Here is a 55,878-nt window from a genome sequence, read left to right as displayed (position 1 = left end):
TTGGTCGATCATCGGTGCAGGTGTGGAAATCGGCGAGGGGACAGTGATCGGGCCGCATGTGATTCTCAAGGGCCCGACCCGAATCGGAAAGCACAACCGCATCTACCAGTTTTCTTCGGTAGGCGAGGACACGCCCGATCTGAAATACAAGGGTGAAGAAACCCGTCTGGTCATCGGTGACCACAACGTCATCCGTGAAGGCGTGACGATTCACCGTGGGACCGTTCAGGATCGTTCTGAAACGACCCTGGGCGACCACAATCTGATCATGGCCTATGCCCACATCGGCCACGACAGCGTCATCGGCAACCACTGCATCCTGGTCAACAACACCGCGTTGGCAGGCCATGTGCACGTTGAAGACTGGGCGATCCTGTCCGGTTTTACCCTGGTTCACCAGTATTGCCATATCGGCGCCCACAGCTTTTCCGGTATGGGCACCGCCATCGGCAAGGACGTCCCGGCGTACGTCACGGTGTTCGGCAACCCGGCCGAAGCCCGCAGCATGAACTTCGAAGGCATGCGTCGTCGCGGTTTCAGCGAAGATGCGATCCACGCGCTGCGTCGTGCCTACAAGGTGGTTTATCGCCAGGGCCTGACGGTCGAACAGGCGCTCGCCGAACTGGCCGAGCCTTCGGATCAGTTCCCGGAAGTTGCGGTGTTTCGTGATTCCATCCAGTCTTCGACCCGCGGCATCACTCGTTAATCATGGCTAATCTGCGTATTGCGCTGGTAGCGGGTGAAGCTTCCGGCGACATTCTTGGCGCGGGTCTCATGCGCGCACTCAAGGCTCAGCACCCGGCGGTGGAGTTCATCGGTGTCGGTGGCCCGCTGATGCAGGCTGAAGGCCTGACTTCGTATTTCCCGATGGAACGTCTTTCGGTCATGGGCCTGGTGGAAGTGCTGGGTCGCTTGCGCGAGTTGCTGGCACGCCGCAAGAAGCTGGTTGCCGACCTTGTCGCCGAGAAGCCGGACGTGTTCATCGGTATCGATGCCCCGGACTTCAACCTCAATATCGAACTCAAGCTGCGTCAGGCCGGGATCAAGACCGTGCATTACGTTAGTCCGTCGGTTTGGGCGTGGCGGCAGAAACGGGTGCTGAAGATTCGCGAAGGCTGCGATCTGATGCTGACGCTGTTCCCGTTCGAAGCGAAATTCTATGAAGAGAAGGGCGTGCCGGTGCGGTTTGTCGGGCATTCCCTGGCTGACGCCATCCCGCTGGAGGCCGATCGTGCCGCCGCGCGGGCTGAACTCGGCTTGCCCGACGGGCCGCTGGTTGCTCTGATGCCCGGCAGTCGTGGTGGCGAAGTTGGCCGGCTAGGTGCGTTGTTCCTCGATACGGCCCAGCGTCTGCGAGCCCTGCGCCCTGGTGTGCGGTTCGTCATGCCTTGCGCCGGCCCCGAGCGCCGCCAGCAGCTTGAAGAGCTGTTGGCGGGCCGAGATCTACCGCTGACATTGCTCAACGGTAAATCCCATCTGGCCCTGGCAGCCTGTGACGCTGTGCTGATCGCGTCCGGAACCGCGACGCTTGAAGCGTTGTTGTACAAACGGCCGATGGTGGTCGCGTACCGCTTGGCACCGCTGACGTTCTGGATTCTCAAGCGCATGGTGAAAAGTCCCTACATCTCCTTGCCGAACCTGCTGGCCCAGCGCCTGTTGGTGCCCGAGTTGTTGCAGGACGATGCGACCGTTGAAGCCTTGGCCCAGACGCTGTCGCCACTGATCGAAGGCGGTGAAGAACAGACCCGCGGCTTCGATGAAATCCACCGGACCCTTCGTCTGGATGCCTCCAACCAGGCAGCAGATGCAGTGCTGAACCTGATCGGCCAAGTACAATGAGTAAAACAAGCATGCAAATGGGGTTGGATTTCACCTTGGTCGCCGAAGTTGAAGATCTGGTCGCCGGTGTTGACGAAGTCGGTCGCGGCCCACTCTGTGGCGCCGTGGTGACAGCAGCGGTGATCCTCGATCCGAGCCGTCCGATTCTGGGCCTGAACGACTCGAAGAAGCTCACCGAAGCACGCCGCGAAAAGCTCTACGACGAGATCTGCGAAAAGGCCCTGAGCTGGTGCATCGCTCGCGCCGAAGTCGAAGAAATTGACGAGCTGAACATCTTGCACGCCACCATGCTGGCCATGCAGCGCGCCGTCGAAGGCCTGCACATCACGCCAAAACTGGCGATGATCGATGGCAATCGTTGCCCGAAGCTGTCGATGCGTGCCGAAGCAGTGGTGCAGGGCGACGGTAAGGTACCGGCCATCGCTGCAGCGTCGATTCTGGCCAAGGTCAGCCGCGACCGTGAGATGGCTGCATTCGAATTGATTTACCCGGGTTACGGCATCGGTGGTCACAAAGGCTACCCGACGCCCGTTCACCTGGAGGCGCTGGCCCGCTTGGGGCCAACGCCGATTCACCGTCGCTCGTTCGCCCCGGTACGCCTGGCGTACGAGGCGCGGGAAAACCTGATCGAGAGTTAGTCGCAAGGCTGATGTTTTTGCCAAGGCCCGGTACAATCCGGGCCTTGTTGTCTTCACGTTTCTAGTTTCTAGACAGGATCACTATGCCGGCTTCATTCGTTCATCTACGCCTGCACACTGAGTATTCCCTGGTCGACGGTCTGGTGCGGATCAAACCGCTGGTCAAGACCCTGGTCGGCATGAACATGCCTGCCGTAGCGGTTACCGACCAGAACAACATGTGTTCCCTGGTCAAATTCTATAAAGCCGCCATGGGCGCCGGGATCAAACCGATCTGTGGCGCCGACCTGTGGCTGTCGAACAAGGATCCGGATAACGCTCTGAGCCGGATCAGCCTGCTGGCGATGAACGCCGTGGGTTATCGCAACCTCACCGAACTGATCTCCCGCGGCTTCATCGACGGCCAGCGCAATGGCTCGGTCATCATTGAGCGTGAGTGGGTGGCCGAAGCCAGCGAAGGCTTGATCATGCTGTCGGCGGCGAAGGAAGGCGAGATCGGCCTGGCGATGCTCAGTGGCAACCCGGCCGAAGCGGAAAACCTGGCACGCGAATGGATGGCCGTGTTCCCGGATCGCTTCTACCTGGAAATCCAGCGCACCAGCCGCCCCAACGACGAAGAACAGTTGCACGGTGCCGTGGCCCTCGCTGAAAAAATCGGTGCGCCGCTGGTCGCGACCAACGACGTGCGCTTCATCAAGCAGGAAGACTTTGCCGCTCATGAAACCCGCGTTTGCATCGGTGAGGGCCGTGCCCTCGACGATCCGCGGCGTTCGAAGAATTACAGTGATCAGCAATACCTCAAAAGCGCCGAGGAAATGGCTGAGTTGTTCAGCGACATTCCCGAAGCGCTGGAAAACACCGTCGAGATTGCCAAGCGCTGCAACATCGAAGTGAAGCTGGGCACTCACTTCCTGCCCAACTTCCCGATCCCCGATGGCATGACCATCGACGAGTATTTCCGCAAGGTTTCCTTCGATGGCCTGGAAGATCGCCTCAGCGTTCTGCTGCCCAAGGACACCACCGAAGACTACGAAACCAAGCGTCAGGTCTACGTCGACCGGCTGAATTTCGAGCTGGATATCATCATCCAGATGGGGTTTCCCGGTTACTTCCTGATCGTTATGGACTTTATCCAGTGGGCCAAGAGTAACGGCGTGCCGGTAGGTCCAGGCCGTGGATCGGGTGCCGGATCGCTGGTGGCCTATGTGCAAAAGATCACCGACCTCGACCCGCTGGAATATGACCTGCTGTTCGAACGCTTCCTTAACCCGGAACGGGTATCCATGCCCGACTTCGACGTCGACTTCTGCATGGATGGTCGCGACCGCGTGATCGATTACGTGGCCGAGAAATACGGTCGCAACGCGGTAAGCCAGATCATCACCTTCGGTTCCATGGCGGCCAAGGCTGTGGTCCGTGACGTGGCGCGGGTGCAGGGCAAGTCCTACGGCTTGGCGGATCGTCTGTCGAAGATGATTCCGTTCGAAGTCGGCATGACCCTGGAAAAGGCCTACGAACAGGAAGAGATCCTCCGTGACTTCATCAAGGTCGATGAAGAAGCCGCTGAAATCTGGGAAATGGCCCGCAAGCTTGAAGGCGTTGTGCGTAACGTCGGTAAGCATGCCGGTGGTGTGGTGATCGCGCCGACCAAGCTGACTGACTTCTCTCCGATTTATTGCGATGAGGCCGGTGATGGTCTGGTCACCCAGTTCGACAAGGATGACGTTGAAGCCGCAGGCCTGGTGAAGTTCGACTTCCTCGGTCTGCGGACCCTGACGGTCATCGACTGGGCGCTGAAAACCATCAACCGCGATCGCGCCAAGGTCGATGAACCGCCGCTGGATATCGCGTTCATCCCTCTGGATGACAAGCCGACTTACCAGTTGCTGCAAAAAGCCGAAACCACCGCGGTGTTCCAGCTTGAGTCGCGCGGCATGAAAGAGCTGATCAAAAAGCTCAAGCCCGACTGCCTGGAAGACTTGATCGCACTGGTGGCCCTGTTCCGTCCGGGTCCATTGCAATCGGGCATGGTGGACGACTTTATCAACCGTAAGCACGGTCGCGCCGAACTCGCGTACCCGCACTCGGACTACCAGTACGAAGGCCTCAAACCGGTTCTGGCACCGACTTACGGCATCATCCTGTATCAGGAACAGGTGATGCAGATTGCCCAGGTCATGGCCGGTTACACCCTTGGCGGCGCGGACATGCTGCGTCGAGCCATGGGTAAGAAAAAACCCGAAGAAATGGCCAAGCAGCGCGGCGGCTTCATTGACGGTTGCAAGACCAACAATATCGACGCCGACCTGGCCGGTAACATTTTCGACCTGGTAGAGAAATTCGCCGGTTACGGCTTCAACAAATCCCACTCCGCCGCTTATGGCCTGGTGTCATACCAGACCGCCTGGCTGAAAACGCACTACCCGGCGCCGTTCATGGCTGCGGTACTTTCGGCGGATATGCACAACACCGACAAGGTCGTGACCTTGATCGAAGAAATTCGCACCATGAAGCTGCGTCTCGACGCGCCGGATGTGAATACTTCGGAGTTCAAGTTCACGGTGAATGACGAAGGCCGGATTATTTACGGCCTCGGCGCGATCAAAGGTGTGGGTGAAGGTCCGGTGGAAGCCATCACCGAGGCGCGTCAGGAAGGTCCGTTCAAGGATCTGTTCGACTTCTGCGCCCGTGTCGATCTCAAACGTATCAACAAGCGCACCCTGGACGGTTTGATCCGCAGCGGTGCGCTGGATCGTCTGGGGCCTTACTTCCATGACGAGCAGAAAGCCTATCAGGCCAATATCGACCGCAACCGGGCGGTCTTGCTGAACGCCATGGAAGGGGCGATCAAGGCGGCCGAACAAACCGCGCGTACCCACGACAGCGGTCATGTCGACCTGTTTGGCGGCCTGTTCGTCGAAGAAGACGCCGATGTCTACGCCAATCACCGCAAAGCCAAGGAGCTGACCCTCAAGGAACGCCTGAAAGGGGAGAAAGACACCCTGGGCCTGTACCTGACCGGTCACCCGATCGACGAATACGAAGGCGAGATCCGCCGTTTCGCCCGTCAGCGCATCATCGACCTGAAACCGGCCCGTGATACCCAGACCGTCGCGGGCATGATCATCGCCCTGCGAGTCATGAAGAACAAAAAGGGCGACAAGATGGGTTTCATCACCCTCGACGACCGCTCTGGACGGATCGAAGCGTCGCTGTTCGCCGAAGCATTCCATTCCGCGCAATCGCTTTTGCAGACCGATGCGATGGTGGTGGTCGAAGGCGAAGTCAGCAACGACGACTTCTCCGGTGGCTTGCGGCTGCGGGTCAAGCGGGTGATGAGCATGGAAGATGCGCGCACCAACCTGGCCGAAAGCCTGCGCTTGAAGCTGCAGACCCAGGATTTGAAAGGCGATCAGCTACGCTGGCTCGGTGAGTTGTTCAAGCGTCACCGTGGGGCGTGCCCGATCACCATGGAATACACCAGTCCCGATGCGAAGGCCTTGCTGCAGTTCGGCGAGACCTGGCGGATTGACCCGGCGGATGCCTTGATTCAAGCCCTGCGTGACCAGTTCGGGCGAGACAACGTCTTCCTCCAATACCGTTGACGGTCAGGCCCTATAGTTAGGGCCTGATCTCGACCTGAATTTTTAATCTCGACCTGAACGCGCCTCTCCCTTAAGGTAGGGCGCGAATAGACAACCGGCCGGCCCAAGCTCTCTTGGATGTCGACCCAAGACGGACGCCTATGAACCCGAATTTTCTAGATTTCGAACAGCCGATCGCCGACCTGCAAGCCAAGATCGAAGAGTTGCGCTTGGTCGGTAATGACAATTCGCTGAATATCGGCGATGAGATCTCCCGCCTGCAGGACAAAAGCAGCACGCTGACCGAAGACATCTTCGGCAAGCTGACCAGCTGGCAGATCGCGCGTCTGGCGCGTCACCCGAAACGTCCATATACCCTGGACTACATCGAACACATCTTCACCGAGTTCGACGAATTGCACGGCGACCGTCACTTCTCCGACGACGCTGCGATCGTCGGCGGCATTGCCCGTCTGGACGACCAGCCGGTGATGATCATCGGTCACCAGAAAGGCCGTGAAGTGCGCGAGAAAGTTCGTCGCAACTTTGGCATGCCGCGTCCAGAAGGCTACCGTAAGGCCTGCCGCCTGATGGAAATGGCCGAACGTTTCAAAATGCCGATCCTGACCTTCATCGACACGCCGGGCGCTTACCCTGGTATCGACGCTGAAGAGCGCAACCAGAGCGAAGCGATTGCCTGGAACCTGCGCGTCATGGCGCGCCTGAAGACCCCAATCATCGCCACCGTGATCGGTGAAGGTGGTTCCGGTGGTGCTCTGGCGATCGGCGTTTGCGATCAACTGAACATGCTGCAGTACTCGACTTACGCGGTGATTTCGCCGGAAGGTTGCGCTTCGATTCTGTGGAAGACCGCCGAGAAGGCGCCGGACGCTGCCGAAGCCATGGGCATCACTGCCGAGCGCCTGAAAGGCCTGGGTATTGTGGATAAAGTGATCAGCGAGCCTTTGGGCGGCGCGCACCGTAATCCGGCCGCTGCGGCTGCATCGATCCGTGCCGAGCTGAGCTCGCAGCTGGCGATGTTGAAGAAGTTCGATAACGAAGCGCTGTTGGCTCGCCGTTACGAGCGTCTGATGAGCTACGGTCTCTGATCGATCGCTCCTGCATCACCCTGTAGGAGCAAGGCTTGCCCGCGATTGGGACGCCTCGGTTTAACAGACCGACCGCGTTATCGTTCATCGCGAGCAAGCTCGGCTCCTACAGGTTTTGGTGTGTCCATGTCACTTCAAGCGAAACTGCTCAAGCAACTTGCTCCACGGCGCAACGCCGCAACCTGGCGTATCGCCTTCTCCGGTGGTCTCGACTCCACCGTTCTGCTGCACCTTCTCGTACACCTCGCAAAAACCGAATCCCTGCCGGCGCTAAACGCCATCCATGTTCATCACGGCCTTCAGGCTGTGGCTGATGCGTGGCCGGACCATTGTCAGTCGGTCTGTGATGCGCTGGGTGTGCCGTTGCAGGTTGTTCGCGTGCAGGTTCAACCCGGCGCCAGCCTTGAGCGTGCAGCCCGGGATGCGCGATATGCCGCGTTCATCGAGGCGACTCAGGCCAATGAAGTGTTGATGACCGCCCAGCACCGTGACGATCAGGCGGAAACGTTGTTGTTTCGGCTGTTGCGTGGGGCAGGGGTGAGGGGATTGTCAGGGATGCCACGCCAGCGCCCGCTCGGTAAAGGGCAGTTGCTTCGGCCATTGATCGATGTCGCGCGGGCTGAACTTGAAGCCTATGCGGCCGAGCATCGGCTTGGCTGGATTGAAGACCCATCGAACCAGGATCGGCAATTCTCGCGAAATTACCTGCGCCATCAGGTGTTCCCGGTATTGACCGAGCGCTGGCCGCAAGCGGTAACGACCATGGCCCGAAGCGCTGCGCATCTGAGCGAAGCGCAGGGGTTGCTCGATGAGCTTGCGCAAATCGACCTGGCTGACGCTAGCACTGCCAACGACTTTGATTGGCTGGGATTGCCGTCCCTGAAGCTGGCGGCATTGGAAAAACTGTCTGCTGCTCGTCAGCGTAATGCCTTAAGTCATTGGCTCGAACCGCTGACGCGACTGCCGGACAGTGACCATTGGTCGGGTTGGGAGAATTTACGTGATGCCACCGGCGATGCCTGCCCGATCTGGCGGCTGGCGGATGGCGAACTGCATCGGGCGGGTGGGCGTATCTGGTGGTTGTCCGGCAGTTGGTTGCGCACGTCGCCCGCCGTCGGAAACTGGCTTGATCCCTTGCTATCGCTGGTGTTGCCGGACAACGGCGTGCTCACACTCACCGGTCAAATCCCCGATGGCCTGCTGCATATCCGCTATCGTGAGGGAGGTGAGGTAATGAATTTGCCCGGTCGCGGCCATCGCGATCTGAAGCGATTGCTCAATGAACGCGGCGTGCCGGGTTTTGTCCGTGGCAGATTGCCGCTGCTCTACCGAGGCGAGCAATTACTGGCCGTGGCCAACCTGCCGGGCTTGGACGGCAGTGCAAAGGATCGTTGGAATTTGCTTTGGCAGCCGCCGCACGAAGATCTAGGTTTGAGCTGAAAGGGGCTTTCCGGTAGACTACGCTCCCTTCTTGATACAACTTCTGTGGATTCGCCTGAATTGCAGGAGTTGCCGATTACCAAGCAGTCTTTGCTGGGCGATTCCAAAAAATGTGTAGCGAGCAACGTACCGGTGTTTCATCTTCCGGTCTGTCCCAACGCGGCGGTTTTTTCGAAGGTTGCACTGTGATTAATGCAGGTGATCGGGGGCTTCGGCCTTCCTTCGCTTTCCCCGGCGGCTCGGACCGCTTTAACGCAGACTTCTAGGGTTTTTCATGACGCGCTACATATTCGTCACGGGCGGTGTTGTTTCTTCATTGGGGAAAGGCATCGCATCGGCTTCATTGGCGGCCATCCTGGAGGCGCGGGGACTTAAGGTCACCATGCTGAAGCTGGACCCGTACATCAACGTTGACCCGGGCACCATGAGCCCGTTCCAGCACGGTGAAGTGTTCGTCACCCACGACGGCGCCGAGACCGACCTGGACCTGGGCCACTACGAGCGGTTCATCCGCACGACCATGACCCAGAACAACAACTTCACCACCGGCCGTGTCTACGAACACGTCCTGCGCAAAGAGCGCCGTGGTGATTACCTGGGCGCCACCATTCAGGTGATCCCGCACATCACCGACGAAATCAAGCGCCGGATCATCAAGGGCGCCGGCGATGCCGACGTGGCCATGGTCGAGATCGGTGGCACCGTGGGTGACATCGAATCCCAGCCGTTCCTCGAAGCGATCCGTCAATTGCGTTTCGAAGTCGGCGCCAAGCGCGCGATGCTGATGCACCTGACACTGGTGCCGTACATCGCCACTGCCGGCGAAACCAAAACCAAGCCTACTCAGCACTCGGTCAAGGAACTGCGTTCCATCGGCCTGCAGCCTGACGTGCTGGTCTGCCGTTCCGATCACCCGATCGACATCTCCTCGCGTCGCAAGATCGCTCAGTTCACCAACGTTGAAGAACGTGCGGTGATTGCGCTGGAAGACGCCGACACCATCTACAAGATCCCGGGCATTCTGCACGCCCAGGGCCTGGATGATTTCGTTGTCGAGCGTTTCGGCCTGCAATGTGGCGGCGCCGATCTGTCCGAGTGGGAAGCCGTGGTCGACGCCAAGCTCAACCCTGAGCATGAAGTCACCATCGCCATGGTCGGCAAGTACATGGAACTGCTGGACGCCTACAAGTCGCTGATCGAAGCGATGAGTCACGCCGGCATCAGCAACCGCACCAAGGTCAACCTGCGCTACATCGACTCCGAAGACATCGAAAACCAGGGCACTGCGCTGCTGGAAGGTGTCGACGCGATTCTGGTACCTGGCGGCTTCGGTCTGCGTGGCGTGGAAGGCAAGATCACTGCCGTTCAATACGCTCGCGAAAACAAGGTTCCGTACCTGGGCATCTGCCTGGGTATGCAAGTGGCCGTGATCGAGTTCGCTCGTAATGTGCTGGGCTGGAAAGACGCCAACTCCACCGAGTTCGATCGTGCAAGCGGTCACCCGGTCGTGGGTCTGATCACTGAGTGGGAAGATGCCACCGGCGCCGTCGAAACCCGTACCGAAACCTCCGATCTGGGCGGCACCATGCGCCTTGGCGCTCAGGATTGCCTGCTGGAACCGGGTTCCCTGGTGCACGATTGCTACGCCAAGGACGTGATCGTCGAGCGTCACCGTCACCGCTACGAAGTGAACAACAACCTGCTGCCGCAAATCATGGAAGCCGGTCTGAAAATCTCCGGTCGTTCCGGTGATGGCGCCCTGGTAGAAGTGGTTGAAGCTCCGGATCATCCATGGTTCGTCGCTTGCCAGTTCCACCCTGAGTTCACCTCGACACCACGTGACGGTCACCCGTTGTTCACCGGTTTCGTTAAAGCAGCTTTGGTTCAACACCAGAAGAAGGCGTAAATCCGATGGCCCAGAAGATCATCCGCGTAGGCGATATCGAGATTGCCAACGACAAGCCAATGGTGCTTTTCGGTGGCATGAACGTGCTGGAAAGCCGCGACATGGCGATGCAGGTCTGCGAAGAATACGTAAAGGTCACCGAGAAACTCGGTATCCCTTACGTGTTCAAGGCCAGCTTCGACAAGGCCAACCGTTCCTCCGTGACCTCTTACCGTGGCCCCGGCCTGGAAGAGGGCATGCGGATTTTCCAGGAGATCAAGCAAGCCTTTGGCGTGCCGATCATCACCGACGTCCACGAGCCTGATCAGGCTGCGGTCGTCGCTGAAGTCTGCGATATCATCCAGCTGCCGGCCTTCTTGTCGCGCCAGACCGACCTGGTGGTCGCGATGGCCAAGACCGGTGCAGTGATCAACATCAAGAAAGCCCAGTTCCTCGCGCCTCAGGAAATGAAGCACATCCTGAGCAAATGCGTGGAAGCGGGTAACGATCAGTTGATCCTCTGCGAACGCGGATCGAGCTTCGGCTACAACAACCTGGTCGTCGACATGCTCGGCTTCGGCATCATGAAGCAGTTCGAATACCCGGTGTTCTTCGACGTGACCCACGCGCTGCAAATGCCCGGCGGTCGCTCCGATTCTGCCGGTGGTCGTCGCGCCCAGGTCCTCGACCTGGCAAAAGCCGGTATGAGCCAGTCGTTGGCTGGCCTGTTCCTCGAAGCACACCCGGACCCGGACAACGCCAAATGCGACGGCCCTTGCGCCTTGCGTCTGGACAAACTGGAGCCATTCCTGGCCCAGCTCAAAGCTTTGGACGAACTGGTGAAGAGTTTTCCGACGGTAGAAACCGCGTAATCCTCATTTCTCCGGTAAAGTACCGCACGAATTAATGCTCAGGCCCGCTGGCCGCACTGCTCTTGTAGGAGCATGGCTTGCCAGCGATGGCGTCCTTGAGGGCCCCATCGCCGGCAAGCCGTGCTCCTACAGCGTTTTCGTCAACTTTGGAGTGTTTACAACAATGGCAAAAATCGTCGACATCAAAGGTCGTGAAGTTCTCGACTCCCGTGGCAACCCCACCGTGGAAGCGGACGTGCTTCTCGATAACGGCATCATCGGCAGTGCTTGCGCGCCGTCCGGTGCTTCCACTGGCTCGCGTGAAGCGCTCGAGCTGCGTGATGGCGACAAGAGCCGTTACCTGGGCAAGGGCGTGCTGAAAGCCGTCGCCAACATCAACGGTCCGATCCGCGACCTGTTGAAAGGTGCAGACCCAAGCGACCAGAAAGCGCTGGATCACGCGATGATCAAGCTCGACGGTACTGAAAACAAAGGTTCCCTGGGCGCCAACGCGATCCTCGCCGTTTCCCTGGCAGCCGCCAAGGCAGCCGCACAGGATCAGGACCTGCCGCTGTACGCTCACATCGCCAACCTGAACGGCACCCCGGGTGTTTACTCGATGCCGGTTCCGATGATGAACATCATCAACGGTGGCGAGCACGCCGATAACAACGTCGACATCCAGGAATTCATGGTTCAGCCAGTAGGCGCCAAGTCTTTCTCGGAAGGTCTGCGCATGGGCACCGAGATTTTCCATCACCTGAAAGCTGTTCTGAAGGCCCGTGGCCTGAGCACCGCAGTGGGCGATGAAGGTGGTTTCGCACCGAACCTGGCCTCCAACGAAGACGCTTTGAAAGTGATCTCCGAAGCCGTGGCCAACGCCGGTTACAAGCTGGGCACTGACGTGACCCTGGCGCTGGACTGCGCGGCCAGCGAATTCTACGAAGACGGTAAATACAACCTGTCCGGCGAAGGCCAGGTGTTCACCGCTGAAGGTTTCGCTGACTACCTGAAAGGCTTGACCGAGCGTTATCCGATCATCTCGATCGAAGACGGCCTGGACGAGTCCGACTGGGCTGGCTGGAAAATCCTCACCGACAAGATCGGCGAGAAGACTCAGCTGGTAGGCGACGACCTGTTCGTAACCAACACCAAGATCCTGAAAGAAGGCATCGATAAAAAGATCGCCAACTCGATCCTGATCAAGTTCAACCAGATCGGCACCCTGACCGAAACCCTGGAAGCCATCCAGATGGCCAAGGCCGCTGGTTACACCGCCGTGATCTCGCACCGCTCCGGCGAAACCGAAGATTCGACCATTGCCGACCTGGCTGTGGGCACCGCGGCTGGCCAGATCAAGACCGGCTCCCTGTGCCGTTCCGACCGTGTTTCCAAGTACAACCAACTGCTGCGTATCGAAGAGCAGTTGAATGGCAAAGCCAAGTACAACGGTCGTAGCGAATTCCGCGGTTAATCGTTTATTGGTAAAAAGACACCGGATTGTGTCGGAAAAATCGCGACAGCGATGGATTTGCCACTAATCTGATGCCTTATAAGCACAAGCCTGGGTCTTCCAGGCTTCGTGCTATCAGAAGCTTCAAAGTTTTGGCATGGCTGTCTTTTTTCACTGGATACCTGATATTCGATGCGCAGTCCCAATTGGTTGTTCCTCGTCTTGCTCCTGCTGCTGGCTGGCCTGCAATACCGCCTGTGGGTGGGTAATGGCAGTCTGGCGCAAGTGGCCGAACTGACTCAGCAGATCGCAGATCAACACGCTGAGAACGAGGGGCTGCTTGAGCGCAATCGGGTGATGGACGCTGAAGTCAGTGAATTGAAAAAGGGCATGGAGACCGTTGAAGAGCGGGCTCGTCATGAGTTGGGCATGGTCAAGGACGGTGAAACCCTTTACCAGTTGGCTCAATGAACCCCTCGTTACCGGCCTTCTGGGCTGTAATTCCTGCCGCGGGCGTCGGTGCCCGTATGGCCGCGGACCGTCCCAAGCAATACTTGCAACTGGGCGGGCGCACAATTCTCGAACACAGCCTCGGCTGTTTCCTTGATCATCCTTCCCTGAAAGGGTTGGTGGTCAGTCTTGCTGTTGATGATCCTTATTGGCCGAACCTGGCGTGTGCTAGCGATCCGCGAATTCAGCGGGTTGAAGGCGGTTCCGAGCGTTCCGGGTCGGTCCTCAATGCGTTGCTGCATTTGCATGCGCAAGGCGCTGACGATGAGGATTGGGTGCTGGTTCACGATGCTGCGCGGCCGAATCTGAGCCGTGATGATCTGGACAAGTTGCTGGGTGAACTCGCAGATGATCCGGTCGGTGGGCTGTTGGCGGTTCCGGCACGCGATACTCTCAAGCGGGTCGACAAGCATGGTCGTGTGGTCGAAACCGTGGATCGCAGTGTGATCTGGCAAGCCTATACGCCGCAGATGTTTCGCCTTGGTGCACTGCATCGGGCGTTGGCCGACAGTCTGGTGGCCGATGCGGTCATCACCGACGAAGCCTCGGCCATGGAGTGGGCAGGCCTGGCGCCACGTTTGATCGAAGGTCGGTCCGACAATCTCAAAGTAACTCGCCCTGAAGACCTTGAGTGGTTGCGCCAGCGCTGGGCCAACCGCCACTGACTGCTGTGGTGTCTGTCAGATTGCTTTCGCGAGCAAGCCCGCTCCCACACCTGATCTCGGACGAGCACAAATAATATGTTCACTGAAGATCCACTGTGGGGGCGGGCTTGCTCGCGAAAGCGGTAGTTCAAGCAATCAATCCCAGGCAGGCACACCGGTAGATTTTTCTAAGTTCGATACTCCGGCCGTTCGGCCAGCCCTTCCTTCAAGTAATCCACCAACTTGCGCACCTTGGGTGACAGATGCCGCTGCTGTGGATAAAGCGCCCACACGGCAGTGTTCGGCGGTTGGTGGGCTTCCAGCAGCGAAATCAATTCGCCGTTTTTCAGATGCTCGAGCACGTAGTAGTCCGGCAGCTGGCACAAACCCACACCCTGTAAAGCCGCATCCAAAACTGCTTGCCCACTATTGCAACGCCAGTTTCCCTGCACTCGCTGGGAAAATTCCCGCCCGTTCTGTTCCAGTTGCCAGATATCCGAGCTACCAATGAGGCAGTTGTGGCGGCTTAGTTCCGACAAGCTATGTGGGCGACCATACCGTTCCAGGTAGGACGGCGATGCGCACAGGTACATGCGTCGTGGCGCCAGACGTGTCGCCACCAGTCGTGAGTCTTGCAGGCGGCCGAGCCGGATTGCCAGATCCAGGCCTTCATGCACGAGGTCGAGTTGGCGGTTGCTCAGTTCGATGTCGATGCGCAGTTGCGGATAGAGCCCCATGAAACGGGTCACCAGCGGCACGATGAAGCGTTCGCCATACGCCACGGCGCAGGTCATGCGCAGCATGCCTTTGGGTTCGCTAGTCAGGTCACCCACCGCTCGCAGTGCTTCTTCGCGACCATCCTGTAGGCGCTGGCAATGTTGCAGAAAGGTTTGCCCTGCCTCGGTCAGAGTGACCCGGCGGGTACTGCGATAAAGCAGTCGCGTCTGAAGGCGCTCTTCGAGGCGTACTATTTGTCGACTGATGTGCGAGGAAGAAACCCCGAGGCGTTCCGCGGCAGCCGTGAACTGGCTGCACTCGGCCACGGCGACAAATTCGTCGATACCTTCCCAGCGGTTTTCGGACATCGAGGATTATCCCTGTATGGCAATAATGTTTTGCTTTTGTCCGGATTATTCACCGTCAGGCGGTGTATTACACTCTTTGTCTCGTTTTTATTCACTGGAGAACCCACATGATCAAGTCGCGCGCTGCCGTTGCCTTCGAGGCCAAGAAACCCCTCGAGATCGTTGAAGTCGATGTCGCCATGCCCAAGGCCGGCGAAGTTCTGCTGCGAGTGGTTGCCTCCGGTGTTTGTCATACCGATGCCTACACGCTGTCGGGCGCGGACCCGGAAGGCATCTTCCCCTCGATCCTCGGTCACGAAGGTGGCGCGGTGGTTGAGGCGATCGGCGAGGGCGTGACCTCCGTCGCAGTCGGCGATCACGTGATCCCGCTGTACACCCCGGAATGCCGCCAGTGCAAATTCTGTCTGTCGGGCAAAACCAACCTGTGTCAGGCAATTCGCGCGACTCAGGGCAAAGGCCTGATGCCGGATGGCACTTCGCGCTTTTCCTACAAGGGCCAACCAATTTTCCACTACATGGGGACGTCGACGTTCTCCGAGTACACCGTGCTGCCGGAAATCTCCGTCGCCAAAATTCCAAAAGAAGCGCCACTGGAAAAAGTCTGCCTGCTGGGTTGCGGTGTCACCACCGGCATCGGTGCAGTCCTCAATACCGCCAAGGTAAAACCTGGTGATACCGTCGCCATTTTCGGCCTCGGCGGCATCGGTCTGTCGGCGGTGATCGGCGCCGTCAAAGCCAAGGCTGCGCGGATCATCGCCATCGACATCAACCCGGCCAAATTCGAGATCGCCAAGCAATTGGGTGCAACCGATTGTGTGAACCCGAAAGATTTCGATCGTCCGATCCAGGAAGTCATCGTCGACATGACTGATGGCGGCGTCGACTTTTCCTTCGAATGCATCGGCAACGTGCAATTGATGCGCGCTGCACTTGAGTGCTGCCACAAGGGTTGGGGCGAGTCGGTAATCATCGGCGTCGCCGGTGCTGGTCAGGAAATCTCCACGCGTCCATTCCAGTTGGTGACCGGTCGCGTCTGGCGCGGTTCGGCGTTCGGTGGCGTGCGTGGCCGTACCGAGTTGCCAAGCTATGTCGAGATGGCTGAAACCGGCGAAATCCCGCTGGATACTTTCATCACCCACACCATGGGCCTGGAAGATATCAACAAGGCGTTCGACCTGATGCATGAAGGCAAGAGCATCCGTTCTGTCATCCATTTCTGAGGTCGGTCATGAGCCTGGAAAATATCTCCTGCCAGAAAAGCTTCGGCGGCTGGCACAAACGCTATCGGCACCGCTCCGATGTGCTCGGCTGCGACATGGTGTTTGCCGTGTACCTGCCGCCGCAAGCGGAGCAGGGCGGCAAGTTGCCGGTGCTGTACTGGTTGTCCGGCCTGACCTGCACCGACGAAAACTTCATGCAAAAGGCCGGCGCCATGCGCATGGCCGCCGAGCTGGGGCTGATCATCGTTGCACCGGACACCAGTCCTCGCGGTCCCGATGTTCCGGGTGATCCGGATGGCGCCTGGGACTTCGGTCTCGGTGCCGGGTTTTATCTGAATGCCACGCAGGAACCCTGGTCCCGACACTATCGGATGCATGACTATGTCGTGCAGGAATTGCCCGCATTGGTCGAAGCCCATTTCCCGGCGTCGGACAAGCGCGGCATCAGCGGTCACTCCATGGGTGGCCATGGTGCTTTGGTCTGCGCGTTGCGTAATCCGGGGCGTTATCAGTCGGTGTCGGCGTTCTCGCCGATCAACAATCCGATGGACTGCCCATGGGGGCAGAAGGCCTTTTCCCGCTACCTGGGTGAAGACCGGTCGAAATGGCGCGAGTGGGATGCCTGCGCGTTGATTGCCGAGGCTGATGAGAAGTTGCCGCTGCTGGTCGACCAGGGTGATCGCGACGATTTCCTGGCCACCCAGCTCAAGCCTGAAGCCTTGCAACAGGCCGCCAAACTGTCCGGTCATCCGCTGACGTTGCGCCTGCAACCCGGCTACGACCACAGCTATTTCTTCATCGCCAGTTTCATCGACGAACACTTGCAACATCATGGGCGCGCTCTAAGCGCCTAATGTTCGACAAAGCAGGTAGAATCACGCCCTGACAAAAATCGGGGCGTTTTTTTATGCGTATTGGCCACGGCTATGATGTGCACCGTTTCGCTGAAGGCGATTTCATTACTCTGGGCGGCGTGCAGATTGCACACGGCTTCGGGCTGCTCGCTCACTCCGACGGTGACGTCCTGCTGCACGCCTTGAGCGATGCCTTGCTCGGCGCCGCTGCGCTGGGTGATATTGGCAAGCACTTCCCGGACACCGACCCGACATTCAAGGGCGCTGACAGCCGTGTGCTGTTGCGTCACGTCGTCGCACTGATCCACGCCAAAGGCTGGAAAGTCGGCAACGTCGATAACACCATCGTCGCCCAGGCGCCGAAAATGGCCCCGCATATCGAATCGATGCGCGCGCTGATTGCCGCGGATCTTCAAGTTGAGTTGGATCAAGTGAACGTGAAAGCTACCACCACCGAAAAGCTCGGCTTTGTCGGTCGCGAAGAAGGCATTGCCGTGCACTCCGTTGCCTTGTTGCTGCGCGCATGAACGAACTGCAATTGCTCGGCCCTCGGGCCTATGGCGAAGCCCTCGGCACCGCAGTATTGAAAGCCACGGCGGAAGATTTTCAGGTCGATGAAGTCCTCAATATCCCCCTCAGTGGTGATGGCGAACACTTGTGGATCTGGGTGGAAAAGCGCGGTCTGAATACCGAAGAAGCGGCACGGCGGATCGCCAAGGCAGCGGGCGTGCCATTGCGCACCGTCAGTTACGCGGGCCTCAAGGATCGTCAGGCGCTGACTCGCCAGTGGTTCAGCGTGCAGCTGCCGGGCAAGGCCGATCCTGATCTGTCGGCGGCGGAAAACGATACGCTGAAGATCCTCAAGACCGGCCGGCACAAACGCAAGCTGCAACGCGGTGCCCACTCGGCCAATGGCTTCACGTTGCGACTGACGCAATTCGCTGGCGACAAAGCGGCGATCGAGGAGCGTCTGCAACTGATCGCCAAGCAAGGTATTCCCAATTATTTCGGCGCCCAGCGTTTTGGGTTTGACGGCGGTAACGTGGTCGATGCCCGTGCCTGGGCGGCGCGTAAAGCGTTGCCGGAACAGCGCAACGTGCGTTCGCGTCTGCTCTCTACGGCGCGCAGTTTTCTGTTTAATCAGGTGTTGGCGGCGCGTGTCGCCGATGGCAGCTGGCAGCGTGCCCAGGTTGGCGATCTGCTGGCCTTCACCGACAGCCGCAGCTTCTTTCCGGCCGGTGAAGCCGAGTGCAGCGACCCGCGTCTGGCAATTCTCGATCTGCACCCGACCGGTCCGCAGTGGGGTGAAGGTGACTCGCCGACGACGGGCGCTGTCCATGAACTGGAGCAGGCAATCGCCTCTCGCGAAGCGGACTTGCGTGATTGGTTGATTAACGCCGGTATGAGCCACGAACGTCGCATCCTGCGGCTGCCCATTGGTGGGTTGACGTGGCATTATCCCGAGCCTGACATTCTGCAACTGGAATTCGTCCTCCCGGCCGGATGCTTCGCCACCGTATTGGTGCGCGAGCTTGTTGATCTGGTGCCGGTGGGGCAGACGGACAGCCCATGCGTATTCTGATTTCTAACGACGATGGGGTAACCGCACCCGGTCTCGCCGCGCTTTATGCTGCGCTGGCGGATTACACCGAATGTGTGGTTATCGCCCCGGACCAAGACAAAAGCGGCGCCAGCAGCTCGCTGACGCTCGACCGTCCGTTACACCCGCAAACCCTGGCCAACGGTTTTATCAGCCTCAATGGCACACCGACCGATTGCGTGCACCTGGGCCTCAATGGCTTGCTGGAGCGCGAGCCGGACATGGTGGTTTCGGGCATCAACCTCGGCGCCAACCTGGGTGATGACGTGTTGTATTCCGGCACCGTGGCGGCGGCCCTTGAGGGACGTTTCCTGGCGCGTCCTTCGTTTGCCTTTTCGTTGGCCTCACGGCAAGTGGAGAACCTTCCCACAGCCGCGTACTTTGCGCGCAAACTGATAGAGGCTCACGCGGACCTTGAACTGCCACCGCGTACGGTACTGAACGTGAACATTCCCAATTTGCCGCTGGACCACATCCGCGGTATTCAGCTGACCCGCCTCGGACATCGCGCACGTGCTGCAGCGCCGATGAAAGTGGTCGATCCGCGCGGTAAATCCGGTTACTGGATTGCGGCGGCGGGGGATGCCGAAGACGGCGGCCCGGGTACCGATTTTCATGCGGTGATGCAAGGCTATGTTTCAATCACCCCACTGCAACTGGATCGCACCTTTAATGATGCCTTCAGAAGTCTCGATGGCTGGCTGGAGGGGCTGAACTAATGGCTCGTGAACAAGACGATATTCTACGTCGTGGCATCGGGATGACCTCGCAACGGACCCGTGAGCGCCTTATTCAGCGCCTGTATGAAGAGGGCATTTGCAACGCCAAGGTGCTGGAAGTCATTCGCCGTACACCGCGTCACCTGTTCGTCGACGAGGCGCTGGCTCACCGTGCCTACGAAGACACGGCGCTGCCGATCGGCAATAACCAGACCATCTCGCAGCCTTATATGGTGGCTCGGATGAGCGAGTTGCTGCTGGAGGCAGGTCCTCTCGACAAGGTGATGGAAATCGGCACCGGCTCGGGCTACCAGACGGCGGTGCTGTCGCAACTGGTCGAGCGGGTATTTTCCGTCGAGCGCATCAAGGTTCTGCAGGACCGGGCCAAGGAACGCCTGATGGAACTGAACCTGCGCAACGTGGTGTTCCGCTGGGGCGATGGTTGGGAAGGCTGGCCGGCGCTGGCGCCGTACAACGGCATTATCGTGACCGCGGTGGCGACCGATGTACCTCAGGCGTTGCTTGATCAATTGGCGCCGGGAGGGCGGCTGGTGATCCCGGTCGGATCGGGTGAGGTTCAACAATTGATGCTGATCATCCGGGAAGAGCAGGGCTTTTCCAGGCGTGTTCTGGGGGCTGTTCGCTTCGTCCCGTTACTCAATGGGCCGCTCGCCTGAGCATTTGTTTCAGGGCGCTGAATTCTCTTCGATTGCTCCTGTCTTACAGCGGCATCGATCAGTTAAACGGGATTCATCGTCAGGCAGCAAACGTGTGCGCGAAGCCATTTCGCTTCATTAAAGGTAAAGCCTGCACGGCCCGTTATACTTGCGACATTTCATGCCAGAACACGGCAATCCAAATTTTCAGCCACCACAAAGGGAGCGGCGGGTGAGTCTCACAGTCATTGCGCAGCGAATGGGTAAAACGAGCTTTCAGCGCCTGGTGACTGGCCTTGTCTTGAGCACCTTGCTAGTCGGTTGCTCCAGCAACAAATCGAGCGAAGTACGCGTCGTCGATCGCAACAAAGCCGTCGCCCAGCGTCCGGCAGTGACCACGGGTCAATACGTCGTCCGACCTAAAGACACCTTGTTCTCCATCGCCTTTCGCTACGGCTGGGACTACAAAGCCCTCGCGGCACGCAACAACATTCCTACGCCTTATACGATCCATCCGGGTCAGACGATTCGCTTTGACGGTCGCACCGGTTCAACGCCGACGCCGGTGGCCAGCTCCATTGATTCAACGCCTTCTTCGTCGCTGAAAACCACGGTTATCCGGCGCCAGGCGAATGGCGCAACCACCAGCACAGCAGTGGTTGCACCGTCCGTCGCCAGCAAGCCGACCCCTGCTCCGATGCCTCCTGCCGGTCCGGCCCCGACCGGCTGGGGGTGGCCATCTAATGGCATTCTCATTGGAAAATTCTCTTCAAACGGCAGTTTGAATAAAGGAATTGATATCGCCGGGGATTTGGGACAGCCTGTTTTAGCTGCGTCTGATGGGACGGTGGTATACGCCGGGAGTGGCTTAAGGGGCTACGGCGAATTAGTCATCATCAAACACAGCGATACCTACGTCAGTGCCTACGGACATAACCGCAGGCTGTTGGTTCGGGAGGGGCAGCAGGTCAAAGTCGGACAGACAATTGCCGAAATGGGGTCAACGGGTACAGACCGGGTGAAGCTGCATTTTGAGATTCGCCGACAAGGTAAACCTGTAGATCCGCTGCAATTCCTGCCACGTCGTTGATCGCTTTCCAGCCTGTTCCGTCACGTAGAGGGAACAGGCTCCAGCGTTGCCAAGGATATAGGCGCCGCTTGAGCCTGAGGTCGAACTCACCAAAGGACTATAACAATGGCTCTCAGTAAAGAAGTGCCGGAGTTTGACATCGACGATGAGGTTCTCCTGATGGAGAGCGGCATCGGGACGGATTCGATGTCGAATGATGAAGGGGCAGCTCCACCTTCCGTTCGTGCCAAATCCAAACACTCCGCCTCGTTAAAGCAACACAAGTACATTGACTACACGCGTGCACTCGATGCCACGCAGCTGTACCTCAATGAGATTGGCTTTTCCCCTCTGCTGTCCCCCGAAGAAGAAGTTCATTTTGCGCGCTTGTCGCAAAGTGGAGACCCGGCCGGGCGCAAACGCATGATTGAAAGTAACCTGCGGCTGGTGGTGAAAATCGCCCGGCGTTACGTCAATCGTGGTCTGTCGCTGCTTGACCTGATCGAAGAGGGCAACCTCGGTCTTATCCGGGCGGTAGAGAAGTTCGACCCCGAACGCGGCTTCCGCTTTTCGACCTACGCGACCTGGTGGATTCGTCAGACCATCGAGCGCGCGATCATGAATCAGACCCGGACCATCCGGTTGCCGATCCATGTGGTCAAAGAGCTCAACGTGTACCTGCGGGCTGCACGGGAGCTGACGCAAAAACTCGATCACGAACCCTCGCCCGAAGAAATTGCCAACCTGCTGGAAAAACCAGTGGGCGAGGTCAAGCGCATGCTCGGCCTGAACGAGCGGGTTTCTTCGGTCGACGTCTCGCTGGGTCCGGATTCGGATAAAACCCTGCTGGACACCCTTACCGATGACCGTCCAACCGATCCATGTGAACTGTTGCAGGATGACGACCTGTCCCAGAGCATCGATCAATGGCTCTCGGAGCTGACCGACAAGCAGCGTGAAGTGGTGATACGCCGCTTCGGCCTGCGCGGTCACGAGAGCAGCACGCTTGAAGATGTAGGCCTGGAAATTGGCCTGACCCGGGAGCGGGTCAGACAGATTCAGGTTGAAGGCCTGAAGCGTCTTCGGGAGATTCTCGAGAAGAATGGCCTGTCGAGCGAGTCGCTGTTTCAATAAGTAATTTGCTGGCTGGCATTAGGAAGCCCCGACTGGTTCGGGGTTTTTTATTGCCTCAGAGACAGGTTGGAAGCTCCCTCCGTCATCACCTCAGGTTTGTAGTCTCTCGCTGTAAGTGTTTGCTTACTCTTTCGTAAGTGTTCGCTAATTCAATGAGTAGCAGTCGTACATATTCCTACGTGAGAGATGATTAACTGATTGATTTGTATGTTTATTTTTTAAGATTAATAGCGTGTGACAGCCAGTTTCAGCTAACGGGGGTGATTGCTCTTGGTAGGGAACTCTCTAGTATCTGAACTGTGTCGACGGACAGACACGCCCTTCAAGGATGAGGGGGAAGGACATCGCAGGAAGCGATTCATCAGGACGATGAAAAGGAACACAGGGAATAGGGAAAAAATGTGGGCGGGTCAAACCGCCCCTTTTTTTGCCTGCAGAAAAGCAAAAAGGCCCACAAGGGGCCTTTTCGAGAACGCGGGGGTAATCAGCGTTCGAGATCTTTGATCTTGCCTTTGACGCCATCCCACTCTTCGGCATCGGGCAACGATACTTTCTTCTCGGTGATGTTGGGCCAGATTTCCGCCAGCTCAACGTTCAGCTGAATAAACTCCTGCATGTCTTCCGGGACTTCATCTTCGGAGAAGATGGCCACGGCAGGGCATTCTGGTTCGCACAGTGCGCAGTCGATGCACTCATCCGGGTGAATCACCAGGAAGTTCGGGCCTTCGTAAAAGCAGTCCACCGGACAGACTTCTACGCAGTCGGTGTACTTGCACTTGATGCAGTTGTCGGTGACGACGAAGGTCATTTCTAATTTTCTCCTCAGGCGGCGGCAGCGGAGCCCCTTCACGTTGGGGTCGCCAGGTTTGGGAGCGATAGTCTGCTGGTCAGGCTATAAGCCAGCAGCATCCCAAACCGCGCGAGATTCTAACAGCTTGCAGGCAAGTGCGTTAGATCCGTGTCTTTAGTGCATAGAGCATTTCGAGCGCGCGACGCGGGGTCATGTCGTCCAGATCAAGTTTGGCCAGATCATCCAGCACCGGATGCGGCAGGCTGGCGAACATGTCGCTTTGCTGCGGCGCGGCCGGTTTGCCTTTGGCAGTCTTGGGAACTTCATGAGGCAGGGCGGTCGCTTCCAGCCGGCCCAGGTGTTCGCGAGCGCGCACGATCACTTCGCTCGGCACGCCGGCCAACTGTGCAACCGCAAGGCCGTAGCTCTGGCTGGCAGGCCCTGGCAGCACGTGGTGCAGGAACACGATGCGTTCGTTGTGCTCGGTGGCATTAAGGTGCACGTTGGCTACCAACGGCTGGGCTTCTGGCAATACGGTCAGCTCGAAGTAGTGGGTGGCGAACAGCGTATAAGCCCGCAGATGCGCCAGGCGTTCGGCCGCAGCCCACGCCAGGGACAGACCGTCGAAGGTGCTGGTGCCGCGACCGACTTCGTCCATCAGCACCAGGCTGCGCTCGGTGGCATTGTGCAGAATGTTCGCGGTTTCGCTCATTTCGACCATGAAGGTCGAACGCCCGCCGGCCAGGTCATCGCTGGAGCCGATCCGGGTAAAGATCCGGTCCACCAGAGACAACTCGCAACTGGCTGCTGGCACGAAGCTGCCGATGTGTGCCAGCAGCACGATCAGAGCGGTCTGGCGCATGTAGGTGGATTTACCGCCCATGTTCGGACCGGTGATCACCAGCATGCGGGTGTTGTCGTCGAGGTTCAGGTCATTGGCCACGAACGGCGTGGTCAGCACTTGCTCGACCACCGGGTGACGACCCTGGCTGATGCGCATGCACGGCTCACTGACGAAGCGCGGGCAGTTCAGATCAAGGTTCAGCGCACGTTCGGCAAGGTTGCTCAGCACGTCCAGCTCGGCCAGTGCCGCGGCGGTGTCCTGCAACGGTGGCAACTGGGCGATCAAATCTTCGAGCAGTGCTTCATAGAGCATCTTCTCGCGCGCCAGGGCGCGGCTCTTCGCTGACAGCGCTTTGTCTTCGAACGCCTTCAGTTCCGGCGTGATGAAGCGTTCGGCACCTTTCAACGTCTGGCGACGGATATAGTCTGCTGGCGCCGACTCAGCCTGCTTGCTTGGCAACTCGATGAAGTAGCCATGAATGCGGTTGTAACCGACTTTCAGATGAGACAGGCCGGTGCGGGCCTTCTCGCGGGCTTCGAGGTCGATCAGGAACTGCCCGGCGTTTTCGCTGAGCGATTGCAAATCGTCCAACTCAGCGTCGTAGCCGGTTTTCAATACCCCACCGTCACGGATGACGGCCGGCGGGTTGTCGATGATGGCTTTTTCCAGCAGGGCCGCCAGTTCCGGGTAGGTGCTGGTGGTCTTCGCCAGTTGAATGATGTGCGGAGCTTCCAGCTCAGTCATCGCCACTTGCAACTCAGGCAATGCACCGAGCGCATCACGCAGGCGAGCCAGGTCACGAGGGCGGGCATTACGCAGGCCGATCCGCGCCAGGATCCGCTCGATGTCGCCGATTTCCTTGAGCTGCGGTTGCAGTTTCTCGAAGCGGTAACCGTCGAGCAGGCAGGTGATCGAGGTCTGGCGCGCCAACAACACGGTCAGATCCCGCAGCGGACGGTTCAGCCAGCGGGTCAGCAGACGACTGCCCATGGCGGTCTGGCAGCGATCGACCACCGATTGCAGCGTGTTGTCGCGCCCGCCAGCCAGGTTGGTGTCCAGTTCCAGGTTGCGACGGCTCGCGCCGTCCAGCACCACGGTGTCGTCCAGGCGTTCATGACGCAGGCTGCGCAAATGGGGCAGGGCGGTGCGCTGGGTTTCTTTGGCGTAGCTGAGCAGGCAACCCGCGGCACCGATGGCCAGGGTCAGGTTCTCGCAGCCGAAACCTTTCAGGTCTTGGGTCGAGAATTGTTGGCAGAGACTTTTCAGCGCCGAATCACGTTCGAAATCCCACGGCGCACGGCGACGAACCCCACGACGTTTCTCCGCCGGCAGATCCTTCGGCCAGTCGTCCGGGATCATCAGCTCCACCGGATTGACGCGCTCCAGTTCCGCCAGCAGGTTTTCCCAGCCCTTGATCTCCAGCACGGTGAAGTTGCCGCTGGTGATATCCAGCACCGCCAGACCGAACAGACGCTCGTCACCCAGCACCGCCGCGATCAGGTTATCTCGACGCTCATCCAGCAGCGCTTCATCGCTGACCGTGCCGGGCGTGATGATCCGCACCACCTGACGATCCACCGGGCCCTTGCTGGTCGCCGGGTCGCCGACCTGCTCACAGATCACCACCGACTCGCCGAGTTTCACCAGTTTCGCCAGGTAACCTTCCGCAGCATGGTAAGGAATCCCACACATCGGAATCGCCTGACCCGCCGACTGCCCACGGGCGGTCAGGGTGATGTCCAGCAATTTGGCGGCCTTCTTCGCGTCTTCGTAGAAGATCTCGTAGAAGTCGCCCATGCGGTAAAACATCAGCTGGTCAGGGTGCTGGTTTTTCAGGCGCCAGTACTGCTGCATCATTGGCGTGTGCGAGGACAGATCGGAGAGGGCTTTATTCATCGGATAATCAGGCAAATTCGTTGAAAGGTGTAGGGCAAAGGAGGGGCATCGGCCCGGCTTTTCCGCGATGGGCGCAAGGTTAACATGGGCGGTCCACCCGACGCAGGCATGAAAGCCCTGCGATACATTTCTTCTGTCTATGCACGGCATATGCGCAATTTATGCAATTTGGCATTTGTCTTCCGTGAAAAGAACAAGCACTATGCGCTTTATGCAAAAACGCAATGTTTCTACCGTACTAAGAGCGCTGCTCGATCAGCACGGGATCTCCCCCACGGAGCTTCACCGTCGCACCGGCGTGCCTCAATCCACTCTCTCGCGGATCCTCAGCGGGAAGATCGTCGATCCCTCGGATAAACACATCTCGAAGATCGCCGAGTACTTCGCCGTCAGCACCGACCAGTTGCGGGGCCGAGCGGATGTCGCGTCGGCAGCCAGCACCGGGCGCGATCAATCGCATTCGGAACTCAAGGACATAAGTCTGTGGGACGACGATACGCCTGTCGATGATGACGAGGTATCGGTCCCCTTTCTTCGCGAGGTTGAATTGGCTGCAGGATCAGGAAGGTTCGTCATCGAAGAGAGCGAACGCTCTAGCCTGCGCTTCGGCAAGCGGAGTCTGCGCCACAACGGCGTTCAGTTCGACCAGGCAAAATGCGTGACGGTGCGCGGCAACAGTATGTTGCCGGTACTGCGCGACGGCGCCACCGTCGGCGTTAACGCCGGCAAGTGCGGGATCGGCGATATCGTGGATGGCGACCTTTATGCCATCAACCATAACGGCCAGCTGCGGGTGAAACAGCTTTATCGCCTGCCTACCGGGATACGCCTGCGCAGCTTCAATCGCGATGAACATCCGGACGAGGACTACACCTTCCAGGAAATCCAGGAAGAGCAGATTGTCATCCTCGGTCACGTCTTCTGGTGGGGCATGTACGCCCGTTAACCTCACCGCTGTCAGATAAAACCCGCCATTGAGCGGGTTTTTTTTCGCCTGTCGAAAAGCCGTCAGCGCCTTTGCCTGCGGGGCTTTCATGCGGCAATGCATTTTCAATGCACAAATAAATGCATTTATGCATTGACTGTATATGCATCCATGCATATTCTTTGTCTCAAGCAGCTCAAAAGCAGCTCGAAACGAAGCTCTTTAGTTCCACCACAAAGGCAGCGATGAACCGGCCTCAACGGTTCAGAGGGTTGGCAACTGACCCGGGTGTGCAGCGTAAAGCACCACAAGCAGTTATCCGGCGGGCAGGGACCGCGGTCGGAAAAACAATTTGAATCGATCCGTACCGCGCCAGTAGCGCCGAAAGGTCAACGCGAAGGACCGCATTACTGAAAAGCCCGGCAAGCGCCGGGCTTTTTGGAATGCCTACCTCGTCCGAGGTTTATCAACCTCAACTACAGAAAGGATCCGGCAGAAGCCAGGAGGCATCTCAATGTTGAAAGACTGCAGATGTGGGCAGTGCAAAAGACTTCTCGCCCGAGTGGGTGAGTACACCGAGCTCCAGATCAAATGCTCCCGATGCGGAACATTGAATCATGTGAAGGCCGCGAGCCTTGAGCGATCGCCATTGAGCGACATGAAAGCGCAATCCTGCGCACCAAACCATTCGACTCAATAGGCGATAAAAATGGCAGGACCACTAGGACCACCCCGTATTCAGTTCACAAACAATGGCAGCCCGGTGTTGCCACCGCGCAACTCGATGAGCCCGGGTCAGTATCTCGAGTCGCCGAGCAAGCGGTTCAAACTGCTGCTGCAACCGGACATGAACCTGGCGCTCTACGATAATGGCGCACTTGCCTGGGTGGCGGACGGGAACGCTTACACGAACACCCTCAATCCTGTAGCAGCGGTGCCTAACTGTTTCTACGTGTATTACAGCGGGGTTCTTGTAGACCACACCCGTAACCGTTGCTGGACGACGGTCAATACCACGGCAGTGGACAGTGTCGAGGCAGCCGCGAATCGCACTTATCTTCAAGTGCAGGACGACGGCAACATTGTGATCATCGACTCGCAGACGCTCTGGAATGGTACTCCGTCAATTCCTGTCGTGACGGGAAGCGCCGCGGTCATTTTCCCGGGCCCCTCCGAGTTGGTCAGAGGGCAGCCTTACTTTGCCGGTGACGGCGCCATCATCTTCCAGGGCGACGGTAACGTTGTGAACTACGGCCCGAACTGGAGTGTTCGCTGGGCCAGTTATACGCAGAACAAAGGCGCGGTGAAGGCGGTGTTCCAGGCAGACGGCAACTTCGTTGTTTATGCAGCGAATGACGTTCCGCTTTGGAATTCGGGAACCGGTGGCCGTCCGGGGGCTTCTTTGCGCCTTCAACCCAATGGCAGCCTGGCGATCGTCCAGGATGTGCCTGTCTGGGCGCGTTTCGGCTATACGCCGACCATTCGCGCTCGAAAAATCTACTACCCGAACACCACAAGTCCCGAGCATAACGGTACTGCACCGTATCCAACTTACGGTCATATCGGTTGGGAGTTTTAAGGGTAGAGACAAGGACTCCCTGCCAGGTGGCAGGGCGTCTTGTTTTATTGCGCAGGACTTTTCCGTTTTGGGCCACTCACCCCCAGGAGGCGTGACATGACAAGCGAGCAACAAGCGTTGCTGGACATGCCGATCTGGCTCGTCATTGTCCTCGCCCTGGTGGGCGGGGTGTCCGGCGAAATGTGGCGCGCCGACAAGGAGGGCGCCCGCGGCTGGTCATTGCTGCGGCGTCTGGCCTTGCGATCCGGGGCCTGTATGGTCTGCGGGGTCTCGGCCATCATGCTGCTGTATGCCGCCGGCGTGTCGATCTGGACGGCTTGCGCGTTCGGTTGCCTTACAGCGATGGCCGGGGCAGATGTTGCCATTGGCCTTTATGAACGCTGGGCGGCCAAGCGGATTGGCGTTTGCGAAGTGCCGCCGCGAGATACCCGCCAGGATCACTGAACATCAAGCCCAATGGAATGGCGAGCAGCGGTGCCGACCGGCATCCGACCCGCAAGGACGCGGGTTTCCCAAGGCCAGTACCTTTCACTTAAACCCGCCAACCAGCGGGTTTTTTATTGCCCGGTGAAAACACCATGAAGATCACCCCCCTGATTACCCAGCTGCGTGATCACTGCCCAACCCTCGACAATCGCGTGGCTGCCGGCATTCTGGAGGCTATATGACCGTTACGCAGCAACAACTACAGATCGTTATGCCCAACGCTCGCTCCCAAGCGGACGTTTTCATTTATGCACTCAACACCGCCATGACCCACCGGAACATCAACACCCCGAAACGCATCGCTGCGTTCCTTGCGCAAGTCGGTCACGAGTCGGGGCAGTTACAGTACGTGCGTGAGTTGGGCAGCGCTCAATACTTGAGCAAGTACGACACTGGCGCACTGGCTATGTGCCTGGGTAATACGCCAGAGCCCGACGGCGACGGTCAAAAATACCGTGGCCGAGGCCTGATTCAGATCACCGGTCGCGACAATTACCGTCAGTGCAGTCTCGGACTCTTCGGTGATGATCGTTTACTGTTTTTGCCAGGGCTTTTGGAAAAGCCTCGGTGGGCCGCCGAATCGGCCGCGTGGTTCTGGGAGCAAAATGGCTTCAATGAACTGGCCGACCGCGACCAGTTCAACAGCATCACCCGCCGCATCAACGGCGGCCTGAACGGTTTGCAGGATCGCTTGCAACTCTGGGCGCGGGCGAGGGCGGTGTTATGCCAGCCTTCGGTTTGATGCCGATGTCTTACCGCGTCATTGGCGTTGTTGTGTTTCTGGCTGTGTTGGCCGGTGGTTCAGCGGCGTTGGCCTGGCGTTTTCAGGATTGGCGTTATGGCGGGCAACTGGCGGAACAGGCGAGAGTGCACGCCGAGGCGCTGAATCAGCTGACCCTGGCAGCCGCGACGCAGCAACAGACCGAGCAGGACAAGCGCCTGGCGCTGGAACAGCGACTGTCGACCAGCGAACAAACCCATTACCGAGCGCTTAGCGATGCCCAACGTGATCAAGATCGCCTGCGCGATCGTCTTGCCACTGCTGATGTGCGCCTGTCAGTCCTCCTCGATGCCCATGACACCGCCTCTGTCTGTGCAATGCCAACCGCCTCCGGAGCCGGCAGCGTGGATCATGGAGTCGCGCGCGCCCGACTTGACCCGGCGCATGCTCAGCGAATTATCGCCATCACCGACGCAGGCGATAGCGGACTGATTGCCCTGCAGGCGTGTCAGGCCTATGTCAGAGCCCTCGCTCGCTAACATTTTGATTGATCCTGCGCCTTGCAAGCGCGTTACGCTCGTGTACGGTAGTTCTCATTCCGCTTGCTCAGGAGATGACCGTGAAAGATATCACTCAGCTGGCTGCTGAACTTGGCAGACGCTTGCAGGTGCTCAATGCCCACGTCACTACCGCCGAATCCTGTACCGGTGGCGGGATTGCCGAGGCGATCACCCGTATTTCGGGGAGTTCGGCGTGGTTTGAGGCCGGTTATGTCACTTACTCCAACCGCCAGAAAACCGAGCAGTTGAATGTTCCGGTCGAGTTGTTTTTGACGGTGGGGGCGGTCAGTCGCGAGGTGGTCGAGGCCATGGTCCGCGGCGCGCAGCAAAAAAGCCGGGCGCATTTTGCCGTGGCGGTCAGCGGTGTGGCGGGACCGGATGGCGGTTCGCCGAGCAAGCCGGTGGGCACCGTGTGGCTGGCCTGGGGCGTTGGTGAACAGGTGTTCAGTGAGGTGCAATACTTTCCCGGCAACCGTGACGAGGTCCGCCGACAAACGGTGAAGGCCGCGCTAGAGGGGCTGCTGCGCCATGCTGCTGGAGAAATCTCAAATCAGGGGTAGGCGATCCTGAAACGCTGTGGAATAATACTGGCTACTTATACAGGTGTTGGCCGTCAGGCCTTATTGATTACGTGAGGACTTTAATGGACGACAACAAGAAGAAAGCCTTGGCTGCGGCCCTGGGTCAGATCGAACGTCAATTCGGCAAGGGTGCCGTAATGCGTATGGGCGATCAGGACCGTCAGGCGATCCCGGCTATCTCCACTGGCTCTCTGGGTCTGGACATCGCGCTCGGCATTGGCGGTCTGCCAAAAGGTCGTATCGTTGAAATCTACGGTCCTGAATCCTCCGGTAAAACCACGCTGACACTGTCGGTGATCGCCCAGGCTCAAAAAGCCGGCGCGACCTGCGCATTCGTCGACGCCGAACACGCCCTTGACCCTGAATACGCCGGCAAACTGGGCGTCAACGTCGACGACCTGCTGGTTTCGCAGCCGGACACCGGCGAGCAAGCCCTGGAAATCACCGACATGCTGGTGCGTTCCAACGCGGTTGACGTGATCATCGTCGACTCCGTGGCAGCTCTGGTTCCAAAGGCTGAAATCGAAGGCGAAATGGGTGACATGCACGTGGGCCTGCAAGCCCGTCTGATGTCCCAGGCGCTGCGTAAAATCACCGGTAACATCAAGAACGCCAACTGCCTGGTTATCTTCATCAACCAGATCCGTATGAAAATCGGTGTGATGTTCGGCAGCCCGGAAACCACCACCGGTGGTAACGCGCTGAAGTTCTACGCTTCGGTTCGTCTGGACATCCGCCGTACTGGCGCGGTGAAAGAAGGTGACGAGGTTGTCGGTAGCGAAACCCGCGTCAAGGTTGTGAAGAACAAGGTGGCTTCGCCGTTCCGTCAGGCCGAGTTCCAGATTCTTTACGGCAAAGGCATCTACCTTAACGGTGAGATGATCGACCTGGGCGTGCTGCACGGTTTTGTTGAGAAGTCCGGCGCCTGGTATGCCTATGAAGGCACCAAGATCGGTCAGGGCAAGGCCAACTCGGCCAAGTTCCTGGCAGACAATCCGGAAATCGCCGCCAAGCTCGAGAAGCAACTGCGTGACAAGTTGCTGACCCCGGCGCCAGACGTTAAAGCATCTCCAGTCAAAGAGACTGCTGATGACCTGGCTGACGCTGATATCTGATTGATCCGATGACCGCCGTACTCGATACACTCGTCGCGGTGCGGCGAACCGCAATGGACCTGCTCGCGCGACGCGAGCACGGTCGAGTCGAGTTGACGCGTAAACTGCGTCAACGCGGCGCCCTCCCTGAAATGATCGACACGGCACTCGACCGTTTGACGGAAGAAGGCCTGCTGTCCGAATCCCGTTATCTCGAAAGCTTTGTTTCCTACCGTTCCCGTTCCGGTTATGGCCCTTTGCGTATTCGCGAAGAGTTGAGCCAGCGGGGCCTGCAACGTACCGACATCGAACTTGCTTTGCGCGAGAGCGGTATCAACTGGCAGGAACAACTGGAAGACACCTGGCGGCGAAAGTTTTCCGGGCATTTGCCGATAGACGCCCGGGAACGTGCCAAACAAGGCAGGTTCCTGAGTTATCGGGGATATTCCATGGAAATGATCAGCCGCTTGTTCAGCGGCCGAGGGATGGACGATTGACTGAAACGGCTCGCTATTTCGATAGCGGGCCGTTTTTTTTGTCTACGAAACCTTGGACGGTTCCCGCGTGCGCTGTTGCACCTGGGGTTTGGACTGCGCCCAGTTTTCCGGCAGGTTGATGTAGTCCACCAGTTCCCGCAGGCGTCCATGATCACGGGCATTGAAGGTGAAGGCCAGTCGCGCCAAATGGCTGAACTGCGGTTCGTCGTGTTCCTCTCCGCTGTAGGCGTGTTGATGGAAATGATCGCTCAGACACAGGTCGGCAAATGCCTCTTGCATGTGTTCGAGCGCCTGGTCGCTGAGCTTGTGATTCATGCGGATCACGAATTGATGCTTGAGCCAGCGGCTGGAGTGGAAGTTGCTGTAGAACTGGTTGATCTGCTCCACAGCCTCTTCCGCGCTGTAGACCAGACTGACGAGTTTCATATCGGTCGGCAGGATGTAGCGATTCTCCTCCAGTTGATGGTGGATGAAGTCCAACGCGCCTTGCCAGAACTTGCCGCCGGGAGCATCCAGCAATATCACGGGCACCAGCGGGCTTTTGCCAGTCTGGATCAGTGTCAGCACTTCCAGCGCTTCATCCAGGGTACCGAAACCGCCAGGGCACAGGACCAGCGCATCAGCTTCCTTGACGAAGAACAGCTTGCGGGTAAAGAAGAAGTGGAAGGGCAGCAGGTTGGTAGTGCCGTTCACGGTGGGATTGGCATGTTGCTCGAAGGGCAGGGTGATGTTGAATCCCAGGCTGTGTGCCAGGCCGGCACCTTCGTGGGCCGCGGCCATGATGCCGCCACCGGCACCGGTAATGACCATCAGGTCTGAGCGCGCCAGCGCGGCGCCAAGTTCCCGGGCCAGACCGTACAGCGGATGTTCTATCGGTGTTCGGGCCGAGCCAAAAACGGTGACCTTTCGGCGCCCCCTGAATTGCTCGAGTACCCGAAAGGCGTGTTCCAGTTCGCGTAGGGCTTGCAGGGTGATCTTGGCATTCCAGCGGTTGTGATCTTCCTGGGCCATGCGTAGCACGGTCAGGATCATGTCGCGGTAGATCGGGATGTTCGGGCTGTTGGGTGAAACCAGGTTGAGTTGCTCTTCGACCTTGCTGATGAGGTCGTGGCCGCTTTCTTCAAAATGACGGCTCAGGAGGTCATTCGGTTGGTAAGGCATCAACTTCTCCTTCCATACAGGCTCTGTTTTTCCCTTGGATGAAGGAAACATTCGCACAATAAGACGCGCAATGGGCAGCCCCTTTCCTGCCCTGAAAAGTGAACGTGAACTCTATGAATCTAGACCCTCGCAGCGTTTTTCGCTGACTTGATCATTGCGCTGCAAAGTCTTTCCTGGCAACCGCTTATTGGCGATTCGCAAGGTGCTTTCACCGCTCGTCTGAACGCAAGGCGAGTGTCCGACAGTCTGATTTACTAAATTACAGGCACGACACGACAACTTTGCGTCAAAGGCAGGACGCACGTTACAAGCGGTTCAAGGATTTTATCGCTCAAGCAAGGGCGAGGTGCAGGGAGGCGGGAAGCTATGGCCAGAGTCATTCTGGAGATCGATACGCAATTGTATCGATTACTGAAGTCATCGGCCGAGACCAATCATTTGAGTCTCGAAGAGGAGTGTTGCCGACGTCTGGAGGGCGCCGACCGACGTTCACGTTATTTGCAGGCGTTGTTGGCAGAACTGCGCGCCGAGGATGAACAGCGGCGCGCCACTTCCCGATGATTACTTCTTCTTGGTCGGAGCCGCTTTCGGGCAGTCCGATTCCTGATAGCTGGCAGAGCCGACTGAGCGGTTGGTCTTCACCTCTGTGAAGTCGTAACGCATGACTGCGCCCTTGGCCATCAGTTTGCGGAACGATGGGTTGTTGCATACAGAGGCGCCAAGCTGGAAATACACGGCTTTCGGGTCTGCACGCATCTTGTTGGCGTGGCTGCTTTGTACGCTTAGATGGTTGATCAGCGTGTTGCCTTCGACGGTGTAGCCCTGATCAAGAATGTCTTCGTTGATCGCCCGTGGAGTACCAACACTGCTTTGTGTGGCGACGTTTCGCAGCTCTCTGTTGAGATTCTGCTCACTCAAGGAAGCAGCCTGAGCGCTGAAGGACGACGCCAGCAAAATGGCAGCGGTGGGAACGATAAGGCGCAGCATGAAACTCTCCTGGTTCAGTGACTGGTGGTTCGACCTGTCACATGACTGTGCGTTCAGTGGCGGCGAATTATAGGGGACGAGGCCTGGACGGTACAGGCTTGCGCCGGCTGCTCTGATAAACTGCCGCCACTTTCTGCCCTGCCGAGTGTTTTTCGTGTCGATTTTCTTCCCCTGCCGGCGTTGCCTGCGATGAACCCTGCACCCCCACGCTTTGCTGCAAACGCAGTAGCCCGCTTGCGCGATGAGCGAGAGGAAGAGGGCATCAAGCCGATTCAGGCCCGAGGCTGGAGGGCACCGCGTTGCCGAGCCTGCCGCGTGATCGAGAGCCACTGCCTGTGCGCCTGGCGCCCGCAAGTCGAGGCCCGTTCTGGCGTGTGCCTGATCATGACCAACAAGGAAGTGTTCAAACCGAGCAACACCGGTTGGCTGATCGCCGATGTGGTGCGCGACAACCATGCATTCATCTGGTCGCGTACGGAGGTTGATGAGCAATTGCTGGCGCTGCTGGCAGACCCGCAATGGCAGCCCTATCTGGTGTTTCCGGGTGAGTACGTCGAACCCGAGCGTGTCACAAACAGCGTCGATGCCGATCGTTCGAAGCGTCCGCTGTTCATTCTGCTGGATGCCACCTGGACAGAAGCCCGGAAGATTTTCCGCAAAAGCCCCTACTTTGATCGGCTTCCGATCCTGAGCCTGTTGCCCGAGAAACTGTCGCGGTATCGATTGCGCCGATCGACCCGCAGCGAGCATTTATGCACCGCCGAAGTGGCGGCGTTGTGTCTCGATCTGGCGGGTGATACCGAGGCTGCGTCGGCACTGGACGCTTATTTCGACGTGTTCAGCCAACATTACCTTGATGCCAAACATCAGCTTGAAATGAATGTTTCAACACCGGCACACGCCGAGCTGATGCCTTTTGTGTAAATCGGCGTCCCTGTCACGCGTTGATTGTCGCCCATACTGCAAAGAACTGTACCGGCCATGCACCTTGACCACCCCGGTTTCGCTGGGCATGCTTGGCGCCGATTAGGGCGCGGCCAAAGTTTGATACGCCGTATTCTTTACGTGGATAGCCACGTGATTGGCGTTGAACGTGCCCTGTTGGTACAGCTCCGTGGCTGTACCTCGAGTTGTTTGAAAAACAGGATCATTAGAAAAATGGCCACATACGAAATCCTGATTGCCGATGACCACCCTCTTTTTCGTAGCGCCCTGCATCAAGCGTTGACCCTGGGCCTGGGCCCGGAAGTCCGTCTGGTGGAAGTGGCAAGCATTGCCGAGCTGGAAACCCGTCTGGATGAGAAGTCCGACTGGGATCTGGTGCTGCTGGACCTGAACATGCCGGGGGCCTACGGTTTTTCAGGGCTGGTGCTGTTGCGCGGTCAGTATCCGCAGATTCCGGTGGTCATGGTGTCGGCCCAGGAAGAAGCCTCGATCATGGTCAAGTCCCGCGAGTTCGGCGCCAGCGGCTTCATCCCAAAATCCAGTGATCTGAGCGTCATCCAGAAAGCCGTACGCGCGGTGCTCGATGGTGATGTGTTCTGGCCGCCCCAGGCGTTCGAGGCGGTCAGCGTTTCCGCCGAAGCCAAGGCTGCCAGCGAAGGCCTTGCAAGCCTGACGCCTCAGCAGTTTCGTGTTTTGACCATGGTCTGTGAAGGCTTGTTGAATAAGCAGATTGCCTACGAGCTGAGCGTTTCCGAAGCGACGATCAAGGCGCATGTGACGGCGATTTTTCGCAAGCTGAATGTGCGGACCCGGACCCAGGCGGCGTTGCTTCTGCAACAACTTGAGTCAATTTCGAGCTGATCAGGCGCGGCGCGTTCACGCTTTTTTGACTTTGCTTACTCTAGCTTTCCCACTTCCTTTTTGGTCAGTTGCCTACTTTATGTCACCTTTCAAAGGCCAAACCGGCCTAAAACGCATCCTCAATGCCTCCGGTTATTCGCTGGACGGTCTGCGCGCAGCCTTCACCGGCGAAGCGGCCTTTCGGCAACTGGTGTTGCTCAACGTCATACTGATCCCGCTGTCGTTCTTCCTGAACGTCAGTCGCGTCGAGCAGGCGTTGCTGATTGCAGTCTGCCTGTTGGCGTTGATTGTCGAATTGCTCAATTCGGCAGTGGAAGCGGCCATCGACCGCATTTCCCTTGAGTTGCACCCGCTGTCCAAGAACGCCAAGGACATGGGCAGCGCAGCTCAGTTCGTAGCCTTGAGCATGATCGCGCTGGTCTGGGCAGTCATCCTGCTTTAAGCGATGGTGGGCAGAACGATCTCGTCGCTGCGCTGAACCCCAGCGGTGAAAGCGCGGCACAGGTCGAGGAATTCACGCATCGCCGACGTCTGATATTTCTGTTTGTGCCAGATGAAATAAAACTGCCGCGCCAGGTCCAGATCTGGTGTCTCCACCGGCACCAGGCTGCCACGGCGGAACGCGTCGCGTAGCGCCAGACGCGAAATGCAGCCAATCCCCAACCCGGACTCCACCGCACGCTTGATCGCTTCGGTGTGTTCCAGTTCCAGCCGGATATTCAGCGAGCTGCGATGGTGACGCATGGCCTGGTCAAAGGTCAGTCGCGTGCCGGAGCCCTGTTCCCGCAGAATCCAGGCCTCATGGGTCAGCTCTTCCATGGTCGCCGTGCCGCGCTTGGCCAGTGGATGCTGGGGCGCGCAGAACACCACCAGTTCATCCTCGACCCAGCTCTGCACTTCGATGTCCGGATGGCTGCAGTCACCTTCGATTAGACCCAGATCAATTTCATAGTGGGCAACCTGCTGCACAATGTTGGCAGTGTTCTGCACGTGCAGCTTCACCTGGCTTTCCGGATGGCGCTGCATGAAGCTGCCGATCAGCAAGGTGGCCAGGTAATTGCCGATGGTCAGGGTCGCGCCGACCGCCAGAGAGCCGAATCCCGATTTGCCGTTGAGCAAGTCTTCGATTTCTTTGGATTGGTCGAGCAGCGCCACCGCTTGCGGCAGCAGCTGTTTGCCGAGGGCGTTGAGGCTCAGCCGTTTGCCGGCGCGGTCGAACAGCTGACAGCTGGACTGACGCTCTAGCTCGGTGATCGAGGTGCTCGCCGCCGATTGCGAGAGGTTGAGCAGACCCGCAGCACGGGATACGCTTTCCTGCTGGGCGACGGCGACGAATACTTGAAGTTGACGGAGAGTAAATCGCATATCGATATAACCGATAACCCTTATCTTAATAATCCAGTTAACAGATATTGTCGCTGCCATTAGAATGCGATGCAATTGCGCACAGCAGCTCATTTTTCGCAGAGCAGGCGCAGAGCACGCGCAGACAAAATTTCCAGGAGTCCCACGTACATGAGCAACATGAACCACGAGCGTGTCCTCAGTGTTCACCACTGGAACGACACTCTGTTCAGCTTCAAGTGCACCCGCGACCCGGGCCTGCGCTTCGAGAACGGTCAGTTCGTGATGATCGGCCTGCAACAGCCCAACGGCCGGCCGCTCATGCGCGCTTACTCGATTGCCAGCCCGAACTGGGAAGAGCATCTCGAGTTCTTCAGCATCAAGGTGCCTGATGGCCCGCTGACTTCCCAGCTGCAGCATCTGAAGGAAGGCGACGAGATCATCATCAGCAAAAAGCCTACCGGCACGCTGGTGCTGGATGACTTGAAGCCTGGCAAACATTTGTACCTGCTCAGCACCGGTACCGGTCTGGCGCCGTTCATGAGCGTCATTCAGGACCCGGAAACCTACGAGCGTTTCGAAAAAGTGATCCTGTGCCACGGCGTACGTTACGTCAACGAAGTCGCTTACCGCGAGTTCATCACCGAGCACCTGCCGCAGAACGAGTTCTTCGGCGAGGCCCTGAGTGACAAGTTGATCTACTACCCGACCGTGACCCGCGAGCCGTTCGAGAACGAAGGTCGCCTGACCGACCTGATGCGCAGCGGCAAGCTGTTCAGCGACATCGGTCTGCCACCGATCAACCCGCAGGACGACCGCGCCATGCTGTGCGGCAGCCCGAGCATGCTCGACGAGACCAGCGAAGTGCTGAACAGCTTCGGCCTGAAAGTTTCGCCGCGGATGCGCGAGCCGGGTGATTACCTGATCGAGCGTGCGTTCGTCGAGAAGTAAACATACCGCATCACTGAAAAGCCCCATTGCCCTTGCAGGCAATGGGGCTTTTTTATGCCCGACGCAATCCTGTAGGAGCACGGCTTGCCGGCGATGGCGTCCTTGAGATCGCCATCGCGAGCAAGCTCTGCTCCTACAAATTGGAGGCGGGGATGACTTCCAGGACACGGATTACCCCGGCCTCGGGGTAATGCCAGCGTACGTCCAGGTCCCAGAACTGTGCGCCGTATTCCCGTTCGGGTGTAGGAATCTGGTACGCCGGACGTGGGTCTTGTGCCAGGCATTGCTCGATCAACTCCACCAGCGGTTCTTCAAGGCGCTGAGCATGGCTGTGAGCCTGTTGCAGTGCTGAATCCGTCCACTGCACGGGAATCAGTTGCGGCGCAGCGCTGGCGATGCTGTTGGAGGCTGTATCGATGATGTCGGCGTAAGGCACGTAGGGTTTGATGTCGAGAATCGGCGTGCCGTCCAGCAGGTCGATGCCGGATATCCACAGGCGATTGGCTTCAACCTTGTCCAGCTTCACCACGGATTGGCCGATGCCATTGGGCCGATGCGTCGCTCGGGTGGCGAACACCCCCATGGATTTGTTACCGCCGAGACGAGGAGGGCGGACTTTCAGCCGTGGCTTTTCTTCCAGTGCCTGATGAAACAGGAACAGCAGCCACACGTGGCTGACCTGTTCCAGACCTTGCACCGCATCGCCCTGATCGAACGGCGCCACCAGTTCCAGTACGCCTCGAGCGGCCGGGGCCAGTTGGGGCTGGCGCGGGATGGCGAACTTCTCCTTGAAGCAGGAGCGCACAAAGCCGATGGGGGAAACGCTGTAGGTCATGGTCTGGGGTCGAGGCGGGGTGAGGCGGGCATGATAACCCACCCCAAGATCGTTCCCACGCTCCGCGTGGGAATGCCTCAATGGACGCTCTGCGTCCGCTCTTGGGACGCGGAGCGTCCCGGGCTGCATTCCCACGCAGAGCGTGGGAACGATCAGTGGGAGGAGATCAGAGGCTGAATCCGCCATCCAACGGGATGATATTCCCGGTCATGTAAGCCCCGGCCGTACTCGCCAGACTGATCGCCAGCGCCGCCATCTCTTCCTCCCGACCCCAGCGCTTCATTGGAATCAACGCCGTATCGTCGGCCAACGCCTGCTCATCATTGCCGATGTGCTGAGTCATCTTGCTCGGAAAACGCCCCGGCGCAATGACGTTGACGTTGATGTGCTGGCTCACCAGCTCCCGCGCCAGAATCCGTGACAGTTGATGCAGGGCCGCTTTACTCGGCCCGTAGGCATAAGCCTGTTCGCCAAAGGACGAAATGCCCGCCACTGAACCGATATTGATAATTCGCGCCGGATTCGCTGCCGAACCGGCCTTACGCAGCAACGGCAAAAACTGCTGAATGCAGTTGAACACCGAGGTTACGTTGAGCTGCATGACCTTTTCCCAGCCCTTGACCGGGTAGCTCTCCAGCGGCGCACCCCACGTGGTGCCAGCGTTGTTCACCAGAATATCCAGATGAGTGATCTGCTCGCCCAGTCGCGTAGCCAGTTGAAGTACGCCTTCTTCGGTGGCCAGGTTGGCCGCCATTCCGTGGCAACGACCGAATGCGCTCAATTCATCAGCCGTTTGCTGGCAGGCTTCGGCATCCCGGGCGCAGACGTACACGGTGGCGCCAGCCTCGACATAAGCCTTGGCGATCATTTTGCCGATACCACGGGTGCCGCCGGTCACCAGAGCGGTGCGGCCTTGCAGGGAAAAGTACGGGTGCATGGCGAATCCTGAGAGCTGAGGGTCAATACACCCTAGTCGTCAGCCGCCGGAAGCGGAGCCACTATTTTTGCGAGGAATGAAGCGCTATAGAGCCTTGAGCTACCGTCCCCTTGTAGGAGCACAGCTTGCTGCGGGCGGCGTTCCGACGATGGCGTTTTCAAGATCGCCATCGCCAGCAAGCTGTGCTCCTACAGGGTGGGGCGATTTACTGAGGGCGAACGCGCAGGGTCAGGCCCTTGAGAAAGTTGCGCAGCAACTGGTCGCCGCACGGACGGTAGTTGGTGTGGCCGAACTTGCGGAACAGCGCGCTCAGCTCAGGCTTGGACACCGGGAACTCGGAGGCCTTGAGGATGGCGTGCATATCGTCTTCTTTCAGTTCGAAAGCCACACGCAGTTTCTTCAGGATGATGTTGTTGGTCACCGGCACTTCGATCGGCTGTGGCGGACGGCTTTCGTCCTTGCCGCGCTTGAAGGTCACCAGGCCGTCGAGGAAATGCGCCATGACTTCATCCGGGCAGCGTACGAAGCCTTCCTCGTCTTCCTCTTTCTTGTCGAGGTACGTCACCAGGTCTTCCAGGGTCACGTCCATGCCACCGAGCTTGATGATCTCGATGACTTTCTTGTCGCTGATGTCGAGCATGTAGCGCACGCTGCGCAGTACGTCGTTATGAATCATGGTGTGCAGTCCTGATATTCAGCAGTGGGCGCCGCATAAACAGCGGCGCCAAAATGTGTGGCGGCGTGAAAAGTCTTAGAACTTCTCTTTGCCGGACAGGTAACGCCATTGGCCCAACGGCACTTTGCCGATGGACACGCCGCCAATGCGGATGCGGCGGATGGCGACGACCTTCAGGCCTACGGCCTGGCAGAACAGGGCGATGACACCCGGTTGTGGGTTCTTCATCGCAAAACGCAGGCGGTTTTCGTTCTGCCAGCTGGCTTTGACCGGCGGCAGTTCCTTGCCCTTGTAGGTCAGGCCGTGGTTCAGGCGGTTGAGGCCGTGAGCCACCATGTCACCTTCAACTTCGACCACATACTCTTGCTCGATCTTGGCGGAGTCGGCAGTGAGTTTGCGCAGGATCTTCCAGTCCTGGGTGAACACCAAAAGACCGCTGGCGTTGGCCTGCAGGTCGGTGCTGGCGGTCAGGCGCAGGAAGTGGCCCTTGAGCGGACGTTTGCTGAAGCGGTGTTCTTCGCTCAAGGTCTCGGCGCTGATCGTTGCCATCGCCGTTTCCGCATCCATACCCACGGGCACGTTCAGCAGGATAGTCACCGGTTCCGGCGCAGTGGCCTTGGCTTCTGGATCAAGCTCGACTTTCTGGTTCTCGACCTTGAACTGCGGCTCGTCGATGACTTCACCGTCCACGGTGACCCAGCCGCCCTCGATGAACAGCTCAGCCTCCCGACGGGAACAGCCGACGAGTTCGATGAGGCGTTTGGAGAGACGAATCGGGTCAGTCATGACAGGGCCGTAACAAAAAAGGGGTGGGCATTGTACCTGCCTGGCGCCGGTTAATCCCGGCTCCATTTGCGCCGTAAAGCTTTTTGTGGGAGCGGGCTTGCTCGCGAAGGCGGTAGATCAGTCAATTTATCTGTTGAATGACACACCGCATTCGCGAGCAAGCCCGCTCCCACACTCGTTCTGTGTGGTGTCAGCCGTGTTGTGAGTGTTTCTGGTTTTGGCGCAAACGCATATGCAGCAGCGGATAAGGCTGGCCCATACCATCGACTTCCGAACGGCCAATCACTTCGAAGCCCTGTTTGAAGTAGAAACCCAGGGCTTGCGGGTTCTGTTCGTTGACGTCCAGTTCATCGGCATTCAGGTGTTCCATCGCATAGCGCAGCAACTGCTTGCCCAAGCCCTGGCCGCGGTGAGCCGGGTCGATGAAGAGCATTTCGATCTTGCCCGCTGCGACCCCGGCGAACCCGGTGATGCGCTGGCGCGGGTCTTTGGTGCAGATCAGCATCACAGCATCGAGGTAGCGGGTCAGCACCAGGTTCTTCAGCAGTTCAATGTAGCTGTCCGGCAGAAAGTCATGAGTGGCGCGCACCGAGGCTTCCCAGACTTGAGTGAGCTCTTCGTAGTCGCTCTGTTTCGGCGTGTGGATGACCGAATGTTGGCGCATGGCCGGCTGCCCCTTTTGCAGTTGATGATGCGAATCCTTTCTCCCACAAAACGATAGACGTAAAAAAGCCCCGCATCTCGTCAAGAGAGCAGGGCTTTTCGTATTTTTTGCGTTTAGATCTGTTCAGCCCACAGGTCGTATTCGTCGGCGTCGGTCACTTTGCACCAGACTTTATCGCCTGGTTTCAGGTTGCTGCCGTTGTCGATGAACACGTTGCCGTCGATTTCCGGGGCATCGAAGAAGCAGCGGCCGACCGCGCCTTGCTCGTCGACTTCATCGACCAGCACTTCGATTTCACGGCCGACGCGCATTTGCAGGCGTGCCGAGCTGATCGCTTGTTGGTGCGCCATGAAGCGGTCCCAGCGGTCTTGCTTGACGTCGTCCGGCACGATGGCCGCGTCCAGCAGGTTGGCCGGTGCGCCTTCGACCGGCGAATACTGGAAGCAGCCGACGCGATCGAGTTGCGCTTCGGTCAGCCAGTTCAGCAGGTACTGGAAGTCTTCTTCGGTTTCGCCGGGGAAGCCGACGATGAAGGTCGAACGGATGATCAGGTCCGGGCAGATTTCGCGCCAGTTCTTGATGCGGGCCAGGGTCTTGTCTTCGAAGGCCGGGCGTTTCATCGCTTTCAGGACTTTCGGGCTGGCGTGCTGGAACGGGATGTCCAGGTACGGCAGGATTTTCCCGGCGGCCATCAGCGGAATCAGCTCGTCGACGTGCGGATACGGGTAAACATAGTGCAGACGAACCCAGACACCGAGGGTGCTCAGGGCTTCGCAGAGTTCGGTCATGCGGGTTTTCACCGGCGCGCCGTTCCAGAAACCGGTGCGGTATTTCACGTCGACGCCGTAGGCGCTGGTGTCTTGCGAGATCACCAACAGCTCTTTGACGCCGGCCTTGACCAGGCGCTGAGCTTCGTCGAGCACGTCACCGACTGGACGACTGACCAGTTTGCCGCGCATCGACGGGATGATGCAGAAGCTGCAGCTGTGGTTGCAGCCTTCGGAAATCTTCAGGTAGGCGTAGTGGCGGGGGGTCAGTTTGATCCCTTGCGGCGGCACCAGGTCGATCAGCGGATTGTGATCCTGACGCGGTGGCACGGCGTCGTGCACGGCGTTGACCACTTGTTCGTATTGCTGCGGACCGGTCACGGCCAGCACGCTTGGGTGCACTTTACGAATGTTGCCTTCTTCGACGCCCATGCAGCCGGTCACGATGACCTTGCCGTTTTCCTTGATGGCTTCGCCGATCACTTCCAAAGACTCAGCCTTGGCCGAGTCGATGAAGCCGCAGGTGTTGACCACCACGACATCGGCGTCCTCGTAAGTGGACACAACGTCATAGCCTTCCATGCGCAGCTGGGTAAGGATGCGCTCGGAGTCGACCAGTGCTTTGGGGCAACCCAGGGATACGAAGCCAACCTTTGGATTGGCCGGCGCAGGAGTGGTGGACATGTCTAACCTCGGTATTTGTGACGCCTCCAGCCGAAGACGGCAAGGCGACAGACGGGCGCTTACGTTCTGTCTCGTGAATACGCTGCTTTTTGACTCGTCAAAAAATAGCAGTGACTCGCGAGAAAGGACGTTTTCTGCGCCTCTGATCAAAAAGTGCGCAATTCTAGCGATGAGAGGCGCACTTGACCAGCTTTATGCAGGGAAATACGACGAGTGCTGCGCTATGCTTCGCGCGGTTACGCTTTACCGAATTTTTACAGTCAACAAAACGTCTGTAACCTCAAGTAAAACAGCGCATGCTGCACGGCAAAGCATAGTGCTTATAAGAAGTCCGGGTCTGAGTAGTAGGAGTTTTGGATGGGGCAGGCAAGTAGTCAGACGGCGGGCTCTGAGCATTCGGCGGCAAAGCCGATCGGCATGCTGGTCGCGGCGGTCGGTGTGGTTTATGGCGATATCGGCACGAGCCCGCTGTATACCCTCAAAGAGGTTTTCGCCGGACACTATGGGGTTCCGGTCAACCATGATGGAGTCTTCGGGATTCTGGCGCTGATTTTCTGGTCGCTGATCTGGGTCGTTTCAATCAAATACGTGCTGTTCGTGCTGCGTGCCGACAACCAGGGCGAAGGCGGGATCATGGCCTTGACCGCCCTCGCTCGGCGGGCTGCGGCCGGGCATCCGAAGTTGCGCACGTTGCTGGTGGTCTGCGGGCTGATCGGCGCGGCGCTGTTCTATGGCGATAGCATGATCACGCCGGCGATCTCTGTGCTCTCGGCGATTGAAGGCCTGGGACTGGCTTTCGAGGGCATCGACCATTGGGTGGTGCCGCTGTCGCTGATCGTGCTAGTGGCGCTGTTCCTGATACAACGTCACGGTACCGCGCGAATCGGCATTCTGTTCGGCCCGATCATGGTCACCTGGTTCGTGGTGCTGGGGGCGCTGGGCGTCTACGGCATCATGCAGCACCCGGAAGTGTTGCAAGCGATGAACCCGGTCTGGGGCGTGCGCTTCTTCATTGTGCACCCGGGCATGGGCGTGGCGATTCTTGGCGCGGTGGTGCTGGCGCTGACCGGTGCCGAAGCGCTGTACGCCGACATGGGCCACTTCGGTCGCAAGCCGATCGCACGCGCCTGGTTCATCCTCGTGCTGCCGGCGCTGGTGCTGAACTACTTCGGCCAAGGCGCGTTGCTGCTCGGTGATCCGGAAGCCGCTCGCAACCCGTTCTACTTGTTGGCGCCGAGCTGGGCGCTGATTCCGTTGGTGGGGTTGTCGACCCTGGCCACGGTCATTGCTTCTCAGGCGGTGATTTCCGGTGCGTTCTCCCTGACTCGTCAGGCGATTCAGCTCGGTTACATACCGCGCATGCACATTCAGCACACCTCCAGTGCCGAACAAGGCCAGATCTACATCGGCGCGGTGAACTGGGCGTTGATGGTCGGCGTCATCCTGTTGGTGCTGGGCTTCGAGTCCTCTGGCGCGCTGGCTGCGGCTTACGGCGTGGCCGTAACGGGCACGATGCTGATGACCACCATTCTGGTGTCGGCGGTGATATTGCTGCTGTGGAAATGGCCTCCGGTCCTCGCGGTTCCGCTGTTGCTCGGTTTCCTGCTGGTGGACGGTCTGTACTTTGCTGCCAACGTGCCGAAAATCATTCAGGGCGGGGCGTTCCCGGTGATTGCCGGTATCGTGTTGTTTGTGCTGATGACCACCTGGAAGCGCGGCAAGCAACTGCTGGTCGATCGTCTCGACGAGGGTGGATTGCCGCTGCCGATCTTCATCAGCAGCATCGCCGTGCAACCGCCGCATCGCGTTCAGGGCACCGCCGTGTTCCTGACCGCGCGCCCGGACGCCGTGCCCCACGCGCTGTTGCACAACCTGCTGCACAACCAGGTGCTGCACGAGCAAGTGGTGCTGCTGACGGTAGTGTACGAAGACATCCCGCGGGTGCCAGCATCGCGGCGTTTCGAGGTTGAGTCCCACGGTGAAGGTTTCTTCCGGGTGATCCTGCACTTTGGCTTCGTCGACGAGCCGGACGTGCCGCAAGCGCTGAAGCTGTGTCATCTCGATGACCTGGATTTCAGCCCGATGCGCACCACCTACTTCCTCAGCCGCGAAACGGTCATCGCCTCCAAACTCGAAGGCATGGCCCGCTGGCGTGAGACGCTGTTCGCCTTTATGTTGCAGAACGCCAACGGCAACCTGCGATTCTTCAATCTGCCGTTGAATCGGGTGATTGAGTTGGGGACGCAGGTAGAGATGTAAGCAACATCAAAGAGCCCCCGTTGCCATTGTGGTAGCGGGGGCTTTTTTGTGTCTGGTGTCGCGGTGCCTTTAATTGCGCTCAGGCAGCTATTTTTTAGATTCGGCTTTTGTCCGAGCAGCTGGAGGTGGCGGCATCAGTACCTTCACCGCATCATCAATTACGGCCTTGCTCATTGCCGTCAGGTAATGCGCGGCCCAAGCGTGTCGGTCGGTGTCTTGGGCGTAGGCAGCATCTTTAGTCAGCTCCTTGGCAAGGAACAGAAAATCAGAGGCCATGGCTAGCGCATCACCGAGGGGGACGTCTCCACTGACACGGAACAGTGCCTTGTTTGAGCAGTAGATGAAGGGGGTGAGGCCGATGGTTTTCAGTTCTGAGGGTGTGGGCGGATCTGTTTTGCTCATTGTTTCGCTCCTTAAAACGAGGAGCTGCCGCATTCGTTACCACACGAATGGGTGGCAGCTGTACGCAGGGTGGTAAACCGGAGGAGCAAAGGAACCGGCAGACCCAAAGGTCTCCCACGCACAGCCGCCATAACACGGGATTACAGACGTAAAAACGCACGAACCGTGATGGGAGCGGTGTTGCACTTTGCCTAACCGGGTTACCACACCCGATCGCTGAATGGTCAGCGACGTCCGGAGAGTATCCCGTCGAAGAAAAGCGCAACAAGGCATCAAAGTGCCCAAAAAGAACGATTCGGAGTTTGCCTACAAGGTCTGCGGGCGTCATCCGATATTTCGACACCTTAAGTAAAAGATACGTTGAGCTGCGTGTTCAGATTTGCACGATGTGAAGAGAGGTGAGTATGACGGCATCATCAGTGCGTGCTGTCCAAGCAGTATCGACGACTGCAATGGTCAGGGGCTTCAGTACGAGACTCAAGGAGATCTCTAGCCGTGCCCTTGAGTGCTTCGTCATTGTCAAAAATAATCAGCCAGCAGCGGTCATTATCAATGTCGATGCCTATCAGGAAATGCTCGACGAGCTTAAGGATCTTCGCGTTGAAGCAGCGGCTGCGGAGCGCTTGACCGCTTTTGATCAGGCCAATGCAGTTTGTCACGACGATATGAGGGCACGGTACGCCAGGAAAGACTAAGTGCCAGTCTCGAGGGCAGTAGACGCATCCGCACAGGCAGCACGCGGATCCCGTGGGAGCGGGCTTGCTCGCGAAAGCGGTCTGACATTCAAAATTGATGTCGGCTGATAGATTGCATTCGCGAGCAAGCCCGCTCCCACAGGGGATTTGTGGCGTTTGCTGGAATGAAAAAAGCCCTCGCGACCTTAAGGCTGCGGGGGCTTTTCTGTGGGCGGAAATCAGATCACTCTTGAGCCGCCGTTTCCTTCGCTTGACGCTTCTCGATCACATCCACCAACCGCTGGGCCAGCGCCGGATAGTTCTCGTCGAAGTGATGGCCGCCAGGCAGTTTCATCGCTTCGCCTACCGCAGTCTTGTCGGTACAGCCACTCTCGTCGACTTCTTCTTCTCCATAGATGCACACCACTTTCTCCGGCGGCAGCTTGGCCATTTCCGGGCCGGTGGCAGCTTCTTTGCCGGCGTTGCCGAGCCAGCCTTCGACTTCGATTTCGAAGCTGCCGGTACGGGCGAAGGCCAGCAGGATGATTGCATCGACCCGTTGCTGTTCCGATGGCTCCAGGCGGTTGTAGATGGCGGGCAGGACGTCGGCGCCGAACGAGTAACCGGTCAGGATGAAGCGCTTGGTGCCCCATTTCTGCCGGTAGTGCTGCATCAGCTCGGCGAGGTCCAGGGCGCTTTGCTCCGGGCTCTTGTGTTGCCAGTAGTAGCGCAGGGTGTCGATGCCGACGACCGGGTAGCCGAGCTTGGCCATCTCGCCCGCGACATCACGGTCCAGGTCGCGCCAGCCGCCGTCACCGGACAGGAACAGGGTCACGGTGTCCTTGGCTTGGCCGGCGGGCACTTCGACTACCGGGATCTGCAGGCCGCCGGCGGCTTTGTCGCCACCGACGAGGATCTTGCGCAGTTCGTTGTTCAGCACTTGCGGCAGGTTGATGTCGTAGTCGCTGATGCTGGTTTCGGCGTTAGGTTGGTCGCGCACGAAACCGGCGCTGGTGTCGTCCGGGTTGTCGTTCCAGGCCACAAGCCAGTGGCCGTGAGCGGCGCTTTTCGGTAGCAGGTGCGTGCAGCCGGGTTTTTCCAGGGCCAGGTCCACCGAGATGGCTTGAGCCTTGTCGTCCTTCTGCTCGGACAACCAGCGCCACGCCAGCACGGCGCCAGGGCCGATGCCGCTGACCAGGGTCGCCGGACCTTTGAGTTCTCTCAGGGCCGATTGCAGGGCGCGACTTTGCAGCAGGCAGTCTTTGGGCAGGATCACCTGAACAATCTGCGCCGAGCCGCTGCGGCTCAGGGTCATCAACTGTTTGTTGCTGAGCTTCTGGTCTTCATTGACCGCCACCAGCACCTGGGCGCGTGGCGTATTGCCGGGGATGACGCGGGTCATCGCGGCGCCATCGGCCGGCGTCAGCTGTTCGAGGGTCGGTTCGGGTGCCGGGCGTTTCAGGTACCAGTAACCACCACCGAGAATCAGGGCCAGCACTACCAGTGTGGCCAGTACGTACCGCAAGGAGCGTTGAATCATCAGCGTTTCACCAATCCGGTCAAGCCGCCTGCAATCAGGGCGGCAGTATCGGCCAGGGCAACCAGCGGATCGAGTCCGGCGGGCACGGCCATATAGCGGGGTTCCCAGTCAGGCTGGAATTTGTCTTTGAAGCGGCGCAAGCCTTGGAAGTTGTAGAGCTGCTCACCACGGCGGAAAACCATCGAGCCCAGGCGCTGGGTCAGTGGTGCGCCACGACGGGGTTGCAACCCCGACAACGGCACCATGCCCAGGCTGAAGCGCGCGTATCCATGATTTTTATAATGTTGAATCAGGCCGACCATCATGAACTCCATGGTCAACTTGGGGGCATCCGGGTGCGCGCGCATCAGGTCGAGGCTGGCCAGTTCATGGCCATAAGTCTCGAGCAGGTTGGCGAACGCCACCGGGCGCCCTTCGAAACGAATCACCGCGACCCGGAAATGTTTGAGGTAGTCATCGCTGAAGCGGCCGAGGGAGAAGCCTTTCTCGCGCACGTTTTTGCCGGTCAGCCAGGCATCGGAAATCACCTTGAGCTCATCCATCGGCGCTTGCCCCGGATCAAAGATCTCCAGCGACAGGCCATCGCGAGTGCCGCGGTTCCAGGTGTAGCGCAGGTCTTTCATCTCTTTGCCTTTGGCCTCGAGATCAAAGCGAAGCAGATCGACCCGGGCTTCTTCGCCGAGCTTGATCGCGGTCAGACCGATGTCCATGTAGTACGGCAGGTTCTCGGCGCGCACTTGATAGAACACAGGACGGGCGTGGTGGATGTCGCAAAGGTCGCGGAACTGCCAGATCATTTCGGCCCGTTGCTGAGTCGGGCCGATCGGGTCATACAAGGCCACCAGACTGCGACCACGACGTGCGTACATCAGGAACGCCTCGTCATTGGGGTGAAACAGCAGCGCCTTGTCACCCGTCAGGGCGAGGCCACCATCCGGTTGTGCGGAGGCCATCAGGATCTTTACCGCGCGGCCCAGTTCATCGGGCGTTGGCAGATGGATCACCGGGCGCGCGGTGCGCAGCAGCCAGGTCAGCGACACCACCACCAGCAGCACGGCGGCGCCGAGCAGCGAGCGCAAGCCACGCGGGGCATCGGCGTCGAGGGTGAACTGCCACCAGAGCTGATGGCTGTACGGGACGTCCTGATAGGCGAACAGCAACAGCCAGATCGACGCACCGAGTACGCACAGGCTCGCCACCAGATACAGTGGCGAGAACGGCACCTCGGTCAGACGGCTGGGGCGATAGAACGAGCTGCGGAAAACTCCCAGCAGGCTCGCAGTCAGCGTCAGCAAGCAGGCTTCCTCCCAGTCGAAGCCCTTGAGCAGAGAGAGCAGGGCGGCGACCAGCAACAAGATGGTGGTCAGCATCCAGGCGGCCGACAGTCGGCGGCGCAGCCCTTGAGCCAGCAGCAAGCAAAGCACGCCGATCAGGCTGGCACCGAAGTGCGAGGCGTCGACCAGTCGATGCGGGATCAGAAAGCCGATGTGTTCCAGGCGTGTGTCGATTTCCGGGGTGGCACCGGAGAACAACAGCACCACGCCGGACAGAAAGACCAGTACCGCCAGAATCGGCGCGGCCAGGCCGGACGCTACTCTTAAGGACTGACGCGATTGAAACAGGCGCTGACCTTCGTTGATCAGCAGGAGTACGCAGGCCACCAGCAACGGCAGCACCACGTAGATCAGGCGATAGAGCAGCAGCGCGGCAGCGAGTGGCGCAGCGCCGAGTGTGTCGGAGAAGGCGGCCAGCAGAATCGCTTCGAACACCCCGACCCCGCCGGGAACGTGACTGAGCACACCGGCGGCCAGGGCCAGCAGGTACACCAGCAGGAACGCGCCGAAGGGTGGTGCTTCCGGCAGCAGCAGATAAAGCACGGTCGCCGCGGCGGCGACGTCCAGGGCCGTGATGATCAGTTGCAGGAACGTCAGGCGACGGCCCGGCAGGCGCAAGGTGCGGCGTCCGACCTTGACCAGCAGGTTGTCCGGGTAAGGTTGCTCTGGCAGGCGGCGGCGGTAAATCCCGATGGCCAGTACCGTGAACAGCAACAGTACGGCCACGGCAATCGCGCCCAGCAACGTCTCGGACAAGCCCAGGGCGGCAGCGGCGCCAGGCAGGTTGCTGAGGGTGGCGAGGGCGGCCAGAGGGGGCAGGGCGCAGCCGAGCGAGAGGCTGGCGAACAGCGTCATGTGCGCGACTTCAGAAGCGCCCAGGCCATGACGTGCATATAAACGGTAGCGAACCGAGCCCCCCGACAGCATCGAAAGGCCAATGGCATTGCCGATGGCGAATGCGGTGAACCCACCCAGAGCCAGGATTCGCGGCGCCAGTGTCACGCCTGCGTAGCGGCTGGCCGACCATTCGTAGCCCAGCAGGATAATGAAACCGACCACGGTCGCGCCCAGCGCGCCCAATAATGCCGGTTTCGGAACGTCGAGAATCGAGTCGTGCAGAGCGTACAGATCGAGTTCGCTCAGCAGGTGGCGACAGGCAATCAGCGCGATAGCGAACAACAGCAAAGTGACTGCCAGGCCGATGGGCTGGCGGTATTTGCTGATTCGATCAAGCAAGCGCAGACGCTCGGCCTTGATCGGTTGTGTCGCTGTGACGGTGTCTTGTGGATCAGACGAGTTGGCGCGCATCAATCACCTCTTGGATTGTGCGCGACAGGATGGGGGTATCCAGCCAAGTTACCAATCCCTGTAGAAAAAAATAATTACAAATTTTAACGCCTCTCACCGGGTATCGGCGATGGGTGCGTCATCAGTCGTAGAGGGTTCTGTCTGTGGCTCAGCATCGTCTGGGCTCGGAGCATGGGTGATCCCGAGCGGCTCGCTACACAGTGGCAGATCATTGTTGCGAAAGGACTTTTTCAACAGATACAAAAAAGGCCACTCTTTCGAGTAGCCTTTTTTGATGTTTGGTTGCGGGAGCCGGATTTGAACCGACGACCTTCGGGTTATGAGCCCGACGAGCTACCAGACTGCTCCATCCCGCGTCTGTGTGGCGGCATTCTACAGGCGAACGCCGGAGTGTCAACCGTTAATCCAGTATAGGGTCAAATAAGCGTAAATGAGTGGCGAACGGTCGTGGGGGAGACTTAAGTTTCGGAATCAGAACGATTTCTCGTTTCTGCGCCGTCAGACGTAACCCGCTCGTATCTATGCTCATATTTACAAAAGAGACGCGCACAAAAAAGGCCACTCTTTCGAGTAGCCTTTCTTGATGTTTGGTTGCGGGAGCCGGATTTGAACCGACGACCTTCGGGTTATGAGCCCGACGAGCTACCAGACTGCTCCATCCCGCGTCTGTGTGGCGGCATTCTACAGGTGAACGCCGGAGTGTCTACCGTTAATCCTGAATAGGGTCAAATAAGCGTAAATGAGCGGCGAACGGTAGTGGGGGAGACTTAAGTTTCTGAATCAGAACGATTTCTCAATCCTGCATGTCAGCCGTTACCCGCTCTTTCTATCTCGTGTTTACAAAAGAGACGCGCACAAAAAAGGCCACTCTTTCGAGTAGCCTTTTTTGATGTTTGGTTGCGGGAGCCGGATTTGAACCGACGACCTTCGGGTTATGAGCCCGACGAGCTACCAGACTGCTCCATCCCGCGTCTGTGTGTCGGCATTCTACAGAGGATCGGCGGGCTGTCAACCTTCAACCCAGAGAAAACCTCTTCCCGTTCAATCGCTTAGCTTTAAAACAGGGCAGGGTGGATGGCTGTAAGGTCGGTGTGGCAAGGCTTTCAGCTCTATCGGGTGAAGCTTTTCGATTGAAAAAATAAATTCATCTGGCACTTTTCCTACGGGTGGAAAAGAACATTCAGACCACTGGTGCTATATACAGGTGTCAGTGAGATACTGCCGATCTGACTCGCCAGTACGCCATTTCTTCACCATGAACACTGCTTTTATATGACGCAGCGAAAAATCATCCACGTCGATTGTGACTGCTTCTACGCTGCCATCGAGATGCGTGACGACCCGCGCCTGGCCGGTAAACCCTTGGCAGTGGGTGGTTCGGCGGATCGGCGTGGCGTGATCGCTACCTGCAATTATGAAGCGCGGGCTTATGGGGTGCGCTCGGCCATGTCTTCCGGGCATGCCTTGAAGCTGTGCCCGGACCTGACCATCGTCAAGCCGCGCATGGAGGCCTATAGAGAAGCGTCTAAGGAAATTCACACGATCTTTCGCGATTACACCGATTTGATCGAGCCGCTTTCGCTGGATGAGGCCTACCTCGACGTGTCGGACAGTGCGCATTTCGGTGGCAGCGCCACGCGGATCGCCCAAGACATTCGCCGTCGCGTCTCTAATCAGCTGCACATCACTGTTTCGGCTGGCGTTGCACCGAACAAGTTTCTGGCCAAGATCGCCAGCGACTGGAAGAAGCCCAACGGCTTGTTCGTCATTACGCCGGATCAGGTCGAGGATTTTGTCAGTGGTTTGCCGGTGAGCAAGTTGCACGGCGTTGGCAAAGTGACCGCGGACAAATTAGGCAGGCTTGGCATCGTCGATTGTTCGCATCTGCGTGAATGGGACAAGTTGGCGCTTGTGCGCGAATTCGGCAGCTTCGGCGAGCGACTCTGGAGCCTGGCCCGTGGGATTGATGACCGGTTGGTGCACAACGACAGTCGTCGGCAGTCGATCAGTGTCGAAAACACCTACGACGTGGATCTGCCGGACCTGGTGAGCTGCCTCGATAAATTACCCGAGTTACTGGAAACCCTGGCCGGCCGCATGGCGCGAATCGACAGCAGCTATCGACCGGGCAAGCCGTTTGTCAAAGTGAAATTCCATGACTTCACCCAGACCACTCTGGAGCAGGCCGGGGCAGGGCGGGATTTGGGGAGCTATCAGTTGTTGCTGACCCAGGCGTTCAATCGCGGCGGGAAACCGGTGCGGTTGCTGGGGATTGGAGTGCGGCTGGAGGATTTGCGGGGCGGGTTTGAGCAGATGGAGTTGTTTGAACGGTAGTTCAGTGGTGAATGTTCCGGCCTCTTCGCGAGCAAGCCCGCTCCCACAGTTGACCGAGTTGTTCAGGCGAACGCGGTCTAATGTGGGAGCGGGCTTGCTCGCGAAGCTTTTAGCTTTTAGCTTTAATTCGGTCCCGGATCCGCTACCAGTCGCCCGGCATCCTTGGTCAATGACTTGAGGAATTCGGTCTGCAACTCAGGATCGTTGCGCGTCAGTTCGATCAGGCTTTGTTCCAGCTCGGTGGCTTCTTCTTCCAGACCCAGTTCCGACAAGCGTTTGACCCGGTGTACCCACTGGCTCACTTCGTCGTCCTCGAGGTCGTCGTAAATCAGCCCGTGAGCTTCGAGCAGCTTGCCACGCAAGGAACTACTGACCGCCAGGGACGAATTAGTGTGCACGTCGTCCTGAGTATCCTGGACACTTATCAGCAGCCGGCTCAGATGATTGATGTCATGTTCGGCGAACGGGCTGTCCAGCAGGTTCACGCGCAATACACCGTTTTTGTCGGTGCTCAGCTCGAACGTTTCCTTGCCGGCCTTGACCTCAACCGGACGCTCGCTCCATGGCAGGCTCGAGTATTCGGTGCGCTTGTCGAGCTGGATCTCGTCGATTCCCGCCAGGTTCTGCTGCGCGCGACCATGAGACTGCACGTTCATGAACGGGTTGAGCCCGGCAAAACCATAGCTCAACCAATCTTTCGTCACGCTGTCCGGCAGGTTGCCGAGAGCGAACACGTTGACCACGTTCGCACCGACACCGGCCACCACGGCCACCGCACCCAGCGGGATCTCGTAAGCCTCCCGCCAGGGTTGGTAAGGCGTGTAGCGGTCGTAGTGGCGTGTGACTTCGAATTCGGTGACTTCGAAAGTCTTCTGCTCGTGGATCTTCACCCGACGTTGCGGCAGCTCAAGCACCTTTGGCTCGCCGACATCAATCTGCAGGCTGTGATCAAGCAATTTACGCTCGACACGTTCCTCGTGCTCGCTGCGTTGTGACATGTGATTGGCACAGCCGCTGACCAGCAGGGTGCCGCACAGGGCGGCACCACCGAGGCCTAAGGTGTTTCGCTTGAACATGACTTCTCTATCTGGTGTCAGCGGCGGATACGGGACTGAAGGAAGGACAGCACGTCTGCGACCGGCAGCGCGTGTGCTTCGGGCTCGGTGCGGCTCTTGTATTCCAGATTGCCTTCGGCGAGGCCGCGGTCACTGACCACGATCCGGTGAGGAATGCCGATCAGCTCCATGTCCGCGAACTTGATGCCCGGGCTGGTTTTCTTGTCGCGGTCGTCCAGCAGTACTTCGAAGCCGGCGGCAGTCAATTCTGCATACAGCTTGTCGGTGGCTTCGCGAACCTGTTCGGTTTCGTAGCGCAGCGGTACCAGAGCGATCTGGAACGGGGCCAGCGTGTCGCTCCAGATGATCCCGTTGGCGTCGTTGTTCTGCTCGATGGCTGCAGCCACCACGCGGGAAACGCCGATGCCGTAGCAACCCATTTCCAGGGTGACTGGCTTGCCATTCTCGCCCAGCACTTCGCACTTCATCGCTTTGCTGTACTTGTTGCCCAGCTGGAAGATGTGCCCGACTTCGATGCCACGCTTGATTTCCAGGGTGCCCTTGCCATCCGGGCTCGGGTCGCCGGCGACCACGTTACGCAGGTCGGCAACGGTCGGAACCGGCAGATCGCGCTCCCAGTTCACGCCGAAATAGTGTTTGTCATCGATGTTGGCACCGATGCCGAAGTCGCTCATCAGCTCGACGGAACGGTCGATGATGATTGGCAGTGGCAGGTTCAGCGGGCCGAGGGAGCCGGCGCCGGCGCCAATGGCGTCGCGCAGTTCGGCTTCGGAGGCCATGACCAGCGGGCTGGCAACGCCAGGCTGGTTGCCGGCCTTGATTTCGTTCAGCTCGTGGTCGCCACGGATGATCAGGGCAATCAGCTTGCCTTTCTCTTCTGCGTGAACCACCAGGGTCTTGATGGTCTTTTCAATCGGCAGGTTGAAGCCTTCGACCAGTTGCGCGATGGTCTTGGCGTTCGGCGTGTCGACCAGACGCAGCTCTTCGGCAGGCGCGGCGCGGGAGGTCTCGCGTGGCACGGCTTCGGCTTTCTCGATGTTCGCCGCGTAGTCGGAACCGTTGCTGAAGACGATATCGTCTTCGCCGGATT

53 protein-coding genes and 3 tRNA genes (2 of these 56 running past the window's edge) are annotated in these 55,878 nt (G+C 58.6%); 36 read left to right on the top strand and 20 right to left on the bottom strand.

The features are described 5' to 3' along the window. From lpxA to ispD, 11 genes are all read left to right on the top strand, one after another. Positions 1-706: the 3' portion of an acyl-ACP--UDP-N-acetylglucosamine O-acyltransferase gene (gene lpxA, locus CKW16_RS09010; protein WP_095128093.1), read on the top strand. It extends 71 nt beyond the left edge of the window; 706 of the gene's 777 nt are visible here — the last part of the coding sequence; its start codon lies beyond the left edge, outside the window; it ends in the stop codon at positions 704-706. A 2-nt stretch (positions 707-708) separates the two neighbouring features. Continuing rightward, entirely contained in the window at positions 709-1,839 is a 1,131-nt protein-coding gene (gene lpxB, locus CKW16_RS09005; protein WP_095128092.1) for a lipid-A-disaccharide synthase, read from the top strand. Between the two features lie 11 nt (positions 1,840-1,850). After that, a complete protein-coding gene (gene rnhB, locus CKW16_RS09000; protein WP_033056287.1) occupies positions 1,851-2,477 on the top strand; it encodes a ribonuclease HII in 627 nt (208 codons plus the stop codon). Between the two features lie 83 nt (positions 2,478-2,560). Beyond that, positions 2,561-6,082: a DNA polymerase III subunit alpha gene (gene dnaE / locus CKW16_RS08995; RefSeq protein ID WP_095128091.1), complete on the top strand. Its 3,522-nt coding sequence runs from the start codon at positions 2,561-2,563 to the stop codon at positions 6,080-6,082. 140 nt (positions 6,083-6,222) lie between these two features. Beyond that, positions 6,223-7,170: an acetyl-CoA carboxylase carboxyltransferase subunit alpha gene (locus CKW16_RS08990; RefSeq protein WP_008154040.1), complete on the top strand. Its 948-nt coding sequence runs from the start codon at positions 6,223-6,225 to the stop codon at positions 7,168-7,170. A gap of 126 nt (positions 7,171-7,296) precedes the next feature. Continuing rightward, entirely contained in the window at positions 7,297-8,610 is a 1,314-nt protein-coding gene (tilS, locus tag CKW16_RS08985; protein ID WP_095128090.1) for a tRNA lysidine(34) synthetase TilS, read from the top strand. Positions 8,611-8,884: 274 nt separating this feature from the next. Further along, positions 8,885-10,516, top strand: a complete 1,632-nt coding sequence (locus CKW16_RS08980; protein WP_095128089.1) for a CTP synthase — start codon at positions 8,885-8,887, stop codon at positions 10,514-10,516. A 5-nt stretch (positions 10,517-10,521) separates the two neighbouring features. Beyond that, the gene (kdsA, locus tag CKW16_RS08975) at positions 10,522-11,367 is read left to right on the top strand and encodes a 3-deoxy-8-phosphooctulonate synthase (protein WP_095128088.1); all 846 of its coding nucleotides are present in this window, start codon (positions 10,522-10,524) and stop codon (positions 11,365-11,367) included. 163 nt (positions 11,368-11,530) lie between these two features. Then, entirely contained in the window at positions 11,531-12,820 is a 1,290-nt protein-coding gene (gene eno / locus CKW16_RS08970) for a phosphopyruvate hydratase (RefSeq protein WP_008154033.1), read from the top strand. Positions 12,821-12,991: 171 nt separating this feature from the next. Continuing rightward, a complete protein-coding gene (gene ftsB / locus CKW16_RS08965; RefSeq protein WP_008028992.1) occupies positions 12,992-13,270 on the top strand; it encodes a cell division protein FtsB in 279 nt (92 codons plus the stop codon). Further along, on the top strand, positions 13,267-13,974 hold the full coding sequence (gene ispD, locus CKW16_RS08960; RefSeq protein ID WP_095128087.1) for a 2-C-methyl-D-erythritol 4-phosphate cytidylyltransferase: 708 nt from the start codon (positions 13,267-13,269) through the stop codon (positions 13,972-13,974). Before ftsB ends, ispD begins: the two co-directional genes overlap by 4 nt. A gap of 167 nt (positions 13,975-14,141) precedes the next feature. Here ispD and CKW16_RS08955 read toward each other — a convergent pair whose 3' ends face one another. Beyond that, positions 14,142-15,038: a LysR substrate-binding domain-containing protein gene (locus CKW16_RS08955; protein WP_095128086.1), complete on the bottom strand. Its 897-nt coding sequence runs from the start codon at positions 15,036-15,038 to the stop codon at positions 14,142-14,144. Between the two features lie 107 nt (positions 15,039-15,145). On the opposite strand from CKW16_RS08955, the gene CKW16_RS08950 reads away from it, so the two are divergent. The 8 genes from CKW16_RS08950 (at position 15,146) to rpoS (ending at position 22,290) form a co-directional block, all read left to right on the top strand. Then, the gene (locus CKW16_RS08950) at positions 15,146-16,258 is read left to right on the top strand and encodes an S-(hydroxymethyl)glutathione dehydrogenase/class III alcohol dehydrogenase (RefSeq protein ID WP_033059912.1); all 1,113 of its coding nucleotides are present in this window, start codon (positions 15,146-15,148) and stop codon (positions 16,256-16,258) included. An 8-nt stretch (positions 16,259-16,266) separates the two neighbouring features. Continuing rightward, positions 16,267-17,112: an S-formylglutathione hydrolase gene (gene fghA / locus CKW16_RS08945; RefSeq protein ID WP_095128085.1), complete on the top strand. Its 846-nt coding sequence runs from the start codon at positions 16,267-16,269 to the stop codon at positions 17,110-17,112. A gap of 53 nt (positions 17,113-17,165) precedes the next feature. Beyond that, the gene (gene ispF / locus CKW16_RS08940; protein WP_095128084.1) at positions 17,166-17,639 is read left to right on the top strand and encodes a 2-C-methyl-D-erythritol 2,4-cyclodiphosphate synthase; all 474 of its coding nucleotides are present in this window, start codon (positions 17,166-17,168) and stop codon (positions 17,637-17,639) included. Continuing rightward, positions 17,636-18,694: a tRNA pseudouridine(13) synthase TruD gene (truD, locus tag CKW16_RS08935; protein WP_095128083.1), complete on the top strand. Its 1,059-nt coding sequence runs from the start codon at positions 17,636-17,638 to the stop codon at positions 18,692-18,694. Before ispF ends, truD begins: the two co-directional genes overlap by 4 nt. Beyond that, positions 18,682-19,431 (top strand): 5'/3'-nucleotidase SurE, encoded by a 750-nt coding sequence (gene surE, locus CKW16_RS08930; RefSeq protein WP_095128082.1) that lies wholly within the window; start codon positions 18,682-18,684, stop codon positions 19,429-19,431. Before truD ends, surE begins: the two co-directional genes overlap by 13 nt. 41 nt (positions 19,432-19,472) lie before the next feature. After that, complete coding sequence (locus tag CKW16_RS08925; protein ID WP_176471535.1) at positions 19,473-20,108, top strand: protein-L-isoaspartate(D-aspartate) O-methyltransferase; 636 nt, start codon at positions 19,473-19,475, stop codon at positions 20,106-20,108. A gap of 211 nt (positions 20,109-20,319) precedes the next feature. Then, positions 20,320-21,177 (top strand): peptidoglycan DD-metalloendopeptidase family protein, encoded by an 858-nt coding sequence (locus CKW16_RS08920; RefSeq protein WP_095128080.1) that lies wholly within the window; start codon positions 20,320-20,322, stop codon positions 21,175-21,177. Between the two features lie 105 nt (positions 21,178-21,282). Further along, on the top strand, positions 21,283-22,290 hold the full coding sequence (gene rpoS, locus CKW16_RS08915; protein WP_056739179.1) for an RNA polymerase sigma factor RpoS: 1,008 nt from the start codon (positions 21,283-21,285) through the stop codon (positions 22,288-22,290). Positions 22,291-22,774: 484 nt separating this feature from the next. On the opposite strand, the gene fdxA is transcribed toward rpoS, so the two are convergent. Both fdxA and mutS read right to left on the bottom strand, forming a co-directional pair. After that, complete coding sequence (gene fdxA, locus CKW16_RS08910) at positions 22,775-23,098, bottom strand: ferredoxin FdxA (RefSeq protein ID WP_095128079.1); 324 nt, start codon at positions 23,096-23,098, stop codon at positions 22,775-22,777. Between the two features lie 142 nt (positions 23,099-23,240). Beyond that, positions 23,241-25,820, bottom strand: coding sequence for a DNA mismatch repair protein MutS (gene mutS / locus CKW16_RS08905; protein ID WP_095128078.1), 2,580 nt, complete (start codon positions 25,818-25,820; stop codon positions 23,241-23,243). A gap of 211 nt (positions 25,821-26,031) precedes the next feature. Here mutS and CKW16_RS08900 point away from each other — a divergent pair, with 211 nt between their 5' ends. The 9 genes from CKW16_RS08900 (at position 26,032) to recX (ending at position 32,263) form a co-directional block, all read left to right on the top strand. Next, positions 26,032-26,766, top strand: a complete 735-nt coding sequence (locus CKW16_RS08900; RefSeq protein WP_095128141.1) for an XRE family transcriptional regulator — start codon at positions 26,032-26,034, stop codon at positions 26,764-26,766. Between the two features lie 493 nt (positions 26,767-27,259). Then, positions 27,260-27,445 (top strand): Com family DNA-binding transcriptional regulator, encoded by a 186-nt coding sequence (locus CKW16_RS08895; protein WP_095128077.1) that lies wholly within the window; start codon positions 27,260-27,262, stop codon positions 27,443-27,445. Between the two features lie 9 nt (positions 27,446-27,454). Next, a complete protein-coding gene (locus CKW16_RS08890; RefSeq protein ID WP_095128076.1) occupies positions 27,455-28,324 on the top strand; it encodes a putidacin L1 family lectin-like bacteriocin in 870 nt (289 codons plus the stop codon). A gap of 96 nt (positions 28,325-28,420) precedes the next feature. Then, entirely contained in the window at positions 28,421-28,768 is a 348-nt protein-coding gene (locus CKW16_RS08885) for a phage holin family protein (RefSeq protein WP_095128075.1), read from the top strand. Between the two features lie 220 nt (positions 28,769-28,988). Then, positions 28,989-29,552, top strand: coding sequence for a glycoside hydrolase family 19 protein (locus CKW16_RS08880; RefSeq protein WP_095128074.1), 564 nt, complete (start codon positions 28,989-28,991; stop codon positions 29,550-29,552). Next, entirely contained in the window at positions 29,534-30,070 is a 537-nt protein-coding gene (locus tag CKW16_RS08875) for a lysis system i-spanin subunit Rz (protein WP_095128073.1), read from the top strand. The genes CKW16_RS08880 and CKW16_RS08875 overlap by 19 nt, the downstream gene beginning before the upstream one ends. Positions 30,071-30,150: 80 nt before the next feature. After that, the gene (locus tag CKW16_RS08870) at positions 30,151-30,651 is read left to right on the top strand and encodes a CinA family protein (protein WP_095128140.1); all 501 of its coding nucleotides are present in this window, start codon (positions 30,151-30,153) and stop codon (positions 30,649-30,651) included. 83 nt (positions 30,652-30,734) lie between these two features. Further along, the gene (gene recA, locus CKW16_RS08865) at positions 30,735-31,787 is read left to right on the top strand and encodes a recombinase RecA (RefSeq protein WP_007907270.1); all 1,053 of its coding nucleotides are present in this window, start codon (positions 30,735-30,737) and stop codon (positions 31,785-31,787) included. A gap of 8 nt (positions 31,788-31,795) precedes the next feature. Next, on the top strand, positions 31,796-32,263 hold the full coding sequence (recX, locus tag CKW16_RS08860; protein ID WP_046046277.1) for a recombination regulator RecX: 468 nt from the start codon (positions 31,796-31,798) through the stop codon (positions 32,261-32,263). Positions 32,264-32,305: 42 nt separating this feature from the next. Here the strand turns inward: recX and CKW16_RS08855 are convergent, their stop codons facing one another. Continuing rightward, positions 32,306-33,424, bottom strand: a complete 1,119-nt coding sequence (locus CKW16_RS08855) for a TIGR00730 family Rossman fold protein (RefSeq protein WP_095128072.1) — start codon at positions 33,422-33,424, stop codon at positions 32,306-32,308. A 366-nt stretch (positions 33,425-33,790) separates the two neighbouring features. Between CKW16_RS08855 and CKW16_RS08850 the strand changes: the two genes are divergently transcribed. After that, a complete protein-coding gene (locus tag CKW16_RS08850) occupies positions 33,791-33,985 on the top strand; it encodes a hypothetical protein (protein WP_095128071.1) in 195 nt (64 codons plus the stop codon). Here the strand turns inward: CKW16_RS08850 and CKW16_RS08845 are convergent, their stop codons facing one another. Then, entirely contained in the window at positions 33,986-34,411 is a 426-nt protein-coding gene (locus tag CKW16_RS08845) for a PA3611 family quorum-sensing-regulated virulence factor (protein ID WP_033053929.1), read from the bottom strand. A 189-nt stretch (positions 34,412-34,600) separates the two neighbouring features. On the opposite strand from CKW16_RS08845, the gene CKW16_RS08840 reads away from it, so the two are divergent. The 3 genes from CKW16_RS08840 to CKW16_RS08830 all read left to right on the top strand — a co-directional run bounded on the left by CKW16_RS08840 (position 34,601) and on the right by CKW16_RS08830 (position 36,659). Next, complete coding sequence (locus CKW16_RS08840) at positions 34,601-35,335, top strand: tRNA-uridine aminocarboxypropyltransferase (protein ID WP_095128070.1); 735 nt, start codon at positions 34,601-34,603, stop codon at positions 35,333-35,335. Between the two features lie 234 nt (positions 35,336-35,569). Then, positions 35,570-36,217, top strand: a complete 648-nt coding sequence (gene erdR / locus CKW16_RS08835; protein WP_046046272.1) for a response regulator transcription factor ErdR — start codon at positions 35,570-35,572, stop codon at positions 36,215-36,217. 79 nt (positions 36,218-36,296) lie between these two features. Continuing rightward, positions 36,297-36,659, top strand: coding sequence for a diacylglycerol kinase (locus tag CKW16_RS08830; protein ID WP_008010143.1), 363 nt, complete (start codon positions 36,297-36,299; stop codon positions 36,657-36,659). On the opposite strand, the gene CKW16_RS08825 is transcribed toward CKW16_RS08830, so the two are convergent. Beyond that, positions 36,656-37,582 (bottom strand): LysR family transcriptional regulator, encoded by a 927-nt coding sequence (locus CKW16_RS08825; RefSeq protein WP_008153977.1) that lies wholly within the window; start codon positions 37,580-37,582, stop codon positions 36,656-36,658. The genes CKW16_RS08830 and CKW16_RS08825 overlap by 4 nt on opposite strands. A gap of 150 nt (positions 37,583-37,732) precedes the next feature. On the opposite strand from CKW16_RS08825, the gene fpr reads away from it, so the two are divergent. Further along, positions 37,733-38,512 (top strand): ferredoxin-NADP reductase, encoded by a 780-nt coding sequence (fpr, locus tag CKW16_RS08820; RefSeq protein ID WP_030127957.1) that lies wholly within the window; start codon positions 37,733-37,735, stop codon positions 38,510-38,512. A 133-nt stretch (positions 38,513-38,645) separates the two neighbouring features. Here the strand turns inward: fpr and tsaA are convergent, their stop codons facing one another. The 6 genes from tsaA to rimO form a co-directional block, all read right to left on the bottom strand. Then, positions 38,646-39,347: a tRNA (N6-threonylcarbamoyladenosine(37)-N6)-methyltransferase TrmO gene (tsaA, locus tag CKW16_RS08815; protein WP_095128069.1), complete on the bottom strand. Its 702-nt coding sequence runs from the start codon at positions 39,345-39,347 to the stop codon at positions 38,646-38,648. A 166-nt stretch (positions 39,348-39,513) separates the two neighbouring features. Then, on the bottom strand, positions 39,514-40,284 hold the full coding sequence (locus tag CKW16_RS08810; RefSeq protein WP_095128068.1) for an SDR family oxidoreductase: 771 nt from the start codon (positions 40,282-40,284) through the stop codon (positions 39,514-39,516). A 205-nt stretch (positions 40,285-40,489) separates the two neighbouring features. After that, complete coding sequence (locus tag CKW16_RS08805; RefSeq protein WP_056739223.1) at positions 40,490-40,960, bottom strand: DUF1456 family protein; 471 nt, start codon at positions 40,958-40,960, stop codon at positions 40,490-40,492. A 75-nt stretch (positions 40,961-41,035) separates the two neighbouring features. Continuing rightward, entirely contained in the window at positions 41,036-41,746 is a 711-nt protein-coding gene (locus tag CKW16_RS08800) for an rRNA pseudouridine synthase (protein WP_008153970.1), read from the bottom strand. A 190-nt stretch (positions 41,747-41,936) separates the two neighbouring features. After that, positions 41,937-42,410, bottom strand: coding sequence for a GNAT family N-acetyltransferase (locus CKW16_RS08795; protein ID WP_095128067.1), 474 nt, complete (start codon positions 42,408-42,410; stop codon positions 41,937-41,939). 113 nt (positions 42,411-42,523) lie between these two features. Next, a complete protein-coding gene (gene rimO / locus CKW16_RS08790) occupies positions 42,524-43,861 on the bottom strand; it encodes a 30S ribosomal protein S12 methylthiotransferase RimO (protein ID WP_010462684.1) in 1,338 nt (445 codons plus the stop codon). Between the two features lie 357 nt (positions 43,862-44,218). On the opposite strand from rimO, the gene CKW16_RS08785 reads away from it, so the two are divergent. Continuing rightward, entirely contained in the window at positions 44,219-46,120 is a 1,902-nt protein-coding gene (locus tag CKW16_RS08785) for a potassium transporter Kup (RefSeq protein WP_095128066.1), read from the top strand. Between the two features lie 87 nt (positions 46,121-46,207). On the opposite strand, the gene CKW16_RS08780 is transcribed toward CKW16_RS08785, so the two are convergent. Beyond that, positions 46,208-46,522: a DUF3077 domain-containing protein gene (locus CKW16_RS08780; protein ID WP_095128065.1), complete on the bottom strand. Its 315-nt coding sequence runs from the start codon at positions 46,520-46,522 to the stop codon at positions 46,208-46,210. Between the two features lie 404 nt (positions 46,523-46,926). Here CKW16_RS08780 and CKW16_RS08775 point away from each other — a divergent pair, with 404 nt between their 5' ends. Beyond that, positions 46,927-47,217 (top strand): Phd-YefM, encoded by a 291-nt coding sequence (locus CKW16_RS08775; protein ID WP_095128064.1) that lies wholly within the window; start codon positions 46,927-46,929, stop codon positions 47,215-47,217. A 223-nt stretch (positions 47,218-47,440) separates the two neighbouring features. Here the strand turns inward: CKW16_RS08775 and CKW16_RS08770 are convergent, their stop codons facing one another. The 5 genes from CKW16_RS08770 to CKW16_RS08750 all read right to left on the bottom strand — a co-directional run bounded on the left by CKW16_RS08770 (position 47,441) and on the right by CKW16_RS08750 (position 52,349). After that, complete coding sequence (locus CKW16_RS08770; protein ID WP_095128063.1) at positions 47,441-48,736, bottom strand: virulence factor family protein; 1,296 nt, start codon at positions 48,734-48,736, stop codon at positions 47,441-47,443. Beyond that, on the bottom strand, positions 48,736-51,378 hold the full coding sequence (gene mprF / locus CKW16_RS08765) for a bifunctional lysylphosphatidylglycerol flippase/synthetase MprF (protein WP_095128062.1): 2,643 nt from the start codon (positions 51,376-51,378) through the stop codon (positions 48,736-48,738). Before mprF ends, CKW16_RS08770 begins: the two co-directional genes overlap by 1 nt. Positions 51,379-51,657: 279 nt before the next feature. Beyond that, a tRNA-Met gene (locus tag CKW16_RS08760) sits at positions 51,658-51,734 on the bottom strand. A 232-nt stretch (positions 51,735-51,966) separates the two neighbouring features. Beyond that, positions 51,967-52,043 (bottom strand) — tRNA-Met (locus tag CKW16_RS08755). 229 nt (positions 52,044-52,272) lie between these two features. Continuing rightward, positions 52,273-52,349: transfer RNA gene (locus CKW16_RS08750), tRNA-Met, on the bottom strand. A gap of 301 nt (positions 52,350-52,650) precedes the next feature. Here CKW16_RS08750 and dinB point away from each other — a divergent pair. Then, positions 52,651-53,712, top strand: coding sequence for a DNA polymerase IV (gene dinB / locus CKW16_RS08745; protein WP_056739239.1), 1,062 nt, complete (start codon positions 52,651-52,653; stop codon positions 53,710-53,712). 122 nt (positions 53,713-53,834) lie between these two features. Here dinB and CKW16_RS08740 read toward each other — a convergent pair whose 3' ends face one another. Then, positions 53,835-54,788 carry a hypothetical protein gene (locus CKW16_RS08740; RefSeq protein WP_095128061.1) on the bottom strand — a complete coding sequence of 318 codons (954 nt, stop codon included), beginning with the start codon at positions 54,786-54,788 and terminating at the stop codon, positions 53,835-53,837. Positions 54,789-54,805: 17 nt separating this feature from the next. Next, positions 54,806-55,878 carry the 3' portion of a proline--tRNA ligase gene (locus tag CKW16_RS08735; RefSeq protein ID WP_095128060.1) on the bottom strand. The gene runs 643 nt beyond the window's last position, so only the last 1,073 of its 1,716 coding nucleotides appear in the window; its start codon lies off the right edge, out of view — the gene reads right to left on this strand; it ends in the stop codon at positions 54,806-54,808.

The sequence above is a fragment of the Pseudomonas sp. Irchel s3h14 genome, from assembly GCF_900187425.1.
Lineage (GTDB): Bacteria > Pseudomonadota > Gammaproteobacteria > Pseudomonadales > Pseudomonadaceae > Aquipseudomonas.
The sequence above is the reverse complement of the archived record's forward strand: the minus strand, read 5'-3'. Positions and strand labels throughout refer to the sequence as shown.

Excerpts from the sequence above, each read along its gene's own strand:
- rimO (WP_010462684.1), bottom strand. The coding sequence starts at position 43,861 with ATGTCCACCACTCCTGCGCCGGCCAATCCAAAGGTTGGCTTCGTATCC.
- dnaE (WP_095128091.1), top strand. The coding sequence starts at position 2,561 with ATGCCGGCTTCATTCGTTCATCTACGCCTGCACACTGAGTATTCCCTG.
- CKW16_RS08850 (WP_095128071.1), top strand. The coding sequence starts at position 33,791 with ATGGCCAGAGTCATTCTGGAGATCGATACGCAATTGTATCGATTACTG.
- CKW16_RS08885 (WP_095128075.1), top strand. The coding sequence starts at position 28,421 with ATGACAAGCGAGCAACAAGCGTTGCTGGACATGCCGATCTGGCTCGTC.
- tilS (WP_095128090.1), top strand. The coding sequence starts at position 7,297 with ATGTCACTTCAAGCGAAACTGCTCAAGCAACTTGCTCCACGGCGCAAC.
- CKW16_RS08810 (WP_095128068.1), bottom strand. The coding sequence starts at position 40,284 with ATGCACCCGTACTTTTCCCTGCAAGGCCGCACCGCTCTGGTGACCGGC.
- CKW16_RS08900 (WP_095128141.1), top strand. The coding sequence starts at position 26,032 with ATGCAAAAACGCAATGTTTCTACCGTACTAAGAGCGCTGCTCGATCAG.
- CKW16_RS08775 (WP_095128064.1), top strand. The coding sequence starts at position 46,927 with ATGACGGCATCATCAGTGCGTGCTGTCCAAGCAGTATCGACGACTGCA.
- eno (WP_008154033.1), top strand. The coding sequence starts at position 11,531 with ATGGCAAAAATCGTCGACATCAAAGGTCGTGAAGTTCTCGACTCCCGT.
- CKW16_RS08990 (WP_008154040.1), top strand. The coding sequence starts at position 6,223 with ATGAACCCGAATTTTCTAGATTTCGAACAGCCGATCGCCGACCTGCAA.
- CKW16_RS08825 (WP_008153977.1), bottom strand. The coding sequence starts at position 37,582 with ATGCGATTTACTCTCCGTCAACTTCAAGTATTCGTCGCCGTCGCCCAG.
- CKW16_RS08955 (WP_095128086.1), bottom strand. The coding sequence starts at position 15,038 with ATGTCCGAAAACCGCTGGGAAGGTATCGACGAATTTGTCGCCGTGGCC.
- surE (WP_095128082.1), top strand. The coding sequence starts at position 18,682 with ATGCGTATTCTGATTTCTAACGACGATGGGGTAACCGCACCCGGTCTC.
- erdR (WP_046046272.1), top strand. The coding sequence starts at position 35,570 with ATGGCCACATACGAAATCCTGATTGCCGATGACCACCCTCTTTTTCGT.
- CKW16_RS08800 (WP_008153970.1), bottom strand. The coding sequence starts at position 41,746 with ATGACTGACCCGATTCGTCTCTCCAAACGCCTCATCGAACTCGTCGGC.
- fghA (WP_095128085.1), top strand. The coding sequence starts at position 16,267 with ATGAGCCTGGAAAATATCTCCTGCCAGAAAAGCTTCGGCGGCTGGCAC.
- rnhB (WP_033056287.1), top strand. The coding sequence starts at position 1,851 with ATGCAAATGGGGTTGGATTTCACCTTGGTCGCCGAAGTTGAAGATCTG.
- CKW16_RS08830 (WP_008010143.1), top strand. The coding sequence starts at position 36,297 with ATGTCACCTTTCAAAGGCCAAACCGGCCTAAAACGCATCCTCAATGCC.
- CKW16_RS08795 (WP_095128067.1), bottom strand. The coding sequence starts at position 42,410 with ATGCGCCAACATTCGGTCATCCACACGCCGAAACAGAGCGACTACGAA.
- mprF (WP_095128062.1), bottom strand. The coding sequence starts at position 51,378 with ATGCGCGCCAACTCGTCTGATCCACAAGACACCGTCACAGCGACACAA.
- kdsA (WP_095128088.1), top strand. The coding sequence starts at position 10,522 with ATGGCCCAGAAGATCATCCGCGTAGGCGATATCGAGATTGCCAACGAC.
- CKW16_RS08785 (WP_095128066.1), top strand. The coding sequence starts at position 44,219 with ATGGGGCAGGCAAGTAGTCAGACGGCGGGCTCTGAGCATTCGGCGGCA.
- CKW16_RS08840 (WP_095128070.1), top strand. The coding sequence starts at position 34,601 with ATGAACCCTGCACCCCCACGCTTTGCTGCAAACGCAGTAGCCCGCTTG.
- truD (WP_095128083.1), top strand. The coding sequence starts at position 17,636 with ATGAACGAACTGCAATTGCTCGGCCCTCGGGCCTATGGCGAAGCCCTC.
- CKW16_RS08855 (WP_095128072.1), bottom strand. The coding sequence starts at position 33,424 with ATGCCTTACCAACCGAATGACCTCCTGAGCCGTCATTTTGAAGAAAGC.
- rpoS (WP_056739179.1), top strand. The coding sequence starts at position 21,283 with ATGGCTCTCAGTAAAGAAGTGCCGGAGTTTGACATCGACGATGAGGTT.
- lpxB (WP_095128092.1), top strand. The coding sequence starts at position 709 with ATGGCTAATCTGCGTATTGCGCTGGTAGCGGGTGAAGCTTCCGGCGAC.
- ispF (WP_095128084.1), top strand. The coding sequence starts at position 17,166 with ATGCGTATTGGCCACGGCTATGATGTGCACCGTTTCGCTGAAGGCGAT.
- mutS (WP_095128078.1), bottom strand. The coding sequence starts at position 25,820 with ATGAATAAAGCCCTCTCCGATCTGTCCTCGCACACGCCAATGATGCAG.
- CKW16_RS08805 (WP_056739223.1), bottom strand. The coding sequence starts at position 40,960 with ATGATTCATAACGACGTACTGCGCAGCGTGCGCTACATGCTCGACATC.
- recA (WP_007907270.1), top strand. The coding sequence starts at position 30,735 with ATGGACGACAACAAGAAGAAAGCCTTGGCTGCGGCCCTGGGTCAGATC.
- CKW16_RS08950 (WP_033059912.1), top strand. The coding sequence starts at position 15,146 with ATGATCAAGTCGCGCGCTGCCGTTGCCTTCGAGGCCAAGAAACCCCTC.
- CKW16_RS08925 (WP_176471535.1), top strand. The coding sequence starts at position 19,473 with ATGACCTCGCAACGGACCCGTGAGCGCCTTATTCAGCGCCTGTATGAA.
- CKW16_RS08770 (WP_095128063.1), bottom strand. The coding sequence starts at position 48,736 with ATGATTCAACGCTCCTTGCGGTACGTACTGGCCACACTGGTAGTGCTG.
- dinB (WP_056739239.1), top strand. The coding sequence starts at position 52,651 with ATGACGCAGCGAAAAATCATCCACGTCGATTGTGACTGCTTCTACGCT.
- ftsB (WP_008028992.1), top strand. The coding sequence starts at position 12,992 with ATGCGCAGTCCCAATTGGTTGTTCCTCGTCTTGCTCCTGCTGCTGGCT.
- CKW16_RS08895 (WP_095128077.1), top strand. The coding sequence starts at position 27,260 with ATGTTGAAAGACTGCAGATGTGGGCAGTGCAAAAGACTTCTCGCCCGA.
- fpr (WP_030127957.1), top strand. The coding sequence starts at position 37,733 with ATGAGCAACATGAACCACGAGCGTGTCCTCAGTGTTCACCACTGGAAC.
- CKW16_RS08740 (WP_095128061.1), bottom strand. The coding sequence starts at position 54,788 with ATGTTCAAGCGAAACACCTTAGGCCTCGGTGGTGCCGCCCTGTGCGGC.
- tsaA (WP_095128069.1), bottom strand. The coding sequence starts at position 39,347 with ATGACCTACAGCGTTTCCCCCATCGGCTTTGTGCGCTCCTGCTTCAAG.
- fdxA (WP_095128079.1), bottom strand. The coding sequence starts at position 23,098 with ATGACCTTCGTCGTCACCGACAACTGCATCAAGTGCAAGTACACCGAC.
- recX (WP_046046277.1), top strand. The coding sequence starts at position 31,796 with ATGACCGCCGTACTCGATACACTCGTCGCGGTGCGGCGAACCGCAATG.
- CKW16_RS08875 (WP_095128073.1), top strand. The coding sequence starts at position 29,534 with ATGCCAGCCTTCGGTTTGATGCCGATGTCTTACCGCGTCATTGGCGTT.
- CKW16_RS08980 (WP_095128089.1), top strand. The coding sequence starts at position 8,885 with ATGACGCGCTACATATTCGTCACGGGCGGTGTTGTTTCTTCATTGGGG.
- CKW16_RS08880 (WP_095128074.1), top strand. The coding sequence starts at position 28,989 with ATGACCGTTACGCAGCAACAACTACAGATCGTTATGCCCAACGCTCGC.
- CKW16_RS08845 (WP_033053929.1), bottom strand. The coding sequence starts at position 34,411 with ATGCTGCGCCTTATCGTTCCCACCGCTGCCATTTTGCTGGCGTCGTCC.
- CKW16_RS08780 (WP_095128065.1), bottom strand. The coding sequence starts at position 46,522 with ATGAGCAAAACAGATCCGCCCACACCCTCAGAACTGAAAACCATCGGC.
- ispD (WP_095128087.1), top strand. The coding sequence starts at position 13,267 with ATGAACCCCTCGTTACCGGCCTTCTGGGCTGTAATTCCTGCCGCGGGC.
- CKW16_RS08890 (WP_095128076.1), top strand. The coding sequence starts at position 27,455 with ATGGCAGGACCACTAGGACCACCCCGTATTCAGTTCACAAACAATGGC.